Here is a 57671-nt window from a genome sequence, read left to right on the forward strand (position 1 = left end):
ATTTTTTTATATACTTACGCTGGTTAATTGTCGAACAGTCCAAGAAATTGGACTGTTTTTTTGTATTGTCAGCGTTCTCGTTAATAAAAAGTGGTCTTCTACAAAAATAATTTAGTACCAAGTACTAAGACTTAGTGCTATAATGATAAAAAAACATTCGAGGTGATCTTAGCTATGAATCATCAATCTAAAGCAACAATAACAGCAATGGGTACGTATGTACCTGAGCGGATACTAAGCAATGCAGATTTGGAAAAAATGGTCGATACAAGTGATGAATGGATTGTACAGCGAACTGGCATGAGAGAGCGCCGGATTGCAGGCAAACATGAATTTGTATCAGATCTGGCCACAAAAGCTGTGGAAGATATGGTGCGTCGTTACGAGGTGAAGATCACCGATGTAGATATGATTCTTTTTGCAACAAGTACACCCGAGTATGCTTTCCCAAGTTCGGCTTCACGAGTCCAGGCAAACCTGGGCATTCCCCATACAGGAGTGCTTGATCTGAACGCGGCTTGCGCCGGCTTCACATACGGTATGCAGCTAGCAGATAGTCTGGTAACCAGTGGGATGTATCGTAAGGTACTCGTCATCGGGGCTGAGACGTTATCCAAAATAACGGATTATACAGATCGCACAACGTGCGTGTTGTTTGGAGATGGGGCCGGTGCGTTTCTGGTAGAACGTGCTTCTGACCAGGGTGACTTTAAGTCTGTCATTTCCGGGACACAAGGAGAAGGTGGCATGCACTTATATAAAAGCGGACTTTCTACAGAGATGAATGGTCAGCCTTTGAATGCCGAGGGCAATCTGGTGCAGAACGGAAGAGAGGTCTACAAATGGGCAGTCCGCATGGTTCCGGAACAATTAGCTGAGCTTATTACGAGAGCTGAAATGTCACCTGAGCAGATCGATTGGTTTGTTCCGCACAGTGCCAATATGCGTATGATTGAAGCGATGTGTGAACGCGGTCCGATTCCACTTGAACGCACATTAACGAGTATGGAGTATCGTGGGAATACTTCTGCGGCCTCTATTCCACTTGCATTGCAGATTGCGGTGGATGAAGGGAAGCTCAGACATGGGCAGAACGTTGCACTATTTGGTTTTGGAGGCGGGCTAACGTACTCGGGTTTGGTTGTTCGATGGGGTGTGCCGGATAGAGGGTAAATAATAGCTAAAATGAATAGCTTTGAGTAAACATGATGTGAATGTAGAAACGGATGAACTAAAACTTGAATCCACAATGTGACAGAAAGAATTAAAAAGGTAGAGACTCAATAAATGAGCTATACCTTTTCTTGTCTATTCGTTTTCTTTTAAATATTGTTCATACTCGCGTTGTGAATCATCGAAATCCAATTTAGTCTCAGTAAAATCAGTCCAGTGATCTGAAGTAAAGTAGGCCAGATTTAAGTTGTTATAAACTTCGGCTTCTTCATCGGTTTCTGGTTCTCCAACGAGCTTGCCAGTCCTGCGCAGGATGGGATAGATTTCAACATAGTACGCACCATCAAAAGGGATAATGACTGGAGCATTAAGAACGTTTAAACGTTCATAGGTATAGTTGATTGATTCACCGTTTACAGTAATTGTTAGATCGACCGGTTCCTTGGCACTAATGGAAAGGTACAATGTTGAAACATCATCCGCATTAACAAGAGCGAAATCACCTGTGGTTCCAGTAGCAGATTTTTCACCCTCATGCAAAAACAAACGGGTGCCATTCGGGATCAGTTCATCTTTGGTTGGCTGATGTTTATAACCTTTTCCGCCATAAAAGTTGTAGATGCGTTGCAGAATAACTGCCGTCTCTGCTAACGTTACTTTTTGACTCGGATAAAATTTCCCTTTGGCATCGGGTTTCATGATACCTGCTTTAGAGAAGCCGAGCAAAGCATTCAGTTTGCCACCATCAATGTCGGAACTGAGATAAATACTTTTATCTTTAGATTGAATCCAACCGAATTCTGCTGTCAGTAATTGATCTGCATTAATCCATTTATCATAGGCCTCTGGTGAACTGAATTTCTTATGAGGAATGTCCTTGAATGACTTGGATTGAGCAAACATATCTTTGTACTGTCTATCTTGAACAGCTTCGGACATCTGAGGAAAGAGCACATTCAAGGTGATCATCAAATCCCATCGAGATAACAGTTTATCAGGCTGATAAGCAAAAGTATAACTAGAATAATCTACCTGATCTGCAGCAGCATTTAAACTCCAGGGATTACTCGGAATACTTCCGTACACATCTCTAAAAATAGAATAATAGGTGCTTCCTTCTGGTACGCCTGGAATTTCGATTTTTTTGTCGGGTTCAACACGGAATTCCTTGAATAAGGTATGTATCATTTGGGTTAATTCGGCTTTGGACACGGTCTGGTTTAAACGATCTGCTTCCTGTTCGTAGCTTTTCATGACACCGTGAGAGGCCATAAATTCTACAGCGGGCTTGGCCCACTTATATTTCTTGGCATTAGTAGTCGTGGCAGCGCTAACCGTTGATGTGGCCAAAAGGGAGAAACTGAGCACAGTAATAAGCAGCATATGCCATCTTGAATAGTTCATCTAAAACCTCCTGTTATTGTGTGGTTCAAACGATGTACAAGTAGTAAACTTCCTCATCATATTGTAGACGACAAATCAAGAACTGGGCAAATTGAAAATATAAATCGAAAAACACCCCGATTCACAGAATCGTGAGTGGGGTGCGCGTTTAATGAAGAATGTTCAATAAAGGGGGAAGCGTTAAGGCGTTAACTTTGGTGCTTGGCGATGGTGTGTACCTTGTTCGTAGCTGTAAGCCAGCTTGATCAGAGTGCCCTCGTCAAAGGCGCGGCCCAGGAATTCCAAGCCTACAGGCAAGCCATCCGTTGTGAAGCCAGCCGGTACAGTAATAGATGGGAAGCCGGAGAATGGGCTTAGACGATTGTTGGCACCAGAGGTTTGTCCTTTGCCGATCACGCCAGCAGCTTGTGTTGACGTAGGATAGATGATTGCATCCAAATGGTTATCCGCCATGACTTTCAGTAAGGAATCACGAGTAATTTGAGTACGCTTCAGGACGATATCTTTGTACTCTGATGTATCCAGCGTATCCCGTGCGTCCCGTGCTTTCATGGCTTGTTCTTGGGATTTATCAAATTGACCGGATGCGATGATCTCGGACAGGCTGTGATATGGTGCATTATCACCTAGAGAACCCAGATAGTCATTCAGCTGGAATTTGAACTCATAGCCACTGAGGCTAGGATATTTATTGATCTCTGCAAAGTTCGGAATGGAGATCGGTACAGCGGTAGCACCGAGTGATTTCAGTTCTTCAACAGCGGCGTTGATAACGTCGGCAACCGCTTTTTCCTCCGCTTTGGTGCTTGGGATGAGTTCAGGGGCTACACCGATTCGAGCACCCTTCAGTCCGTTCGCGTCCAGGAAGTCTGTGTAACTGGAAGGGATTTTGCCTACCGCGTAAGCCGTGGCGACATCCTTTTTATCATAACCAACGGTAGCATCCAGCATAATCGCCGCATCACTTACGGTACGTGCCATCGGCCCACCAACGTCTTGTGTCAGTGCTAGTGGGATGATGCCTTCCCGACTGGAGAGGCCAATGGTTGGACGAATACCCACAAGGCTGTTAAAGCTGGACGGTATGCGGATGGAGCCACCTGTATCGGTGCCCATACCTGCTGCAGCAAAGTTCGCGGCAATGGCCGCACCCGTTCCACCGCTCGAACCACCTGGATAATGATCAAGGGCGTACGGATTAAGCGTTTGTCCTCCCAGCGAGCTTGATGTTGTAATGCCAAAAGCGAACTCATGCAGGTTGGTTTTGCCCAAAATAATGGCTCCCGCTGCTTTCAGCTTCTTCACTTGCTCTGCATCATGGGCCGGAATAGAATCCTTCAGACAGATACAACCAGCCGTGGTTGGCATGTCTTTGGTATCAAAGTTATCCTTCACCAGGATCGGGATACCATGAAGCGGGCCGCGAGGTCCCTGAGCTTCGCGCTCTTCATCGAGTTGCTCTGCGATTTTAAGCGCATCCGGGTTCAGATTCAGGACAGCATTGATGCTGACACCTTGATCATCGTATTTCGCGATACGATCCAGATAATGTTGTACGAGCTCTTTGGATGTCAGTTTACCTTGTGCCATGGCATTCTGCATATCCATGATCGTGGCTTCTTCAAGCACAAACGGTTTTATGTAGGTATAGATGCGGTCTTTCAAAATAGAGACGTCGCTCGCTGTAAGTACAGCGTTCGGTAAGAAAAGAGAGTCCGTGTAGCCTTTCATGAGTCCGGCGGCATTCAGGGCACCGACGGCAATGGCATAATCGGACTGCTTCGGCACATCCTTGAAGGATGCCGGAGCGGTGTCCAGCTTGAGCCATTGCTGCAAGGCAAGTGCAGCATCTTTGCGTGATATTGTCGCACCGGAGAGCTTGTCCATGGTGAAAGGTACACCTGCAAGTGTAGCGGCTTCTTCCATGGACTGAACGAAGGTTGCGGCACTGACCGGCGCTTTCCCTGCAAGGGCAGTGACGGTGGAGGTTTGGCTTGGAGGAGTTGCGGCGGTGGCGAAAGCCGAAGGTACAGCAGTTCCTCCCCACGTTGCGGCAACCATGGTTCCCGCGAGTAATAAGGCACCGCCTTTTTTCAATACAGATCCATGATAAGTCATGCATCCACGCTCCCTTCCTGTGTCTAAGATGATGTGTGTGTTTTAGCAATCTTTGTATAAATACTTTTGCACATCTTACATTGGTGTTAAGTAATCTGACAAAGATTGAATCGATTCAAAAAAACGTATACAAATCGCTTTTTTATAGTAAAATCAATCATTTACTCTATGTTTCTTTAAAATAAAGGTTGTGCATATCTTGATAGAAATTAAATTCCACACAAATAAGTTACATACATATTACATATTGGGTTGGTATTGGGATAACAAATATTGCTTATTGCTCTCAAAAGAGATCCGTTTAACACACCGCCTGGAATCCACATTTGTCGAAAACATGATTCTGATTGAGATGATATAATGTAAAGATGAGAAGGTAGGAAGACAAGGAAGACAGATCCGTTGTCGCCGATCATTAGCGTCTGGAAAGAAAGGAAGAGATACGAAGTGAAGACATTGGTACTCGCAGAGAAGCCATCTGTAGCCCGGGAGATTGCAAGGGTGATGGGCGCGCGTGATAAACATAAAAGTTATATGGAAGGTCCGAAATACATTGTAACGTGGGCCTTGGGACATTTGGTGGGTTTGGCTGAGCCTGAGGATTATGACAAAAAGTACGCGACGTGGAATCTGGAGGATCTGCCGATTCTGCCAGAGCGAACCAAGCTGAAGGTGCTCCGGGAAACGAATCACCAGTATAAAGCTGTGCAGCAGCTGATGAAACGTCAGGATGTAGGTGAGCTTATCATCGCAACCGATGCGGCCCGTGAAGGAGAACTGCTTGCACGATGGATTATGCAGATGGCGCAGTGGAAAAAGCCGTTCAAACGACTGTGGATTTCATCCCAAACGGACAAAGCGATCAAGGACGGATTTGCTTCGCTGAAGCCGGGAAGTCAATTTGACCGTCTCTACGAATCCGCACGTTGCCGTGCAGAAGCGGACTGGATGATTGGTCTTAATGTGACACGTGCGTTAACCGTACGGTTCAATGCTCAATTGTCCGCTGGACGTGTACAGACGCCAACCCTGGGTATGATCATGGATCGGGAAAATGAAATTAACGGCTTCCGTTCACAGGAATATGAGACGTTAACTGCGGACTTTGGAGATTTTCAGGCGGTTTGGCGTGCATCTGGCGGGGATTCAAGAGTTTTCGACAAACAGGATATGCAGCAATTGAAAGCACGAGTAGAAGGGCGGAAAGGCTCGATTGCCCAGGTGAAAAAAAGTGAGAAGGTCGAGCCGCATCCGCTGGCTTATGACCTTACGGAACTGCAACGGGATGCGAACCGTAAACACGGTTTCTCCGCTAAACAGACCTCTAACGTACTCCAGCGTCTGTATGAGCAGCATAAGCTTGTTACCTATCCGCGGACAGATAGCCGTTATCTGACTTCCGACATGACGGGAACGTTAAAAGAACGACTCGAGAGTGTAGCTGTTGGCCCTTATGCATCACTTGCACGCCCTTTACTGCGCAAAAATCTGAATATCACGAAACGGATTGTTGATGATAGCAAGGTCACCGATCACCATGCCATTATTCCAACCGAGCAGACGGTGCTCTTAAATCAACTCAGCCCGGAGGAACGTAAGTTATACGATCTGATTGTTCGCCGTTTCATCAGTCTGTTCTATCCGGCAGCAAGGTATGATTCAGTAGCTGTTACGGTACAGATAGGTAAGGATTCCTTCCACGTGAAAGGCACAACGGTCAAGGATAGTGGCTGGCGTGAAGTATACGGCGGGGATTACACGGATGAAGAAGATGAGCGTTCGGATGATACAGGTGAACATGATCGTGCTTTGTTGCCAGACTTGCAACAGGGGCAGGCGGTGACACTTCAGCGTTGCCACATCAAAAGTGGGCGTACGATGCCGCCGAAGAGGTATACGGAAGCAGGATTGCTCTCCCAGATGGAGAAGCACGGACTGGGCACACCTGCGACACGTGCAGATATCATTGAGAAACTGGTCAGCTCGGATACAATTGATCGTCAAGGGAACAGTCTGCATCCAACTGGCAAAGGCAAACAGTTGATTGAGCTTGCCGCCCCGCAATTGCGCACACCTGAACTGACAGCTCGTTGGGAGGCTGAATTGGAGCGCATAGCACGTGGACAGGGGAAACCAGGGCCGTTCCTGGACGGGATTCGTTCTATGGCGAAGGAACTTGTATCCACCGTTAAAAGCAGTAAAGCCGAGTACAAACCGCATAATGTAACCAACAGCCACTGCCCGGACTGTAATGCCAAGTTGCTTGAGAAAAAGGGGAAACGTGGCAAGTTTCTCGTATGTCCTACAGAGGACTGTGGTTATCGCCGCTCCAATGAGAAGCGGTTGTCGAACCGCCGCTGCGCGCAGTGCCATAAAAAGATGGAGATTAAGGAAGGCAAAGCTGGACTGTATGTACAGTGTCTGCCATGCGGAATCACCGAAACGCTGGATAAAGACAAGCAGCATGTGAACAAACGTGAGCAACAAAAGCTGGTGAAGCAATACGCGAAGCAGGAATCCATCGGCTCCAACCTGGGAGATTTACTCAAGGCCGCTATGGAGAAACAAGGAAAATAGGAATGCTGCAAAGATAACATAAGGTGAGAGAATAAGTGTTAAACGATCTCGGACTATTTAAATGGGGCGACCAGATTCAGGTCCTCATGTTCAAGAAGGCTTGACCACAAATCGATTACGATATTCTTTTGGTGTGAAACCCGTATGTTTTCGAAACACTTTGATGAAGTAACTCTGATCGTGAAAGTTAAGCAACGTATGAATCTCACTCAGGCGATAGTCTGAGAAAACGATCAGATTTTTGGCTTCTTCAATCCGTTGCCTTTGTATAAAAATGCGAAGCGCCTCTCCAGTCTCTTCCTTGAATTTACGGGAAAGATAGGAGGGGCTTATTTGCAGATGCTTGGATATTAAGGAGAGACTTAAGTCATCGTATAAGTGATTGAATATATATTCCTGACATAACAGAATGTCTTTGGAGTTATGAGCCCGATGGACTTTGGCTACACGTTCGGTAAAGTCACCTAGGATTTTATGCAGAATCGGGTGAATCGAATCAATCCGGGTCAGCTTCTCAATATGTTGGATATAGGTATCGCTAAGCGTAAGCGCCGACTCCGAATACAACCCCCCATCAATTGCAGCGCGGGTTCCGAGTGTAATGGCTGCGATGATCAAATTCTTTTTGCTCCGTAAACTATCCTGTTGCGATAATGTGCCGTAGACCCCGTTCAACTCCATATGCTGTTTGAGGTACAAAAGCATGTTATGTTTGTTCCCCAGACGAACCTGATCAAATACCTTTTTCTCCGAAAGGTAGGATTTATGAAACAATCTCCGCTCTCTCTGTTCCAGAAGAGACAGTTCAAGTACACCTTCCGTAGGGCTATTTATAACATGTTTGTTATCCTCAAGTACTTGATGTTGATCCAATATTTCATGATGTAAAAGGTAATGGGCCATAATTGCCACACTCAGCAGTTGATGGAGATCATTGGGTTCAATGAATGTAGTAGTATTCAGTTGTTGCTCCCATGAAAATGGAACATGCTCAACATATGACTGTGCGTTGGGCCAGAGAACAAGCAGACCTTGCCCTTCAGGAATAGAGACTGGCATCAGGATCATTTTATCCATTTGTGTATTGTAGTCGATGATCTGAATTTTTAGATGGATCGGGACGGAGAGAAGCAGGTTCGCAAGTTCCGGGCTAAAAGAAGGGTGACGATCCAAACCACGCATAAGGTAGAACGCGGGAACCCGGGAAGTCTCATATATCGTTTGTAAGATCCATTGAAGTTTGGTTTCGGTTATCGTTGGCACTGAATGCTCCTTCTCCCTAAAGATCATAATTTAATACCATTAATCGCAAATGAATACCATCAATATAAATGGAAACGCTCTATATTTCAATTATGATGGTGATGAATGATAGGCAGATCAGGAGGCTGACAGAATGTATCTAGTTATTGATATTGGTGGAACGTTTATTAAATACGGAATCATGAGCGAAAACGGAGAGCTGTTGTCGAAGGGAAAACGTGGCGTTGGTCGGAGTGGCTTGCAGGAACTTCAGGATGCTCTTTATGCCATCGTGGATGCACAAGACTTGTCACAGATTCGGGGCATTGCCTTGAGTTGTCCAGGAACAATCGATGTGGAGACAGGAATGGTGTATCACGGCGGTTCTTTTCCATTTTTGCATGAGGTGAATTTAGCCAAGCTTCTTGAAGACAGATATGCGATCCATGTGTCCATTGAAAATGACGGGAAGTGCGCAGCGCTTGCTGAACTATGGCTCGGCAGTGTCAAAGATACCAAGGATTCCGTCGTTATGGTGCTGGGCAGCGGCATCGCGGGAGGAATCATCATGGACGGTAAACTGCAGCGTGGCAAAAACTTGTCAGCCGGAGAGGTTAGTTATGTGATGAGCCGGATTGATCCGGTAACGAAGGAAGCGGCCTATTTTGGACTGGAGAGCTCGGCTGTAGAGATGGTCAGACAGATTGGTGAGTTAAAAGGGCTGGATGACCCTGCCGATGGTGAGGCCGTGTTTGAATTTATTAATCAGCGAGATGCGGAGGCGTGCGGAGTATTTGACACCTTTTGCACACAAATTGCGGTTCAGATCATGAATCTGCAATACATTCTCGACCCTGAAGTGTTTGCCATCGGAGGAGGCATTAGTGCACAGCCTGTTGTGCTGGAACGAATCCAATGGGCAATTGGTGAACTTAAGCGAATTAACCCTTTGCATAAGGCGAGCCCGAAGATCACAGCCTGTACGTTTGGAAACGATGCAAACCTGTACGGAGCGTTATATCATTTTCTAAACAGCCACAGTAACAACTAGACATGCTCCCTAAAGCCTAAAATACAGGTGCCTCCTTCGTATAAGATGATTCATTTTCAGGCAACGTAAGCGGAGGAGGTGAGCCTGAGATGCCGCATAACAAACCGGAAAAACGCAATAACCAGCAGAATAAGGATAGCATTCGGGAAGAGAATATCGCAGTGACCCCTGAGAAATCAGCCAAAAGGGTGCCTAGCCTGAACGGAATTCCGAAACAGGAATCGTAGAATTAGTTTTAATGTAAAAGAGTGCGGTTCTCTGCCCGCGTTGATCATCTGCCTGTCTTGGGATTATAATGGAGACAGGGAGATGTCCCGGGACAGGGGGACCGCTAAACGCATATGCATACCGGACTTATCGTATGGTTTATCTTTATTAATGTTGTCGCATATCTGGTCATGTCAGACGACAAGAGACGTGCACAGCAGCGGCGGGATCGCACGCCCGAGCGAACGTTGTTTTTACTAGCCTTTATCGGTGGTGCGTTAGGCGTCTGGATTGCGATGTATAGGAAAAGGCATAAAACGAAACATCCCAGCTTTACGATTGGCATCCCGTTGCTCGTATTTCTGAATGCAGTGATGTATGGTTACTTTTTGCAGTGATTGTATAGGGATGAATGAATTTATTATGTAAATTGTTTCTTATTAAGTGGTTCATTTTAACCTGTGAAGGTTTAAGAAGTTACATGGTTCCAGGCTCTGTAAGGGATTGAGATGTCAGACCGAGGCTTGCTTCGGGTTCTACATATATAAGGAAGGGACGGGATTTACATGTTATTTTCCAAAATCTTAGTAGCTTATGATGGGTCAAAAGCTTCAAATAAAGCACTGGATCGTGCAATCGAGTTTGCCAAGGCATCGCCGGGGGCTGTGCTCGATGTCATTCATGCATTTGATTTTCCGCGCGTATTTATCGGGGAGGGGCTTGCGCCGCTTCCGGCTTCACTGAATAACGATTACTACAATCTGGCTGTGCAAACGACCGATGAAGCGAAAGAGCGAATTCAAGCTGCCGGTGTTACGGCCAATGTGGATTTGATCCAAGGAGCTGCAGCCGAAGTGTTGCTGGACTATGCCAAAGAAAACGGCTCGGATATCATTATTATTGGTTCCCGCGGTTTAGGCGGAATCCGTGAATTCGTGCTGGGCAGTGTCAGCCACAATGTAGTACAGCATGCTCAAATTCCTGTATTGATCGTAAAATGATGTTGAAATAAGAGGGAGGGTGTACTTCGTGCTCCTTTCCCGTGTGAACAAGCCGGTTGTCTTCGAGAAATTGAAGAGTAGCCGGCTTTCTTTATTTTATTTTGAAGCAACAGGATGGGGTATTTCAAGCGAATTTGGAGTTTATTGGTTAACACTTCACTAATTCCCGAACATTAGATTTGTCAATATGTTAAATGTTCGTCTTTAAGTTGACATACGCTGTAGGGGATTGTTAGAATGTTAGATGTGTCGATCAGGTTAAAATAAGGTCGAGTAGGAACGAAAGCTGTATGATTGTGGAACATGGTAAACGAAGATGTAACGAATAGATATTTGCTCGTATAACGCCGGGAATAGGGCCCGGAAGTATCTACCCGGAAACCGTAAATTTCCGGACTACGAGGAGATACGGCTGAGAGTCGCATGGTTGATTGCGGACAGCAAGCCCCTTTTGGCATGCCCAAATGAGGGATACGTATTTCTTGGAGTCCGGTGTCCGGAGAAAATGTAATATTTTCGCGGGTAGCGGACTTTTTCGTTTTTTTAAAATGCTCAGATGGGAGTGGGATGTATTCATGTCAGTGCAAGTTGCTGTAATTATGGGCAGTAAGTCTGATTGGGAAACGATGAAACATGCGTGCGAGGTGCTGGACGAGCTTGGGATTGGTTATGAAAAAAAGGTCGTCTCCGCGCATCGTACACCGGATTTGATGTTTGAATATGCAGAGCAGGCGATCGACCGCGGATTCAAGGTCATTATCGCTGGTGCAGGCGGAGCGGCTCATCTTCCAGGTATGGTGGCATCCAAAACGATGCTTCCCGTCATCGGTGTTCCGGTTCAATCCAAAGCATTGAACGGTCTCGATTCCTTGCTGTCCATTGTGCAGATGCCTGGCGGCATCCCGGTAGCGACGGTTGCGATTGGCAAAGCGGGTGCGACAAATGCAGGCTTGCTTGCGGCGCAGATCATTGGCGCATTTGACCCGGAGGTACAGCGTCGCTCCGAAGCTCGCAGAGAACGGATTAAACAAGAAGTACTCGAAAGCAGTGATGAGCTATGAGTAATGAGGCAACCAGACAGAATAAGGGAACAGGGCAGGGACAGCCCGTCTTATTACCTGGACATACAACAATCGGTATTCTTGGCGGCGGACAACTCGGACGGATGATGACGCTAGCCGGAACAGCGATGGGATATCGATTCGTGACGCTTGATCCAGCACCGGATTCACCTTGTGGCCAGATTGCGAAGCAGATTGAAGCCGGATACGATGATGTACAGGCAGCAAGAGAACTCGCGCAACAATGCGATGTGATCACGTATGAATTCGAGAATGTGGATGCAGAAGTGGCGGCTTTGCTAGAGCGTGAGTCGTATGTACCGCAAGGGAGTTCCCTTTTATACACAACCCAGCATCGCTTGCGTGAGAAACGTGCGATTGAAGCGGCTGGGGTAAGAGTTGCTCCATACCGCGAGATTACCAGTTTGGATACGATGAATGCTGCGGTGAGTGAATTAGGCGTTCCATGTGTACTGAAAACAGTGACTGGCGGATATGACGGCAAAGGTCAGCGGGTGATCCGGGTTGCAGCGGAAGCTGAAGAGGCGTATCAAGAGCTTGCATCGACAGGAGCAGAGCTGGTGCTGGAGCAATTTATCAAGTTTGAATGCGAAATTTCGGTCGTTGTTGCTCGTAGCACGAATGGAGAGATCAAAACGTTCCCGCCTGCGGAGAACATTCATGTGAATAACATTTTGCATGCTTCCATCGTACCTGCGCGAGTGGCCACAGAAATTCAACTGGAAGCACAGAAACTGGCCGCTGCAGTTGCCGAATCCCTCAAAGCTGTCGGATTGCTGGCGGTGGAACTGTTTGTAGCCGCTGACGGCAGACTGTATGTGAACGAGCTGGCTCCAAGGCCGCATAATTCCGGACACTACACGATGGAGGCCTGTTCCACATCACAGTTTGAACAACATATTCGTGCCATTTGCGGATTGCCGCTGGGGGATACAACGCTGTTAAGTCCCGTCGTTATGGTCAATGTGCTTGGTGAGCATCTGGAAGGAATCATCGCAAGAACAGGGCAACCTGATGAAGAGGCGATGGAACTCGGTGTTATCCCCAAGCTTCATATATATGGAAAGAGCGAAGCGAAGACAGGACGGAAGATGGGGCATGTAAACCTGCTCTGTCAGGATGTCGAAGAAGGATTGCAATGGATCGAACAAACTAATCTATGGAGGCATACAAATTCATGATTGAACGTTATAGCAGACCCGAAATGAGAGCCATCTGGACAGAAGAGAACAAATTCCAATCGTGGCTGGAAGTTGAAATTTGTGCATGCGAAGCATGGGCTGAGCTTGGAGTTATCCCGAAGGAAGAAGCAGCTTTGCTTCGCCAGAACGCTTCTTTTGACATTGATCGGATCTATGAGATCGAAAAGGAAACACGCCATGACGTTATTGCGTTCACACGTACAGTATCCGAGAGTCTGGGTGCAGAGCGGAAATGGGTTCACTACGGTTTGACTTCCACGGACGTGGTGGATACGGCACTGGGATATGTACTGCGTCAAGCGAACGAAATTTTGGAAAAAGACATCATTAATTTCATCGAAATTTTGCGTGAAAAAGCACTGACATATCAGCATACGCCAATGATGGGACGTACGCATGGTGTACATGCAGAGCCAACAACTTTCGGATTGAAAATGGCGTTGTGGCATGAAGAGATGAAGCGTAACCTGGAGCGTTTCCGCCATGCAGCGGATGGCGTACAGTTCGGTAAAATCTCCGGAGCTGTTGGAACGTATGCCAACATCGATCCATTTGTTGAAGAGTTTGTCTGCAAGAAGCTTGGCACGAAACCTGCGCCAATATCTACGCAAACGTTGCAACGTGACCGTCACGCTGAGTACATGGCAACATTGGCACTGATCGCAACTTCCCTGGACAAATTTGCTACAGAAGTACGTGCACTGCAGAAGAGTGAGTTCCGTGAAGTGGAAGAAGCCTTCGCCAAAGGTCAAAAAGGATCTTCCGCAATGCCACACAAGCGCAACCCAATCGGCAGTGAAAACATTTCTGGTCTGTCCCGTGTTATCCGCGGACACATGGTGTCTGCATACGAGAACGTAACACTGTGGCATGAGCGCGACATCTCGCACTCTTCCGTAGAACGTGTCATTCTGCCAGACGCAACGATGTTGCTGAACTACATGCTCAACCGTTTCGGTAACATTGTGAAGAACCTGACTGTGTTCCCGGAAAATATGAAACGCAACATGGAACGTACCTTCGGCGTACCTTTCTCTGGTCGTGTTATGACCAAACTGATCGACAAAGGCTTCAGCCGTGAGCAAGCGTACGATACCGTGCAGCCACGTGCGATGCAAGCATGGGAAGAACAGCGTCAATTCCAGGACATCGTGAAGTCCACACCGGAAATCACAGCCGTGCTGAACGAAGAAGAAATTGCAGATGCATTTAACCCGTCCTGGCACCTGAAACATGTCGATACCATTTTCAAAAAACTCGGCTTAAACGACTAATCAATTAATATACGCCCTTAATAAGGCTAGAGAACGAATGATGGGCTAGCAGGGAACGTAGAGGACAGAAATATTCTCCTAAAAGTATAGGTTGATTATGTGTTCACGCTGGAACGGAGAATGCAGAAAAAACCTGTAGAAGCGAAGCGTTCGCCTTTATCACCGAATTTTCCCCTTATACAATTAGATCAGAAAAATTCGGGGATAACAGCGATCGGAAGGTTCTTCTGCATTTGGAGTGGCCCCGCGTGATGAGGGGAATTGGACGTATATTTTACATCTCCTGAAAGAAGGTGACCCCATGGCACTGTCCACGGCGGCAGATCTTGTTAAAGCACCTCTGTTGTATAAAGGAAAAGTACGCGAGTTGTACGATCTGGGTGAGCATTTTCTTATTGTGGTAACGGATCGCATCTCGGCATTTGATTATGTGCTTGACCCGGCGGTTCCAGAGAAAGGCAATGTGCTGAATCAACTCAGCAGCTTCTGGTTTGAACTGACAGGTAGCATGATGGAAAACCACGTGGTTCATACCGATGTGAGTCAGCTGGGTGATCTGGTCACCGAACCTGAATTGCTCAAAAACCGCATCATGGTTACACGCAAAGCCGAGCGCATCGATATTGAATGTGTGGTGCGCGGATACATTACTGGCGGCGGCTGGAGACAGTACGAGACAACCGGAGAAGTGAATGGAATCAAACTGCCGGAAGGTCTACGCAAAAATGCCAAGCTTGAAGTGCCCATCTTCACACCGGCTGCCAAAAATGACGTTGGTCATGACGAGGACATTCCGATGGAGCGTATGAAAGAGCTTGTCGGAGACGCCCTTGCCATTGAACTTCAGGAGAAGAGCTTGCGCCTCTATGAATTCGCGCGTGATTACTGCGATCAGCGCGGTATCATTCTGGCAGACTGCAAATTCGAGTTTGGCATCGTGGACGGCAAGGTGATCCTGATTGATGAAATCTTCACCCCGGATGCCTCCCGCTTCTGGGCAAAAGAAAACTATGCTCTCGGCATTGAGATCGACAGCATGGATAAAGAGCCCGTCCGTACCTATCTGGCAGGCACCGATTGGGACAAGAACAGCAAGCCTGACCCGCTTCCGCAAGAGGTCGTGGAAGCGACAACGGCAAGATACGTCGATATTTATAAACGTTTAACGAAATAATAAAAAGTAACGTTTGAGCGCGGGCTCCGGGAAAGTTTGGCTTTCGATCGCTGTTGCCCCCGGAATGTTTGGATTCGTATCCTTTTTTCAAAAGGACACATTCCGGTTGCAAAGGCGAGCACTTCGTTTCTCCAGCTCAAATCTTTCCCTCCGCCAGTGTTCAAACTGGTGGATGAGGCAATTAAGGCAGGCTTCACTAGGTATGAAGCCTGTAAATGATGCAAAGGAAAAAACTGAAAATCATTGGTTACTAAAGGGATTTAAGACCTGTCTACGTTTGCGTGATATGGCTGGTTCTACCGTTGCGACCGAAGCGAGCGTCCCAAGGCTACCGATTTTACTACCCGCCGAGCAACGCAAAGGGTTTAGGCCTTTAAAAATAGCGCCGCAGGATCAAGCGTAGGGGTGGAGTGGTTCACTAAGGAGTGAAGCGTCCGCCTTTGTTCCCGGGTTTTGACCGCAGCGCGGGCCAAAACGAATCCAAAAAACCGGGGAACAACCCGCGGCCGGAGGAACCATCCACACCGAAGCGAGCGTCCAAGGCATCACCTGTTTTACTACCCACCGAGCAACGCAAAGGGTTTAGGCCTTTTAAAAAAATAGCGCCGCAGGATCAAGCGTAGGGGGGAATGGTTCACGAAGGAGCGAAGCGTCCGCCTTTGTTCCCGGGTTTTGACCGCAGCGCGGGCCAAAACGAATCCAAAAAACCGGGGAACAACCCGCGGCCGGAGGAACCATCCACACCGAAGCGAGCGTCCCAAGGCCACAGCACTTTTTTTAACAGCATAAAGCATTTATCCCGTTCATTACTGAGGAGGAACATACAGATCATGATCAAAGCAACCGTATATGTCACTATTAAACAAAGCGTACTCGACCCGCAAGGCGTAGCTGTTCAAGGAGCCCTGCATTCCATGGGATTCAACGAAGTGGAAAGTGTACGGATCGGTAAAGTCATGGAACTGAATCTGGATACAACAGATCGTGTGGAAGCGGAAAAACGATTGAAAGTGATGTGTGAGAAGCTGCTCGCCAACACCGTTGTTGAAGATTACCGCTACGAATTGGAGGGTTAATCTCATGAAATTTGCAGTTCTTGTGTTCCCTGGCTCCAACTGCGACATCGACTGTTACAAAGCAGTAGAGGATGCGATTGGACAAGAGGTTGATTATGTATGGCATACGGCTACGGACTTGTCCGCGTATGATTGCATTCTGGTTCCCGGTGGATTCTCGTACGGAGACTACTTGCGTTGCGGAGCAATTTCCCGTTTCGCACCGGTAATGAACGAAGTGGCTAAAGCTGCAGAGCAAGGCAAATATGTACTGGGTATCTGTAACGGATTCCAGATCCTGACGGAAGCAGGTCTGCTCCCGGGAGCGTTGATCCGTAACACGTCGCTGAAATTCCGCTGTCATGACACGGTATTGAAAGTGGCTAACGCAGACACGCCATTCACACGTGACTACGCACCGGGCGAAGAGATTATCATTCCTATCGCTCACGGTGAGGGCAACTATTACTGTGACGAAGCAACCCTGGCAAGCTTGCAAGCGAACAATCAAATTGTATTCACATATGGCAACAACCCGAATGGTTCCCTGGGTGATATCGCAGGGGTTTGCAACGAGGCGGGCAACGTAGTGGGCATGATGCCGCATCCAGAGCGTGCAGTGGATTCACTGTTTGGTTCGGAAGACGGCAAACGGATGTTTACATCAATTTTGAAAGCATGGAGGGATCGGCATGACGCAGCAGCTATCCGCTAAGGAGCCAACAGCAGAACAGGTCGCAGAACATAAACTTTACGCACAGATGGGCGTGTCTGACAGCGAGTATGAGCTGATCTGTGAGTTTATGGGCCGCAAGCCAAACTACACGGAAATTGGTGTATTCAGCGTTATGTGGTCTGAGCACTGCGCATACAAAAACTCCAAGCCACTCTTGCGTCGTTTCCCGACAAGTGGTCCGCGTGTCCTGATGGGACCGGGTGAAGGTGCCGGAATCGTGGATATCGGTGACAACCAAGCCGTTGTTTTCAAAATTGAAAGCCATAACCACCCTTCCGCGGTAGAACCTTATCAAGGGGCGGCAACAGGCGTAGGCGGCATTATCCGTGATATTTTCTCCATGGGTGCAAGACCGGTAGCGCTACTCAACTCCCTTCGTTTTGGTAAGCTGGAGAGCGAGCGCGTAAAATATTTGTTTGAGCATGTGGTAGCGGGTATTGCGGGATACGGTAACTGTATCGGGATTCCGACCGTTGCAGGTGAAGTGATGTTTGATGAGAGTTATGAAGGCAATCCGCTCGTGAATGCCATGTGCGTGGGTCTGATCGATCATGACAAAATCCAGCGCGGTGTAGCCAAAGGTGTAGGTAACCCGGTGTATTACGTTGGGCCACCAACGGGTCGTGACGGTATCCACGGTGCAACGTTTGCTTCCGTTGAGCTGACCGAAGAATCCGAGTCCCAGCGTACTGCCGTTCAAGTCGGTGACCCGTTCATGGAGAAGCTGGTTATGGAATCCTGTCTGGAATTGATCGATACGGGCATCGTGCTCGGTATTCAAGACATGGGTGCGGCAGGTCTGACATGCTCCAGTGCGGAGATGGCAAGTAAAGCAGGTAACGGTCTGGAGTTGTATCTGGATCAGGTGCCACAGCGTGAAGAAGGCATGACACCTTACGAGATGATGCTTTCGGAGTCTCAGGAGCGGATGCTGTTTGTCGTTGAGCCGAAGGATGAAGCGCAGGCGATGGAAATCTTTGAACGTTGGGGTGTCATCTGTGCCAAAGTCGGTAAAGTTACAGACGATGGTCGCCTGAAGCTGATCCACCATGGCGAAGTGGTTGGCGATATGCCTGTAACGGCTTTGGTTGACGAGTGTCCGGTATATGACAAGCCATCTTCCGTACCAGCTTATTATGAGGCAAGTGCTTCCATCGACACGCTTCGTTATGACGAGGTGTCGGATCTCGGCGGTGCATTGAAACAAGTGCTGGCTTCCCCGACGGTGGCGAGCAAAAAATGGGTTTACGATCAATACGACTACATGGTGCGTACAAGCACAGCCGTACGTCCAGGTTCGGATGCAGCAGTGGTGACGATTCGTGGAACGCGCAAAGGTCTTGCGATGACAACGGACTGTAACGGTCGTTACGTGTACCTTGATCCTGAGGTGGGCGGACGTATCGCCGTGAGTGAAGCAGCGCGGAATATCGTATGTTCCGGTGCGGAGCCACTGGCAATTACGGATAACCTGAACTTCGGTAACCCGGAGAAACCGGATATTTTCTGGCAGATGGAAAAAGCCGTGGACGGTATGGCGGAAGCTTGCCGTGTGCTGGATACACCAGTCATCGGTGGTAACGTGAGTTTGTACAATGAAAACGCCAAAGGCTCCATCTATCCAACGCCAGTGGTCGGTATGGTAGGTCTCGTTCATGATACGGATCATATCACGACACAAGCATTCAAATCCGAAGGAGATGTCATCATGCTCCTCGGTGAAACCAAAGCGGAACTCGGCGGTAGCGAGCTGCAATACGCCGTTCACGGCGTAACAGAAGGCCGTCCGCCTGAGCTTGACCTGAACACGGAGAAGGCGTTGCTCAGCACGGTGCTGGAAGCTATCCAATCCGGGCTTGTCCGCTCCGCGCATGACTTGTCCGAAGGTGGTCTGGCCGTTGCATTGGCAGAGTCCTGCATCAGCGGTAACGTGGGCGCACAAGTGAATGTAGAGACTGCTCTGCGTGCAGATCATGCTCTGTTCAGTGAGAGCCAATCCCGTATTTTGCTGTCGGCTTCGCCGGAGCAAGCGAGTAAGCTGGAAGCTTTCGTACGTGAACGCGGAGTGCCAGCAGCTGTGATCGGACGTGTTGAAGGAAGTAACCTGACGATTGAATTGAACGGAACATCAGCCGTGAACGAACCTGTAGGAGGTTTGGCTAAGGTCTGGGAGGATGCGATTCCATGTCTCATGAACTGATGACGGAACCGTTGTGGACAGGCGATTATTATAACGAAGGGTCCGGCAAGGAAGGACTCGACAAATTAAAGGAAGAATGCGGCGTATTCGGGGTGTATCGGCACCCTGATGCGGCTTCCCTTTCCTACTACGGTCTGCATGCACTGCAGCATCGCGGGGAAGAAAGTGCAGGTATGTGTGTAAGCGACGGCACACAATTTAACTATCACCGCGGTATGGGACTGGTGAAAGAAGTGTTCACTAAAGACCTGATGCAGACACTGACAGGTGATATCAGCATAGGCCACGTACGTTATTCCACGAGTGGGGATAGCAAGCTGACGAATGCACAGCCGCTGGTTTTTAAATATCGCGATGGTGACTTGGCCGTTGCAACGAACGGCAACATCGTAAATGCACCAACGATCCGGCGTGAGCTGGAGCAGAGCGGTTCTATTTTTCAGACGACGAGTGACACTGAAGTTATTGCTCACTTGATTGCACGTTCTTCGAAAGGTCTTGTAGAGGCGGCAAAGGACGCATTCCAGCGTATTGTCGGTGGTTATGCCTTTCTGATCATGACAAATGATAAGCTACTGGTTGCTTCTGACCCGCATGGACTTCGTCCACTGACGATGGGTAAGCTTGGGGATGCATACCTGTTCGCGTCTGAAACTTGTGCACTTGAAACCATCGGCGCAGAGCTGATTCGCGATATTGAGCCAGGGGAACTGCTTGTGCTGGATGCAGATGGCTTGCATGAGGATCGTTTTGATAATCATAAACACCGCAAGGCGCTCTGTGCGATGGAATATATTTATTTTGCTCGACCTGATAGTGATATGAACGGAGCAAACCAGCATGCTGCGCGGAAACGCATGGGCAGCCGGATGGCCATTGAATCGTTTGTGGATGCGGACTTGGTTACGGGGGTACCAGATTCCAGCATCTCGGCGGCGATTGGATACGCTGAACAGACCGGTATTCCATATGAGATGGGCATGATCAAAAATAAATACACCGGACGTACATTTATCCAGCCAAGCCAGGAGTTGCGTGAGCAGGGCGTGAAGATGAAGCTCAGCGCCGTGCGCCGTGTCGTGGAAGGCAAACGTGTAGTGATGATCGATGACTCGATCGTACGTGGGACAACATCCCGCCGGATTGTGAATATGCTGCGTGACGCAGGGGCAACGGAAGTGCATGTGCGGATTACTTCGCCGCCATTCAAGAATCCGTGCTTCTATGGTATTGATACACCGGATAGCCGTGAATTGATTGCTTCCTCTCTGTCGGTTGAAGAGATTTGCCGCGAGATCAATGCGGACTCCCTGGCGTTCCTCAGCCCGGATGGACTGATTTCTTCGATTCAAGGGGACAATCAGGATGACTACAAGGGCGGACTATGCCTGGCATGCTTCGATAATGACTATCCGACGCGTCTTGACTTCGACGGTGAAGAGAAGTTTGGCTGCAGCTGTTAGGAGGTAGGCTTATGGGCAGAAAAAGCTACAATGAGGGCGATATTTTTTTGATTCCAATGCATGATGGACGGTTTGCCGTGTGTCAGGTGATATGTGCACTGAGAGACCGCTTCAAAAAGGCATTTTCGTTCGGCGTGATGAGCATTCAGCGTGACGAAACCGTAAGTTTGGAAGACGGCGAATTCCTTGTCTATAAGTATGGTAAACGTACTAGCAACGTGATCTTCACGTCACCCAAGCTGCTGAAGGATGGCACATGGAGCATTGTTGGTAACATCCCGCTGACTCCGGCGAAAAAAGAACTGCAAGTATTCCAGTGTGCCGGTGGGGTATACAACGGTGACGAATTCATTCGAATGGTTCCACCGGAAGAGTACAGTCAGTACATTACAATGGGTGTAGCTGGATTTGAGTTGGTACAGAATCATCTCTTAGAGATGAGCAACAACAATTAATGAGTTAGACTTTTCATAGGTTATTCTGTCATCGGAGTGTGCGGTGTAAATATTTTCAGCTCGATTTATACAAGATACGAAGGGTGTGAGGGTTGTGTCCGAAGCATATAAAAAGGCCGGCGTCGATATCGCGGCAGGGAATGAAGCGGTTGAACGGATGAAAAAACACGTAAAGCGTACCTTCCGTCCGGAAGTGATGACGGATTTGGGCGGATTTGGTGCCCTGTTCGGATTGAACAAAGACAAATATGATGAGCCGGTTCTGGTTTCCGGTACAGATGGTGTGGGAACCAAGCTGAAAATCGCATTTGCGATGGACCGTCATGACACGATTGGTATCGACGCAGTAGCCATGTGTGTCAATGATATCGTTGTTCAAGGAGCGGAGCCGCTCTTTTTCCTAGACTACCTCGCTTGTGACAAAGTTATCCCCGAGAAGATTGAGGCGATCGTTGCGGGTATCGCGGAAGGCTGTCATCAGTCCGGCTGCGCGCTCATCGGCGGTGAAACGGCTGAGATGCCGGGAATGTACAGTGAAGGTGAGTATGATATCGCAGGTTTCACCGTGGGTATCGTGGATAAAGCAAAAATCATCAATGGCACAACTATCGCACCTGGAGATACGGTGATCGGCCTCGCTTCCAGCGGCGTGCATAGCAACGGATTTTCTCTGGTTCGCAGATTGTTGCTTGAAGAAGCTGGCCTGGATTTGCATTCCGAAGTGACGGAGCTGGGTGGCAAACTGGGCGATGCCTTGCTGGAGCCAACGAAAATTTATGTAAAACCATTACTGTCCTTGCTGGAGAATGTCAAAGTTAAAGGGATGGCGCACATCACGGGCGGTGGATTTATTGAAAATATACCGCGTATGTTACCAAGCGACGTGAACGTAGATATCGATTATGGTTCATGGCCGGTCTTGCCAATCTTTAATCTTTTACAGCAAAAAGGCGATGTATCGAACCGTGATATGTTCACGACGTTTAACATGGGGATCGGACTTGTCTTGGTTGTGAACGAAGCGGATGCAACAAAAGCATTGGAGCAACTGAAAGCATCTGGTGAAGAAGCGTACATCATCGGCCGTGTAACTGAAGGAGATGCGCGAGTAACCTTCACGGGAGCGGATGTTTAATGACGAACTACCGTATTGCTGTATTTGCCTCAGGGACCGGAAGCAACTTTCAGTCTCTGGTTGATGCGGCACGGAATGGTCATTTGGGTGCATCGGTGGAATTACTCGTCTGTGATAAACCTGCTGCACGCGTTGTGCAGCGAGCACAGGATGCAGGGGTAGACTGCCATCTGTTTACGCCCAAAGCGTATGATTCGCGTGAAGCATACGAGGCAGAAATTATCGAAGTGCTTGAATCCAAACAGATTGATCTGGTTGTGTTAGCAGGTTATATGAGACTTCTAACCTCAGTGATGGTGGAGCGTTACGCGGGTCGACTGATCAACATTCATCCATCGCTACTCCCGGCCTTTGCCGGCAAAGATGCAATTGGACAAGCACTTGATTATGGTGTGAAAGTGACAGGTGTAACCGTTCATTTTGTGGACGGCGGCATGGATACGGGGCCAATCATTGCCCAGCATCCTGTGCCAGTTCAGCCAGGGGATACGGCGGAAACGATTAGCCAAGCTATTCATGCAGCCGAACAGCAGTTATATCCTGAAGTGGTATCCTGGTTCGCGCAAGGTCTGGTCCAATTAAACGGACGCTACGTCACCGTGAACAAACCGGTTTGATATAAGTTGAGATTTTTTCCACACATGAACGGAGAGAACAGAAATAAGCTGGAGAAGCGAAGCGTTCGGCTGAAAGCTTTCTGAAAGAAAGCTGCATCGGAAGCATAAGCTTATTACTTGATTTTTTCCTTGAGAAAAGGGATTCAAAAAATCTGGGGATAACAGCTACTCTCAAGGTTGTTCTGCCATCGTAGTGTCCGGTGTAAACACCCTGGTTCAACTTATATAACAGAAGTCGAAAATTGGTACGCATATTGTGATATTTCTCGGGAAATAAATCAGCAGTGTTTCGTCAGGAAACGCGAAGCTTATGGGATAATAAAGGAGGAGCATATTGTGAGTATCAAAAGAGCGCTGGTCAGCGTATCGGATAAAACAGGCATCGTGGACTTTTGCCGCGAGCTGTCGCAAATGGGTGTGGAGATTATTTCGACAGGAGGTACAAGCAGCCTGCTGTCGAAGGAAGGCGTACCTGTCATCGGAATTTCGGACGTAACCGGATTCCCTGAAATTATGGACGGACGTGTCAAAACATTGCATCCGGCAGTTCACAGCGGTTTGCTCGCTGTTCGTGATAACGAAGAGCATACACGCCAAATGCAAGAGCTTGGTCTCGGTTACATCGATCTGGTCGTTGTAAATCTGTATCCTTTCCAGGAAACCATCGCTAAACCGGATGTAGCCTATGAAGATGCGATTGAAAACATCGATATCGGTGGGCCAACGATGCTGCGTTCTGCGGCTAAAAACCATGCTTTTGTTAGCGTTGTTGTTGATGCGGCCGACTACAGCCAAGTGCTGGAGGAAGTTCGTAGCGGCGGAGATACAACGCTGGAAACTCGCAAACGGCTTGCGGCAAAAGTGTTCCGCCATACGGCGGCTTACGATGCACTCATCTCCGATTATCTTTCCAACGTTAATGGCGATCCGCTACCAGAGCGTCTGACCGTTACTTACGAAAAACTCCAGGATTTGCGCTACGGCGAAAATCCACACCAACAAGCTGCATTCTACCGCAAACCACTCGCTGCACAGGATACATTGACTACAGCCGAGCAACTACACGGTAAAGAGTTGTCCTACAACAATATCAACGATGCCAACGCAGCACTGCAGATCGTTAAAGAATTTGAAGAGCCAGCAGTCGTTGCCGTGAAACATATGAATCCTTGCGGTGTAGGTATTGGCGAAAGCATCTATGAAGCCTATAGCAAAGCCTATGCTGCTGACCCAACATCGATTTTTGGCGGTATCGTGGCGGCAAACCGCATTATCGACAGCGATACGGCGAACAAGCTTAGCGAGATTTTCCTGGAAATCGTACTTGCACCTGACTTTACCCAAGAAGCGCTGGATATCCTGACGAAAAAGAAAAACATTCGTTTGCTCAAAACGGGCGAGCTGAGTGCGGCTCGTAACCGTGAAAGCCAATTCGTGGTGACGTCGATTGACGGCGGCATGATCGTACAACAATCGGACGTACACTCCATTGAAGCGAGTGAACTTAATGTGGTAACCGATCGTGCACCTTCTGATGAAGAAATGAAGCAACTTTTGTTTGGCTGGAAAGTGGTTAAACACGTGAAATCCAACGCGATTGTACTTGCTGCGAACGACATGACGGTAGGTGTAGGTGCGGGACAAATGAACCGTGTCGGTGCTGCCAAAATTGCAATTGAGCAAGCCGGTGAGCAGGCAAAAGGTGCTATTCTTGCTTCCGATGCATTCTTCCCGATGGGTGATACACTTGAGTTGGCAGCAAAAGCTGGTATTACAGCAGTCATTCAGCCAGGCGGCTCGATCAAAGACGAAGAGTCCATCAAAGTAGCCAATGAATACGGCATCGCCATGGTATTCACAGGCGTACGTCATTTTAAACACTAGGACAAGTAATAAGCAGGTTGAAGAGTTAAAGACCGAACAGAGGTCTTAAAATACTCTTCATCAAACAAAAGTGGCAAGTGTTATAAAGGGGTGTCACCTGTCATGCTGATGACGTACGGGGCACTCCTTTTTTCAGGAAATAGATCAATTTAAAATAGTGCACTTCATGTGTTTGAAGAGTAGGAACATTACAATCCAGTAAAGCGTGGAGGGGAACAGACGAATGGATATTTTGGTAGTCGGCGGCGGCGGCCGCGAACATGCAATTATCTGGGCACTCGCAAAAAGTCCAAAGGCAGGCAAAATTCATTGCGCACCCGGGAATGCGGGCATTGCACAGCTGGCGGAGTGTCACCCGATTGCGGTACATGAATTTGATAAACTCAAAGCTCTGGCAGTTGAACTAAAAGTAGACCTCGTCGTCATTGGACCGGATGACCCGCTGGCAGACGGCATTGTAGACGCATTTGACTCGACAGGCATTCCGGTCTTCGGTCCGCGTCGTAATGCAGCGGAAATCGAAGGCAGCAAAACATTTATGAAGGATCTGCTACACAAATACAATATCCCTACGGCTGCATATGAGAAGTTCGACAACTACGAGCAGGCTCAAACCTATCTGGATGAGCAAGCGATTCCGATTGTCATTAAAGCGGACGGACTCGCTGCAGGTAAAGGGGTCACCGTTGCATACTCCCGTGAAGAGGCGAATCAGGCCCTTCGCAGCATTATGGTCGATAAGGTGTTTGGTGAAGCAGGAGCCAAAGTCATTATCGAAGAATTCCTTGCAGGACAGGAAATGTCGATCCTGGCCTTTGTCGATGGTGAGACGGTTCGTCCGATGGCTGCTGCGCAGGATCACAAACCTGTGTTCGACAATGATCAAGGACCTAATACGGGCGGCATGGGTACATACTCGCCGCTTCCACATATTCCAACTTCTATCATTGAAGAAGCGATTGAAACTATCATCAAACCAACAGCGAAAGCAATGGTATCAGAGGGCCGTCCATTCCGTGGGGTATTGTTCGCGGGTTTGATGATCTCCCCGGATGGCAAACCCAAAACAATCGAGTTCAACGCACGTTTTGGAGACCCAGAAACACAGGTGGTGCTACCACGTTTGAAAACGGATCTGCTCGACATTTTCTGGGCAACCGTTCATGGTAAGCTGGCTGATCTGGAGATTGAATGGAGCGAAGAAGCCGCTGTATGTGTCGTGCTTGCTTCAGGCGGATATCCGGGCCCTTATGCCAAAGGTGTTGTGATTGAGGGACTGGATCAAGCCCGAGAGGCTGTTGTGTTCCATGCGGGAACAGCGCGTAATGAAGCTGGGGAATGGGTGACAAACGGCGGACGTATTCTCGGTGTTGTAGGCCTAGGTACTGACATTGCAGAAGCAAGAGCCAAAGCGTATGCTCAGGCAGAGCACATTCAATTTGAAGGCAAACATCAACGCTCCGACATTGCAGCCAAAGCCTTGGTGTAAGAATTAAAATCAGCCCGTAGGATCGGTACCGCAAGGTATTTGCATCCTGCGGGCTTTTTGCGCGTATTTAAATATATCATGTGTAAAAAAGACGGTTACATTCCTTTACAAACCTGCGCGAGAATAACGTTTAGCTGCTACGAAAGTGAACATCTGAATCTGTTTAATAGCCAAATGGAACGGGTAGTATTTCAGTAAACTGCACTATTCTAATAAAGTGGAAAGATTCATTCACAGATACGGAAGAAGCCACGAAAAAGGAAGACACATAGATCATAGGAAACTCACCTGTTTGGCAGGATCATGCTGGTTAAAATACCAGAGGATAACATACATATAGACTATTCTGTGAACAATAGACTGTAAGCTTGTGCCAAACCATAACGTGCAACTGGATGGTTTGGAGCAAAACATGATATACTTTTCGGAAACAGGAATCGATACGTTGGGAGGTGGATATCTATTGGGTAGGCGATATTGTAAATTGTCCAAATGGAGAATCTAGATGGAGTTGATCAAGGAACAATGGACAGCATGAGGGGTAACCCGTTTTGATTGAAGTCGTTTCTACACGTCATGGGCGTTATTGACTTCATCTTGGATTCCTGTTTTAGATTTACAAGGTCACAGAATGACTTATACAGAATGGATCACGAACTGATTTTTATATATGTTAAGTAGCGTTTTATTCGTCACTGGCTCTTGGCATCACACATTTAACAGCGCATGAACCGTTAACGGCATGAACGTTAATGCATTACGCTGTAACTATCTTTGGAGGTGAATCCCTGAGAATCGGGGAAGTCTTTGGACATAATTACCATATTGAATATCGCATTACTTATCATCTTGATTGTACTGACCGCATTTTTCGTTGCGTCGGAGTTTGCTGTTGTGAAGATTCGTACATCAAGGGTGGATCAACTGGTTGCCGAAGGCAATAAAAAGGCAGTGCTCGCCAAAAAGGTCGTCTCGGATCTGGATTATTATCTATCTGCCTGCCAGCTGGGGATTACCGTTACGGCTCTGGGACTCGGGGCGTTGGGTAAACCGACCGTGGAGAGATTATTGTATCCGGTGTTTAGCTATTTGGATGTACCTGCCTCGGCCTCGGCGATAGCTTCTTATGCGATAGCTTTTATACTCGTTACGTTTTTGCATGTCGTTGTTGGTGAGATGGCACCCAAAACGTTGGCGATTCAATTTTCCGAAAAATTAACCTTGTTACTCTCGCCGCCGCTGTACTGGTTTGGTAAAATCATGTATCCGTTCATCTGGGCACTTAATGGTGCATCGCGTGTAATCCTGCGTGGATTCGGTGTAAAGCCTGCCGGGCATGATCAAGCCTATTCCGAGGACGAGATTAAGATCATTATGAACCAGAGCTATGAAGGCGATGAGAGTAACAAGACCAAGCTTTCCTATTTGGAAAATGTTTTTGTGTTCGACGAACGTGATGCGAAAGACATCATGGTTCCGCGTACCGAACTGATTACACTGAATCAGGATATGACGTATGACGATATCATTCCTATATTGGATGAACATAACTACTCCAGATATCCCGTGATCGAGGATGGAGATAAAGACCGTATTATCGGTGTTGTGAACGTGAAGAAGATTTTGCCGGACATGGTTGCGACCCGGGCACATCAATTGAGTGAATTCGTGCGTGAGATTCCGTTCGTATCGGAAGTCACTTCCATTCAGGATGCGATGATCAAAATGCAGCAGGAACGTGTTCATATGGCTGTCGTCGTGGATGAGTACGGCGGTACTTCGGGAATCATTACGATGGAGGATATCCTTGAAGAGCTGGTCGGCGAGATCCGGGATGAGTTCGATGCGGATGAAGTAGCGGACATTCAGGAAACCGGGGAAAACCAGTATTTGATTAGTGGCCGTGTACTTCTGGATGAACTGGAGCGTCAATTCGGCATTGTATTCGAGGGGAATGAAGAGATGGATACGGTTGCCGGATGGATTCAGTACCAGAAGGGTGTCGGTGTGGAAAAAGGAGATACCGTTGAACACGGCGACTATGTCTGGACGGTTGTGGATGCCGAGAACTATCACATCAAGCAGGTGCTGCTTGAGCGTGTGAGTGGCACTGAGGCCCAAGAACCTGCAAGCGATTTGGCTTAACATTTCAAAACTTAATGGAGGTGAATCCCTCGCCTGAGGGAAATCATTGGACGGAATAATAGCCTTAAACTTATTTTTAGTAGCTGTATTTATCGGTTTGACCGCGTTTTTCGTAGGAGCCGAATTTGCTATTCTGAAAGTGCGGATGTCCCGTATCGATCAATTGATCGCGGAAGGCAACAAAAAAGCTGTGGTCGCCAAAAAAGTGGCACATAATCTGGATTATTATCTGTCTGCCTGTCAACTGGGTATTACGATTACAGCACTCGTACTGGGTGCCTTGGGTGAACCGACCGTAGAGAAGATGTTACATCCGTTATTTCAGAGTCTGGAAGTGCCTGCTGCGTTGTCCACCGTGCTTTCTTACGGTATTGCGCTGGCAGTGATCACCTTCCTGCACGTCGTGATTGGTGAGCTTGCACCGAAGACACTTGCCATTCAATTTGCTGAAAAGATGACGTTGTTGCTTGCACCACCGCTCTACTGGTTCGGTAAGATTATGAATCCGTTCATTTATGCGCTGAATGGTGCAGCACGTTTATTACTTGGCATTTTCGGCATCAAACCTGCAGGACATGATACGGTTCACTCCGAAGAGGAACTAAAGCTGATTATGGCGCAAAGTTATGAGAGCGGTGAGATTAATCAAACCGAGCTGGACTATCTCAAAAACATCTTTGCCTTTGATGAGCGGTTGCTTCAGGAGATCATGATTCCCCGCAATAAAATCGTTACATTGAATAAAGAAATGCCGCTGGATCAAATTATCGAAGTGCTGAATCAGCATGAGTATACGAGATATCCTGTCATTGCAGGCGGGGATGCAAACCATTTTGTCGGGTTTATTAATACCAAACAGACGTTAACGAGTGTAGCTGCGGGCAGAACGTTCAGCATGAACACGTTCATGCACCCAATGCCGAGCTTCTCGGAGCGTTCACCGATCAAGGATGTGCTCGTTCAAATGCAACATAGCCGTGTGCATATCGCTTCTGTCAAAGACGAAGCAGGCGCAACGATCGGAATGGTGACGATGGAGGATATTCTCGAAGAGATTGTCGGGGATATCAAGGATGAATACGAGCATAAGGATCTGGTCAATCCACCGAAGAAATTGAAATTGGTGTAAGAAGACCAGAAGCAGGTTTTGTTTTGGTGGGATATACGTACCAGTACGCTGGTACCGTTAGGGTTATGGAAAAGGGAATGAGCGCAGCTTGATGTATTTAGTTTGAAATCGTTCATTTGTATTCTTATATAAAGACAGGTTCCCGTACTTCGGTGCGGAGACCTGTTTTTTTATGTGAAAAGCAGTTCAGAGCGATACGTTTTGACAAAAACAACGAGTGTAATTAAGGTTTACCACCGTAATATCTTAATTTTGAAATAAATACTTGCATATTGATCGCATATGGATTAATATGAATTTAAAGAATCTTAATTTAAAGATAAATAGCAAGGCTAAAGGAAGTAAATCCTCAGATGCAGTAAATAAAACAAACGTACAACAACCAAGATAATGATTATAAACCAAACCAAGGGAGTGGAGATTATGTTCAGAACTTCAGGCATTCATCATATTACGGCTTTTGTAGACGACGCACAGAAAAATGTTGATTTTTACGCAGGTGTACTGGGACTCAGACTGGTGAAAAAAACGATCAACTTTGATGCACCGGATGTGTATCACTTGTACTATGGTAATGAGCAAGGCGCTCCAGGTACGATCATTACCTTTTTCCCGCAGAAGAATGCAAGAAGAGGTGTGATTGGCTCAGGTCAGACCGGGGTTACCGTCTATGCCGTACCGATGGGTAGCTTGTCCTTCTGGAAAGAACGTCTTGCTTCCTTCGATATTCCATATGAAAATAAAACCAGATTCGGTGAACACTATATTCGTTTTTTCGATAAAGGGGGCTTACTCCTTGAACTGGTTGAGCGCGAAGGCGGTCAGCCAAGCCAGTGGGCATTTAACGGGGTAACACCGGAGCATGCCATCAAAGGCTTTGGCGGTGCGGTACTGTACAGTCACGTGCCTGAGAAAACGATGGATGTGCTTGTCAGCAAGCTTGGCCTGGAGCAGGTTGGCGAAGAGAATGGCCTGATCCGTCTGCGGGCGAGCGGTGATCTGGGACAGATCATCGATATTCAATCGACAGGTATCCAGCGCGGTATCGGTGGTGCAGGAACGGTACACCACATTGCATGGCGTGCCAAAGATTACACGGAGCATGAACAAATTCAACAGGACCTGGATCAAACGGGGTATCATCCAACTCCCGTGATTGACCGCCAGTACTTCAATGCGGTATATTTCCGGGAACCAGGCGGTATTTTGTTCGAGATTGCTACAGATCCTCCGGGCTTTGCACGGGATGAACCACAAGAGACGATGGGTGAGAAATTGATGCTGCCTGACTGGTACGAACCACAGCGTGAGCAGATTGAACAATTGTTGCCACCAATTCAAGTACGGGAATGGAAAGGAGATTCTAAATCATGAGTACATCGACGATGAAACATATCTACAAAGCAGGTACGCAGCCAGATGCGCCGACATTACTGTTGCTCCACGGTACAGGCGGAACGGAGAATGATCTGATCGGACTGGCGGAGATGATTGCTCCGGGGGTAGCGATTCTTGGGGTACGGGGTAACGTGTCCGAGAATGGGATGCCACGTTTCTTCCGCCGCCTTGCAGAAGGTGTCTTTGATGAAGAGGATCTGATTGCACGGACAGCAGAGCTGGGAGCCTTTATCGATGCCGCTGCGGTGGAATATGGATTCGACCGTTCGAACGTGTATGCCCTGGGTTATTCCAATGGTGCCAACATTGCCGCAAGTTTGATGTTCCATCAGGCAGATGTATTCAAGGGAGCAATCCTTCACCATCCGATGGTGCCGCTTCGCGGACTGACGCTGCCTAATCTGAAAGGACTGCCCGTGTTTATCGGTGCTGGAGAGAATGATCCGATTGTGCCGAGACGTGAAACGGAGGAATTGGCTTCCCTGCTGAGCGGGGCAGGTGCCGATGTGCATATGCATTGGGAACGTCAGGGCCATCAACTGACACGTACCGAGGCGGAAGCTGCGGCAGCATGGTATAAGTCTCAGGCTTAATAAAGGTTGGGAATTTGGATGTATTGCATTACGAGATGTAGCATATATCGACATATAATAAGAAGTTCACAGGCAGCCTGATCGGTGAGATCGGGCTGTTTTTTCGCTTTTTGGAAAAGTGAAGCGTTCGCCTTTATCCAATGAACGCATCTGTTATGTAAACGTGATGAAACGGGTAAAGATTTGAAAAGGTAAGAGTTCACGCAGTATGCTTGGTATATAGCTTCTACACTATACGAATATCATGAACTGGAGGGGTTAATGTGGAACGTAACGTCAAAGATTTGGTACGGCAGATGACACTGGAAGAAAAAGCGGGAATGTGCTCAGGGCTCGACTTTTGGCATCTGAAAGGGGTGGAGCGTCTCGGCATTCCATCTATTATGGTAACGGATGGTCCCCACGGATTGCGCAAACAGGATACCAGTGCAGATCATCTGGGTTTAACTGCAAGTGTACCTGCAACCTGTTTTCCGTCTGCGGCAGGGCTGGCGAGTTCGTGGGATACCGAGCTTGCGCGCCAGGTGGGCATAGCTTTGGGTGAGGAATGTCAGGCCGAAGATGTGGCGGTACTGCTTGGGCCAGGTGTGAATATTAAACGTTCCCCATTGGGTGGACGAAACTTTGAATATTTTTCCGAAGATCCGTTGTTATCCACTCAGATGGCTGCCGCTCATATTCAGGGTGTGCAGAGCCAGGGCGTGGGTACGTCGCTCAAACACTTTGCAGTGAATAACCAGGAAGAGCGCCGTATGTCGATTGATGCGGTGGTAGACGAACGGACGCTACGCGAGATTTATCTGGCCAGCTTCGAAGGGGCGGTGAAGGACGCACAGCCATGGACGGTGATGTGTTCCTATAACAAAGTGAACGGCACGTATGCGGGTGAAAATGAGTGGCTGCTGACCGACATTCTGAAGGATGAGTGGGGCCATGAAGGTCTGGTTGTCTCGGACTGGGGCGCTGTGAATGAGCGGGCAGATGCGCTTGCGGCAGGACTGGAGCTGGAGATGCCGGCGAGCGGTGGTATTGGAGAACGTAAGGTGATCGATGCCGTAGAGAACGGTAAGCTGCCCATGGACAAGCTTGATCTTGCGGTGGAGCGTTTGCTGAACTTAATTTTCAAGGCGATGGATCATAAGAAAGAAGGGGCTTCCTACGATAAAACGGAACATCATCAGCTTGCACGCAAAGTCGCTTCCGAGAGTATGGTTTTGTTGAAAAATGAGGCCGGGCTGCTTCCGCTAAAACGTGAAGGCAGTGTAGCTATCGTAGGTGCTTTTGCGCGTAAACCTCGCTTTCAAGGGGGTGGCAGCTCCCATATCAATCCGACCAAGGTAGACGATATTGTGGATGAGATGACTCAGGTCGCAGGCAATGGGGTGAGCATCTCGTATGCACCGGGTTATCGGATTGAAGCGGACGATGTGGATGACACCCTGATGCAGGAAGCCGTTCAAGCCGCGCAAGCAGCAGATACAGCTATCGTATGTGTGGGTTTGCCGGATCGATACGAATCCGAAGGGTATGATCGTGCCCATCTGCGTCTGCCGGACAACCACATTCGACTGATTGAAGAGGTTGCCAAGGTGCAGTCCCGTGTCGTGGTTGTGCTTAGCAACGGTTCTCCAGTGGAGATGCCTTGGCTTCCGCAGGTTCAAGCCGTGCTTGAAGCTTATCTTGGCGGACAGGCTGCAGGAGGCGCAATCGCCGATCTGCTCTACGGTGAGGTGAACCCGTCCGGTAAACTGGCAGAGACCTTCCCGGCCAAGCTTAGCCACAATCCGTCCTATCTGAACTTCCCTGGTGAGGCAGATCGTGTGGATTATCGCGAGGGGATCTTCGTCGGTTACCGTTATTATGATAAAAAAGAACTGGAGCCGCTGTTCCCGTTTGGATACGGCTTGAGTTATACCACGTTTGAGTACGGCGATTTACAGGTAGATCGCACGGCGCTAACGGATCTGGACGAGGTGCAGGTACAAGTACGCGTCACCAATACGGGAGAGCACGCAGGGAAAGAGATCGTACAGCTGTACGTTAGTGACGTCGAGAGTACGGTGATTCGTCCGGATCGGGAGCTGAAAGGTTTTGCGAAGGTGGCACTGGAGGCTGGCGAGTCCAAAATAGTTCGTTTCACGCTGAATAAGCGTTCGTTTGCGTATTACAACGTGGATATGAAAGACTGGCATGTCGAGACGGGGGAGTTCGAGATTCAGGTGGGCAGTTCTTCGCGTGATATTCGTATGCAGACTCGGGTAAGCGTAGAGTCTACTGCCACGTTTATTCCAACGTATACACGTAATAGTACCCTTGGCGATATTCAGCGCGACCCCGAGAATAAAAAGCTGATTGAGCAGGCTTTGCAGCAATTCCAGGAAGCGAGCGGTTTTGGCGGCGGTGACGATTCCGGTGATAATGACCATGCGGACATGATGAACGCGATGATGAAATATATGCCGCTGCGTGCCCTTGTGGCCTTTAGCGGTGGTGCGATGACCGAGGAAGCGATGAATCAGTTGCTGGATCAGATGAATAACAAGGATCACGGCATTCGCGGATAGAGAGTTTCATCCCGATGCTGCAAGGCTGAGAGGGATACCCGATCCGGTGATGGATCGGGTGTTCTTTTTTTACAGGGAAAAAGGTATAATTAGTAATTGATAATCATTTTCATTTAGAAGTGTGATGCGAGACGGGATACTGTGGACCAGTGGGGAGGGAAGGTGAAACAATGAGTAATGATGCTCGATTACATACGTTGGGTTCAAGTGCATATATTCAGACCCGGGATGGCCGCAAGTTGCATTACATGTCGAAGGGCGCTGGAGAGGTAACGGTCGTTTTTGAGTCGGGGATGGGTGTATCCAGATCTACATGGGGGCTAGTTGTACCGACGATTGCGAAACATGCACGTACCGTTGTATACGACAGGGCAGGAGCGGGACGAAGTGATGTTGATTCTTCTCCACGCACGCTCGCCCGGATTGCGGAAGACCTGAATGAACTGATAGCGGCGATGGGGCCGGGGCCGATTATTCTGGTGGGGCATAGCTGGGGAGGGCCAATTGTACGTGTAGCGGCGGCTAGCAACCTGTCGCGTCTGCAGGGTATCATTCTTGTTGACCCGTCGGATGAGCATTGTGAGTTATATTTTTCCCGTATGGCGAAGGTGGGTTTCGCGGTTAATGGCACACTTATTCCAGTTCTGGCTCGTGTGGGCCTGTATCGTTTCCTTGGCATCAAAGACTTTCTTAATCAGCCTGACGATGTTGTAGCAGATCACCGCCGTGAGGACTTTACGGTACAAGCTGCTCGGACGATGGCTGCGGAGGGAAAAAAATTTTTGCAAGATTTAAAGGGACTACAGGAGCAACCTCCCCAGCTGGGAGATTCGGAAGTTAGCATTATTTCAGGTACCTTGCCAGGCAAGGGAGAACGTAAAATCAGACCTGCCATCGTTGAAGCTCACCGTCAGACGGTAAGCAAGCTAGCCAATGCGAGATGGATTGAAGCAGCTCGTTCCGGTCATATGGTGATGTTTACAGATCCTGAAGTGATCATCGATGAGATCATGCGAATGATACGCGGTACGGAGTAAGAGTGAGAGATAAGAGTAAGAGTAAGAGTAAGAGTAAGAGTAAGAGTAAGAAAGCCTTACAATGAGAAATGAGAAGTATTTGAGGACAGTCGCCATAGTGAGTAGAAGATTGTTCCTTCCGTTACCCGGCGCAAGGACAGAGCAAAAGTGATACAATAAAAAGAAAAAGCAATGGATGACATTGCTAGACCATATAAGCGGAGTGTGGAGACAGATGAAACCAGAGAATCAAGAAACAACAGGAACGGGAGCCGGAAACGAAGGTTCTAGAAATGTCCATGTAGGCATGGAAGATATCGTGCGCGCGCACCATGTGCTACGTGAAGTGATTGTCAGAACGCCGCTACAGCGGGATGCTGTACTTTCGGCTAAATATAACTGTAATGTGTATCTGAAACGGGAAGACCTTCAGGTGGTGCGTTCGTTCAAAATTCGCGGGGCCTACAATATGATACGCAGTCTGACCCCTGCCGAAATGGAGAAAGGCATCGTCTGCGCCAGTGCCGGCAACCACGCACAGGGGGTGGCTTTTAGCTGTAATGCACTGGGCATTCACGGCAAAATCTTTATGCCAAGCACAACACCGAACCAGAAAGTGAAGCAGGTACGACGTTTTGGCGGCGATAATGTAGAAGTTGTCCTGATCGGTGATACGTATGACGATGCGTATGCGGAAGCGATGCGGGCATGTGACGAGCAGGGCATGACCTTTATCCATCCGTTTGATTCACCGAAGATTATTGCAGGGAACGGTACAGTTGCGATGGAGATCATGGAAAGCCTTGATGAGAATGCAGACTATGTATTTGTCACCATTGGCGGCGGCGGATTAGCGGCTGGGGTAGGAACCTACATGAAAACGGTTAGTCCTGAAACACAAATCATCGGCGTTGAGCCGCTTGGAGCAGCTTCCATGAGTGAAGCAATGTTCCGCAAACAAGTGGTTACGCTGGATGATATCGATAAATTTGTGGATGGGGCAGCGGTGAAACGGGTCGGTGATTTGACTTATGATATCTGTAGCAACATCCTGAATGACATCGTGAAGGTGCCAGAAGGCAAAGCCTGCACAACCATTCTGGAATTATATAACGAAAATGCTATCGTGGTGGAGCCTGCGGGCTCGCTGGCTGTAGCTGCGCTGGAGCAATATCGGGAACAGATCGCAGGCAAGACGGTAGTTTGTGTGATCAGCGGCGGTAATAATGATATTGACCGGATGCAGGAGATCAAAGAGCGTTCTCTGATCTACGAAGGTCTGAAATATTATTTCATGGTGAATTTCCCGCAACGTGCGGGGGCGCTGCGTGAGTTTCTGGAGGAAGTGCTCGGCCCGAATGACGATATCGCCAGATTTGAATATACGAAAAAACATGACAAGGAAAATGGCCCTGCCTTGGTCGGCATCGAGCTCATGTACAAGGAAGACTACCAGCCACTCATCGAACGGATGAACCGCAAAGGTATCGCCTACACCGAGCTGAACAAAAACTTGAATCTGTTCAACATGTTGATCTGAGAGAGAGGTGTCTTTTTACAAGTGAAACCTACTATAGGGTCGGAGCAACAGAAGCCAGTGCCTCAGATCCGACCTGCTCGGAAGGAAGATGTGGATCATATCATTCCGCTGCTGGTGCAGGCAATCGGGGATATCGCTTATGCACTTGCGGGCGAGGCGGACCATGAGCGGGCAATGGACATCTTACGTGAGTTTGTTACACAGGAAAATAACCGGATCAGTTATCAAAATATCACTGTGATGGAGCAGGACGGCCAGATTGCTGGCATGTTGGTAGCGTATTCCGGTGATGATGTGGAGCGTCTGGATCAACCGCTTCTGGATCGTCCCGGACGTGATGGGGATGAGAAATATGCTCTGGTAAAAGAAACCCGTCCAGGAGAGTATTATCTCGATACTCTTTCGGTAAGTGAGCCATTTCAGGGGCAGGGCATCGGCCGTGCACTGATGGCTGCTTTTGAGCAGCATGGAAGAGAACTCGGGCACACACAGGTTGCCCTGATCGTGGAGCAAGACAATAATGGCGCGATGCAACTTTATGAACGGCAAGGCTATGTTCAAGATGAAGTGATTCTCATCGGTGGACATGAGTATTACCATATGATTAAACGAATTGAATCCTAGTGGTGACTCGAGGGGAAGGTGCGTGGTTATTCACGGACGTCTCGGAAGCAATGAAAAAGACGAAGCAATGCCTGACGAGCAGTTGTCTTCGTCTTTTTGGTTTTATATAGTGAACCACCTTGCTATGAAGTAGCGTATCTCCCACAGGCAGCTCAACGTCTTCCATGCTACCCTCCCTCATGTATAAAAAGAATGTATATGTAGCACTTAATCAACACAATAGAGCATGGGAAAGTGTTAAAGGAGCAGCGAGTCACCATATCATCAAGCTTTACAACGACCCGCAACCCGGCTAACGATCTCAGAAGACGCTATTCGTCTGATTTTAGCCCATTTAAAATTCTAACGATCAGGAGAAACGTTATTTCCCGAAGTCAGCAGAAAAATCATTGTTTTTTGCTCACTATAGATGAAATAACGTCTCTGGTGATCGTTACATTGCTGCATACCTCTAAACTGGCCGAATAAGGTCCGAGGTGACCGTTAGAATTTTTTTATCCGTACAACCTTCTACGCGACGAGCACAAGGAACGGTGTATGAAAAACGCGCCTATTCCAAGCTTACCATTGCATGCACACGTTTGTTTAACCGGACTCCCTTGCTCACCCTCCAACGTATCCAGGCAAGCAGCTGATTGTCAAAGTTAGATGGATCTAAAACTTTTATATACCGTACTCCGGCAGATATTCATCCCTAGATACGTTCTGTTCCAGCCATTTGTCGACAGCCTCTGTTCTTTCAAACTTGGATTCAGCGACGACATCCATGAAGGCACCCAGTTTTTTCAAAAAAGCACTGTCCTCGGAAGTATTCCGCTGTAAGACAGCTTTGTACCCTTTTTGAGCATTTGGCACCATTACGTTGGTGTCGTAATCGAACAGCGGCGTATTATCGAGCCCGTAAAAGGTGTACAAGGTGTATTGATTCATCAACATCTGTACCTGATTTTTCCGGTTAGACTTAGGGAAATCATTCAGGAAGCGCTCCTGATTGAGCGTGCGGTTCAGCATATCCTGATATCCGATCATGAGGCCCCCATCTTCAGAGGAGATATTGCTCGTTTCGACTGCCATGATGCGGATGTACTGTTTGATATCTTGATTTACATAAGAAGTGTATTTTTCAAATGCGGCATAATTCATGATTGGATAGAGATAACCCTCAATCATCGTAAGACGATAACCACTGTCTCTGGCCTGTTGCAACAGTGAACGGAGACTCGTGTCTTTGGTGCGTGACATCAGCTGCGTAAAGCTGTCATTCCACTTGTATATTTTCTGCATCTGATCCTGAACATTGGGCACAAGCATGCGATCCGTTATGGCTGTTAGCGCTTTGAAGCGGGCGTTTTCCAACTGCAACACCATCAGGGTTGCATGATAAGGAGTCACCTGGCTGATTTTAGACTCCAGGTAACGGTCAGCCGCGGGCAGGCCATTTTTTTTGTAGAGCATGTTCTGAAAGGATTTGTAGATTGCGGTCGAATTGCTTGATGTTACTTTGGTATTCGCAGAAGGTGCAGCGGAAGCAATGACTGCCACTGGTGAAACCGCTGTTTGTAACAATAGAGTAATAGCCGTGGCGGTAAGTAGCGTAAGCATACCTTTCTTTTTATAAAAATACAAAGATGATGTCATAGATATAAACCTCCTGTAATTTTGGAATGAACAGATAAGGATGAAAAGTAGACTTGACTCACTATTACACACAGATTAAAGCAATTGGTACAAGAAGTGGTTTCGGAATGGTGACAAAATCTTCTGTTAATTTTAACCTTTGTAGGTAGATGCAAGGCCAATGTTTCTGCGAAAATAATTTTTGGGGAACCGGAAACCTTTTCACGATTCGGAACGTCTTAGTTGTGCATAGGTAAATACAGGAATTACTGAAATGAACAGCTAACTATAAGAGTGTACCAATAATAGGAGAATGGGGATAGGTTTATGAGGAAAGCGGGAGGAAATCAAGTCAAAAAAGTGATGTCAGCACTGGCTGTATCAGCCATGCTTCTGTCTGCATTGCCAACATCGGTGATGGATGCAGCTGCAAGAATCAGCATTTATATTAACGGTACAGAGGTACCAGCGGTTCAAGCCCCTGTGATGAAGGCTGGACGTGTACTCGTTCCACTCCGGTCGATCTTTGAAGGAATTGACGCGGAAGTGCAGTTCAACAATAGAACGAAAACCATTACAGCAACCCGTGGGGATCAAGAAGTGACATTAACACTCGGTTCCAAGGCTGCATATATCAATGGTCAACTTAATGCATTGGATGTCCCTGCAAGTACGATCAAGGGCAGTACTATGGTGCCTATTCGTTTTGTGAGCGAAGCTTTCGGGGAAAAAGTTTACTGGAACTCACGCAGCCAACGTGTTGATATTAAAACAACATCATCTACACCGGAAACGCCGGTTGACGATACACAGTTTTCTGCTTGGAATATTTATGGATCAGTGTCTGGCAGTAACGGAGATGGCCGTGACCTGACGGTAAGCTTCACACGTGCAAAGTCAGAGAGAACCGTGTCCGCTTACAGGGTGATGCTGGTCAAAAGTGGGGATATCAACAGCTTTAAAGAATCCGTTGCTGCAGCCGTATCTCCGGCAAACTACACTTCAATCACACCAAACGGTACCAATCCGAAGCTGACACTTAACGCTCAGACACGCGACGTTAACGGTGATTTGCTAAATAGCAACGAAACCTACCGATTGTATGTACTGACCGTAGGTAACAGCAACAATAACAACCAAAACTATCTAGGCTGGTCTTCACAGGTACTGAAGCTGAACCAGGTGAAACCTTCTGTTCAAGCTGTGACGGGACTGCGCATTGCCGATGTTAGCGACAATGGTGACGGAAGGGATCTGGAGATCAACTTCACGCAGCCAAGTACCAATTCGAATATTACGAGTTACCGTGCATTTGTTGTGAAGGCGAAGGACGCATCCTCATTTAACCAGGCTGCTGCGAGCAAGGTATCCAGCGCGAATTCCACGATCATCAATAAAGGGAATTCCAGCACAGTCAGAAGCATACTGAACTCTTCATCGCGGGATACGTCGGGCGAGTTGATCAAAAACGGAACCGCGTACGTTGTGTATATTATGTCTGTAAGTGCGAATACAGCTACAGATAGCAAGCTGTCTGCGGCTTCGTCCTCCCTGACGTTGTCCTTGAATACAACTCCGGCTCCGGTCATTACACAAGTGAGAGACATTTCGGATTATGGAGATGGACGCGATATTCAGGTAAGCTTTAACCGTGTATCGGATGAATCAAAGGTAACGAACTACCGTGTGTTTGTTGTACGCAACTCGGTAGCCAGTAGCTTTAACTTGCCTACGGCAAGTAATCTGTCTTCCAGCTTATATTACACCGTGAATAAAACAGGTAATAACCTCACAGTTACATTGCCGTCGAATATGCGGGATACCAGCGGTTATAACGTCACCAACCTGCAGGATTATCGTATCTTTGTCATGGCAGCAGGCAATCAGCAGAACAACTATACCCATGCGTTGTCAGGTTCTTCAAATGTATTGAGACTGACTTCCAATAGCAATGCAGGTGTGGCAACGAACCTGTCTGTTACAGATATTGCGGATAACGGAAATGGAGCTGACCTGCGCGTGTCGTTTAGCAGAGCAAGCGATGAGTCCAATGTTTCTCACTATCGGGTATTCGTTGTGCCTGTCAATAACGTAGGAAGTTTCAACCTGAATGCTGCGAATGCGTCGAACAATTATACACAAGTGAATAAAACAGGTGGTAATCTGACCGTAACACTTTCGAGTAACTCGGTTGATACCAATGGCTATAGAATTACGAACTACAATGCTTATCGTGTATTTGTTCTGTCCGTAAATAGTAACGGAAACTGGAGTCAGAATGCACTTTCCTCATCTTCGGCTCAAATTACGCTAACACCAAACGCAACGGTTATCGCACCGACCAGTGTGAGTGCAACCGATGTTGCGGATAACGGGAATGGCAGTGATCTGCGTGTGACATTCAACCGTTCAACAGATGAGAACAATGTGAATCATTATCGTGTGTTTGTTGTGAAAAATACGGCTGTAGGAAGTTTTAATCTGAATGCTGCATTGAATAACGGTTTCTACACATATAGAAGTAAAAGTGGGAGTAACCAGGCTTTCACATTAGCAAGTGATGCTAGAGCAACGGACGGTAGCCTTATTGGCGATAATGTTGATTATCGGGTATTCGTTCTGGCGGTGAATAATAATTCATCTCAATCCAGCGCGCTGTCTTCAGCATCACCTGTCGTTAAATTAGGTAGTGCTTCTCCTGTAATAGCAGTGGGCAGTGTAAGTGTAGCGGTTAAAAATCAGGGACAACAAGCGGGTAACGCTTCAGATGTAACTGTAAATTTTGCCAAAGCCTCGAACGAAACAGGAATTTCCAAATATCGTCTGTTTATTGTCCCGGCAGATCAGGTGCCTGGTTTTACGTTGAATACAGCGATGAACATTAATTATTATAATGATTTGGATAAAAGCAGTGCAGGCACTACTTTCGCATTGAGTGATGGATACCGGGATATTAATAACAGACCTATCGAGATCGGGAAAAAGTATAGAGTGTTTATTATGTCTGTATCCGACAGCACAACTCGTTCATCAAGTCTTTCAGGGGCTTCCGACGAATTTAGTATTAGTAACATAGTACAATCTGTCCAAGCAGCCGTTATTACGGGTCTACAAAAATCAAGTACTGTAACTGAAGCAATCTACAAGTTGACTTTCACCAAACCATCGAATGAAGCTGGCATTTCCTCATATCAATTGTATATTGTAAAGGGAAGAGGGGCTGTTGATCCGGCTACAGCTACTTCCGGCAGTAGCTATTCAGTAGGAGATCCAAAAGCGGTTGAAGTTACATTGAATATCAATGCTAAAGATACTACAGGGGCTAGTCTTGTGGAAGGAGAAGAGTACACTGTATATATTGTGTCAGTTGCGTCTAATACAACAACCAATAGAAGTACGATCTCTAATCCATCTGAAGCATTTAAGCTCGAAAAGGCTCCAGCTACGCAGTAAATGGCTAATGTGAATTCAAGGAATCTATCCAGAATGAATAATGGATAGTCACCTTCACAGACGGCACAGCGTTAGCAATAGAATTGTAATGCTTCAGCTCCCTTTCCAATCGGAAAGGGAGTTTTTTCTTTGCATCCGTTAATGCTGAGCAAAGGGGACCGCTCTTCACATGACCAATGACCTTATTTTTCCATATTTAGATATACTCAATTAGGTTCCTAAGGCCATTGCTGATTTTGGATCAAACCATGGATAATAGGAGTCATAGAGCGTGACGAGCTCATGAGCCGAAAGGAAGGATGCAATGCTACCATTTCGTTTGACGGGGCAACCGGATGCCCGGATGCCGCTATATTTGTACGGTGTAGGTACACAGGAAGAGAAGGGGTTACATCGACCTGAAGGATTTCCGGTGTATCAGTTATTTTTGGCACGAGATGGTGGAGGGAAGTTTAACATTTTTGGTAAGGAATCGATTGCTATAGGGCCAGGGCAACTGTTTGTTTTGGAGCCGGGCATTGCTCATGAGTATATCCCACATACAAGAACGGCTGGAGAACTGGGGTTTATTGGGATCGGCGGTGAATCAGCCGACTCCGTACTTCGGGCAACAGGCATCGTTTCCGGAGGACCTTGCACATTAGCTGGATTTGATCTAATCTGGTCGCAGATGACAGACTTGTGGAGGGCGTTGCATCAGGGCGGAATGTCGATGTGGGAGATGTCCGCATCGATCTACCAGTTTATTTTGGAGATGGCTCAGGCTAGGGCTCCAGTTGATTATGTTTCACATGTACATGGGAATTCGGACGCTGGGCTGGAAGGACTGAATCGGGCAATAGCTTTAATGCAGGCTCATTATCAGGACGATCTGTTATTGAAACATATAGCAGAGGCGGTAGGTTACTCTGTGCAACATTTGAATCGTTTATTTCATCAGCATTATGGCGTGACTGGACATCAGTATATGCAGCGCTGGCGTTTACAAAAGGGACTGGAGTGGCTTAATGAACATCCTGAGGCTAGCGTGAAGGAAGCTGCGGAGAACGTGGGCATGGAAGTGAATTATTTTATTCGTATGTTCAAGCGTGAATTCGGGGAAACGCCAGGCAAAGGCATGAAACTGCGCAATCAGCTCAGATTGGAGCAGAACCTCCATCTTCACAACAACTAGGGCGTGTCTGAAAACGCTGAAGAAAGCAGATTTTGCCGAATTTTCGTTCCAAGCAAGGAAGTTTCCCGCAGGCGAATCCGCAAAAAAAGAGACCTGACGGTCTCTTCATTGAAACTTCTTCTAACGTAACGGAGTATTCGTGTGTTCACCATCAGACACATTCAATAGTGTATTTTTGGGTTACACCTGCTTTTTTGGGCCAAAGAGAGGCCGGATTAAAGCAAGACCGACAATACCAATGAGGGCGCTAACCCATGGAGCCATGTAGAACGTAGGGAGTTTATCCCGAAGTGGATAACCGACAAAGAGAACAAGTACAACGATCACGATATAAATGATAATGCCTCGAACGTTAACTTTGGGCATGACATGTTTGTCTGTCCCCTGGTCGTCCGGACGTTCTGCTAATCGGCGCAGCATCTCTACGAGCGCAATTCCGCCTACAGCGCTAATGATGAGAGAGAACAGGCTGATATGTTCGAAAGCCTCCGTATCGCCGTCCGTTAAGCCGAAGAATAACCCTGCACAGCCCTGAATGAACAGGACAACGGATATGGCCGCCCAGGCAATCATAACATACCATTTGGGCGTCCGTTTCACAGGTTCTGGTGTATCCAGTTGATCGTCAGATTGAGGGACACTTCCGCTACGGTTTTCCCTGCTTGAATCTTTCCCTGTGCTTGCCCCTGATTGCGCATATGTATCTGCTGAGCCTACTCCGAGTTGGACATAAATATCTTCTTCCAGATCAGAGCCGTACAATTCGCGTGCAGATTTGTTATCTTTCTGTGCTTGTACGATGGCTTTTCCCGCAGCGAGAATCCATTCTTCCTGTGTTTTCTCGTCTGCTGGCGCTTGCCTTGCGATGGAGCTGATCTGGTTATACAATTGTACGTTGTCTGGTGTCATACGGCCCATCTCTGTGATTTGCCGATTTTGTATTTCTTTCAGCTTTTTATAGGAAATCCCCAATGCTTGCTCCCCCTGTCTCACACGTTCTGATCTTCCATTCCATGAAGACCCTGACGATATTTTAGTATACGGGAAGGGCTCTCGTTTCGCAAAGTCATTCCTTATAAAACAACTGCTTGTGATTTACCCATAGCCCGATACAGGCTAACACCACACAGGTGCATAAGAGCACCAGTTTTCCATGATGCTGAATCCATCCGAGTAGATGTGCCATGAGTTCATTCCTTTCGGTAACAGGCTTCCGGGAAAGGCGTGCCTGTAATTTTGGTTTTATTTTCCCCTGTGGAGTTGTGAATATACATAGCCTGGTTGGAAGAAGCAACGATTCTGTGAACCATGAATAAAGAGTTGACCAATCCATCACAATAGTAGCATTTCCAAACTGAAATGATGGATAGGAGTGTGGTTAGCATGGATAAACAATCGGATCTGACAAGAAAGATGCTACTCAACAGTAATTCCCGCGGTGTCGTGGATGAAGTGGTGCGGATGGAAGATACCTCGGAGGACACAGAGTTCGGAGAAGAGTTGAATGATGATAACTGGCAGGGAAGAAGCTTCTGGGACAATGAGGGAGCAGGTCAGCAACATGAGTGGAACGGACGTATTGAGACTCATGCGATGTTTCGCAGGAGCTATGAGTAGGATCGTGCAGCTATAACGCAAGGATACAGGAATGGATCAGGAATTTTCGGAGCCCTGCTGAATATAGCAAGGCTCTTTTTTTACGAGATAATGCGTACGAAAAGATAACAGCTGTACATGGAATAAGGGGTATTTCTCGCGTTGACTTGCGGGTAAAGGAATGATAATATACTAATATCTTCTTAATACTTACTAAACTTATCGGATTAAACATAATTAATTAAAATACGTTGAATATATAACAAGGTCACCATGAAAGGGGAAAACCGTATGGAACGTCAGATCAGTATTCGTCACGGGGAAGAGGAGTTAACTGCGACCATTCACTATCCGGTTGTAAAAGATATCAAAGAGGAGACACGTCAGCAACGAGTGCCTTTGGCAGTCATCTGTCACGGTTTTGTGGGAAGCCGAATTGGAGTGGATCGGTTGTTTGTGAAGACAGCCCGTGAACTCGCGGAAGACGGATATCTGGTGCTACGTTTTGATTACATCGGTTGCGGAGAGAGCAGTGGGGAGTATGGAGCAGAAGGATTGGAGTCGATGATACTGCAGACTCGTTCTGTGCTAGATTATGCTGTGAACTGCAGTGATGTCGACCCTACTCGTGTGACTCTGATCGGACATAGCTTGGGCGGAGCTGTTGCGCTGTTGACTGCTGTACGTGATAAACGGGTTAAAAACCTTGTCATGTGGTCGGCTGTCGGTTATCCGTTCAACGATATTGTGAAGATTACGGGCAGGGATGTGTATGACGAGGGTGTGAGAACAGGTGCTGCGGATTATCTTGGCTATAAATTTACGCCTAAATTCTTTGACTCTTTGGCAGAGCATCAACCATTCCAGGAAGCTGTGAAATTCGGCGGAGATGTGCTGGTTGTGCACGGTACTTCGGATGAGGTCATCCCTGTGGACTATGCGTTCTTGTATCAAAAAGTCTTCTGGATGCGCCAGGAAGGGCGTTGCGACAAGGAAATCATTTTCCAGGGCAACCATACCTTCTCATCCGGTAAGGAGCGCGAACAACTGATCACACGTACGAGAGAATGGCTGGGTGAGCGTCAGAAGATTGAAGAGAACTGGCAACACTGGATGATCTAAGCATAAGCCTTACGTCATCAATCAAAAGTCACGGGTATTAACTTGGAAAAGCGCTTGCTTCGGGGTAAAATAGAGAGGTAAGCATCCTATCCGTGTCTGGAGGTTGGCAGCGATGACATTACCTGCACTATTCATTGCGCATGGTTCTCCTACGCTGGCGTTGGAGAGCAGTGATTACACTCAATTTTTGAACGAGCTTGGAGACAGGCTGCCGGCTCCAAAGGCCATCGTTGTATTCACCGCACACTGGGATTGTCCCGAGCCTTCGGTGACGATGGATGAGTCCCATCAGACCTTGCATGATTTTTACGGATACCCTTCAGCGTTGTATAACATACAATACCCTGCAGTCGGGCAGACCGATGTTGCGAGCGAGATCTGTGCGTTATTTTCCCGTAGTAACTTGCCACATCGACCTGTTCGTGGGCGTGGACTGGATCATGGCGTATGGGTGCCACTGTTGCATATGTACCCTGAAGCGAGCGTTCCAGTGATTGCCGTATCGGTGGATTCGCTACGTTCTCCGCAAGAACAGTATGATATCGGGCGTATGCTGGAGCAACTCAGACATGATAACGTGCTGATCATCGGCAGTGGTGGAACGGTGCATAATTTAAGAATGCTGGCACAGGATGAGGAGCCACAAGACTGGGCTGTAGAGTTTGACGATTGGCTCGGAGAGCGTCTGCAAGTATGGAATACCAGAGAATTGTTTCTGTATGAAAAAAAAGCCCCTCATGCGCGGACGGCCGTTCCGTCTTATGGCATGGAACATCTTGCGCCATTGTTCTACGCAATGGGCACAGCAGATATGTCTCGCACAGCGAAGCGATTATTTCAGTCGTATGCCTGCGGCACGTTAAGTTTGAATTGCTGGCAGTTTGGCGACGGCATATAACTTGGAGCAGAGGAGAACAGAAACATCAATCAATTCAGATGGCGAAATGAAGAATACAGTCGTATGATTATAAATAAGCAAAAAGGTTCCTGCGGCCAGTTGATTGACTGCGTGGAACCTTTTTTTGTGGTTTGGGTGTTCAGCGGTTATTATTTGCGAAGTTCGAATAACTCACATTCGGAACGTGAGTGATAGGCGAGTTCACTGACACTGGATTGCACAACAACGGTTTTCTCGTCAAAACGAATAATGATACCTCCAGAGTCAATCTGGTGGTTATCTTTGAATACCCGGATTTTATGTTTTAAGGTCATAGCTTCCTGAAAATCGGCGTCGGTTTCGAGACGGCGTTGCGTCGGCATAGGGATACTCCTTTGTACTGTTAGACTTTATAACCATCATAATATGGGATTCTACTGGTGAGCAAGTGCAATACAAAGCCCTGCTCCAAGGGGGGAAGCAGGGCTGAGTTTCTTATATTTTTAATAATTAAGCTGTTTTCTTAGTTGGTGTAATGGTTGGCGTGTCCGTCGGCTGAATGCTTCTGTTCTTTTTGAACAATCCGCGAAGGTAAGGCAGTACCCAGTGATCCAGACCGATTTTACCTGCATTTGCACCAGCTACGACGATGAAGATTTCCATCACTACCAGTTGAGCGTTTGTGCTTACTGTACCCGAGAAGAGGAACGCGAAGTTCATGACCATCGCCATCAGAGCAGCCAGTGTAGTGAAGCATCCAAGGATGAGTCCCAAACCTACCAGGAATTCACCGAGCGGGATTACGAAGTCGAACAATCCGGCATTTGGAATGGCGAATTTTTCAAGGAACGTTGCCCACCAAGCTTGAACCGCTGGATGATCGCCTGTTGCTTTTTCAAGTGCTCCTGTGAGGAACCCGCCAGCTTGGAATCCGCCGGTCAATTTGCTCCAGCCGTGAGTCATCCAGTCATAACCGATATACACCCGAAGTACTGTCAAAATCCACATTGCCACTTTGTTTTCTCTAAGCCATTGGTTGAAGCTGAACATATAAACCACTCCTTTTATGAAATCTAATGTGTGTGTTGTTTTTGTTTTTCTAAGTGATCACCTTTGATGTCTTTATTGTATAGCCGTGAAAGTGTTTTGTTTGTGATAATAATCACAATCTAGTTCAAATTTTAAGTAAGGTTTGAGAAGTTCACATTTAGGACATATTTATTTGCTCATTTCATGATTCAAAGACAGTTTTTGAGATGGGACAAGGCTTAGAAGACGCAGACAAAACGGAAACGTTGTGATTAAATGGAAAGAAATACGTGAGATGGTTGCCTGCATGAGAGGAATATCACATGACAAGCAGAAGAAAGTCAGCCAAATCGTTCAGGAGGTCCTATATTGAAGTTTTTTTCTTGGAACAAAGCTATATCAGCAGCATCGATCTGTCTTCTTACCGTTAGTCTTGTTGCTTGCCAGAATAAAGAGGTCGCCCAAATTCCCCAGCCGGAGCCCACACCTGCGCCCGTTCAAGAAGAGAAGCCTGTGGAGGAGCCTACGCGTTCTACCTTCATAGCACCGTTCACGGGACTAGCCGTGGAGGAAGCGTCTACGCAGCGGCCACTAGCGGTCATGATCAACAATGCACCTGCCGCCCGTCCTCAATCTGGTTTAAGTGCGGCGGACATTATCATTGAGGTGCTTGCCGAAGGTGGGATTACGCGTTTCATTGCTATATTTCAGAGTGAAGGTGGAGCAGAAGCCGTTGGCCCAATACGCAGCATTCGTCCATACCTGATTGAGCTTGGTGAAAGTTATGACGGGGTGCTTATTCATGCCGGAGGCAGTCCGGAGGCCTATTCGATTTTGCAAAAACAGCAGAAACAACATATGGATGAAATTTCGAATGGCGGGCCGTACTTCTGGCGTTCCAAAGACCGCAAAGCGCCTCACAATCTATATACATCCGTGGACAAGCTTAGAGAAGGTACGGAAAAGAAAGGGTACAGTCATGAATTTAGATCTCCTGTGTACAAGTATGACGAGGCCGGAGCGACCTCCACTGGAGAGAGCGTGAAGCAGTTTGAACTCCATTATTTATTGAATAGTTACAAAGTTGCGTATGATTATGATGAAGTTAGCGGACGATATATGAGAATGGTGAACGGGAAGCCGGATCAGGATAAAGATAACGGTAGTCAGTTAGGTGCGGCCAATATCATTGTTGCTGGGGCAGACCATAAGGTGCTTGACGATGTAGGCAGGTTATCCGTAAACGTGGATCATGGCGGTGAAGCGATGCTGTTTCAGAAGGGCAAGATGATTCGCGGGCAATGGGTGAGAAAAGAGGGGGATATTATTCGTTTCGTCAAAGATGGGCGTGAAATGAATCTGGTGCCTGGGAAAACCTTCATTAACATTGTGCCTAACCATCCACAGTTTGCAGATCATGTGAAGATTGCGGGACAATAATAGACTATATACAAATGTGGAACCACGTAATGGATTTTTTCCAGCCTGAAATGAAAGAAAGCGATAAAAAAGGTTAAGATCGGTGAAGATGTGTTGTCGTATCATAGCGCTTTTTATGAAAATTGTTTTGGATAACCCGTCGACTTTTGTGGAGTTTTGTAAACGCAGTGTAAAATATGAGTCTGATTTTGCCATAATTCCAAATAATTAAGATTCATTTCAGGTTAATATGAGAAGAATATAAAAAAGGATCGCAGCTTATGTACAAACCATGAAACAAATATGATAAGATATCAAAGGTTGTCATTTCATGTTTCATCGGTTATCGGCGCAATTTCTCGAAGAGGGGATAGAGCTATGAAGATTAAGAAGAAGAAGGACATATTTTTTGAAACACTGGAGAATATGGCAGATACGGTTGTTCAAGCGGCAGATTATTTCTCCCAGCATGTTTCCAACCTTCAGGATGTAACTCTTTTTGCTAATGAAATGAAAAAGTACGAGTCGCAATGTGATGACTACGTGCACACGATCATTACAGAACTCAACAAAACATTTATCACGCCGATCGAACGCGATGATATTATGGAACTGACAACAACTCTTGATGACGTATTGGACGGCATTGAAGCCACGGCTTCCCGTTTCTATATGTACAATTTGGTGGACCCGGACGAATATATCGTTCAATTTGCAGAGATTTTGCGTCAATCGGCTTACGAAATTCAGAAGGCGATTCATTTGCTGTCCCAGAAAAAATTGCTGGCGATTCGTGAATATACGATTCGTCTGAACGATTTGGAAAACCAGGGCGACGAAGTATTGCGTAACTGTATCAAGAATCTCTTCGCTACGGTGTCCGATCCGATTGAATTGATCAAGCGCAAAGAGATCTACGAACGCCTTGAAACAACAACGGATGATTGCGAACATGTTGCGAACGTTCTTGAATCCATCATCATGCGTAATTCTTAAGGAGCCAGAGAATAATGGAAACAACGATTTGGATATTAGGTATAGTCGTCTTCCTTGCACTGGCGTTTGACTTCATCAACGGTTTCCATGATACGGCTAATGCCATTGCAACATCGGTATCCACACGTGCACTGACGCCGCGTCGCGCCATTATTTTGGCGGCCGTGATGAACTTTGTTGGTGCGATGATGTTTACGGGTGTTGCGAAGACGATTGGGGGGAGCGTGACGGACCCCACCAAGCTCGATAACGGGATCGAGGTTGTCATCGTCACCTTGATTGCCGCGATCATCTGGAATTTGGTTACCTGGTGGTTTGGAATTCCTTCATCTTCTTCACATGCGTTGATCGGAGCGCTCGCGGGTGCAGTGCTCGTTGGAGCGGGTTCTGACAAAGTGAAATGGACTGGATTCATTGATATCGTCGGAGGTTTGCTATTATCACCTTTGATTGCTTTTGCCATCGGTTATATTGTCATGATGATTCTTAAATATGTGTTTGCCAAACGCAGTCCGCACAATGTGAATAAAGGCTTCCGCACGGTACAGATCTTCACGGCTGCCCTGCAGGCATTCACTCATGGTACCAACGATGCGCAGAAAGCGATGGGGATCATTACATTTGCACTCGTCGCCGCCAAGGTACAGGATCATCTTGAAGTACCACTGTGGGTTAAAATCTCAGCAGCAACAGCTATGGCCCTGGGGACATCGGTGGGTGGTTGGAAAATCATCAAAACGATGGGGACTAAAATTTTCAAAATCGAACCAATTAACGGCTTTGCTGCCGATTTATCCGCTGCATCCGTTATTTTCTCAGCAACATTGTTGCACCTTCCGGTAAGTACGACACACGCAATCACATCCGCGATTCTGGGTGTAGGTTCAGCGAAACGGTTCTCGGCCGTAAAATGGGGACTGGCTGGACGTATCATCATTACGTGGTTCATTACGATTCCAATTACCGCAGCACTTGCAGGTCTGTTGTACTGGATTATTTTCTAAATAGTTGTCAACAGAAGAGTCGAGTATCCTTCGCTCGGATACAGTAAGTGAAAGAACAACCTGTTTATAACCGTGTGAATATCGGGATATGTGGATAAATATACAATGAGTTGAAGAAACGCCTGTGCACGAAGATGTGGACAGGCTGGATATGTGGATAGCCATCCGTGGAATGATAAACCAAAAGAAACCTTCCTGTGGATACAGGGAACTGTGGATAGGGGAAATGAGAGAAGCCAACAGGGTTGGCTTTTTTTGTTTTTCAGAGTGTACAATGAAATCAGAAATTCCATAAGAGACAAGGACGTGGTCTAATCCATGATTCGTACACTTGCGATTACACGGGATCATCAAGTCACGGTGAACATGCCGCTTGAACAACTCGATCTAAACGATTATGCCTGGGTATGGGCAGATTTCAACCAGCCTACCGAAGAAGAAAGTCGGCTGCTCGATACATATTTTCATTTTCACCCACTCGCAATCGAAGACTGTCTGCACGTATTACAACGTCCCAAGCTGGATTATTATGAGAATCTGCAGTTTCTTGTGTTACATGCGCTGAATCCAGCCACGCTTGAGGCAGAAGAGGTAGATCTGTTTCTGGGACAGAACTTTCTGGTGTCATTCCATCATGGAAGATTGGAAGAAGTGGACGAAGCCTGGGACAGGCTGCTGAAACACGCGCATGAGCGTACCATCTGGGCAAGAGGGCCGGTGGCGGCAGCATATACAGTGATGGACAAACTGGTCGATCATTATTTTCCATCGCTGTTTGCCATTGAGGATGAACTGGCTGAACTGGAGAATCGGGGCGGTCAGGAGTCCGTAGAGGAATTGATGAATCAGGTATTTGACCTGCGCAGTCGACTCCTGAAGCTTAGACGCACCGTTGTCCCTATGCGGGATCTTCTCTACCGGGTCATTAACTCGCAACATGTACAGCGAACAGGGGAACATACGGCATATTTCACCGATATTTATGACCATTTACTCAAACTGACGGATATGATCGAAGCTGATCGGGAGATGACGGCAGACCTACGTGATAGCTATATCTCACTGAATTCGAATCGAATGAACCAGATTATGAAAACACTGACGGTCATTACGACGGTATTTATGCCACTCACTCTAATTGCAGGTATCTATGGCATGAACTTCGCCCATATGCCGGAGCTTCAGTGGAGGTATGGATACGGCGCGGTATTGTTACTGATGTTTGTCCTTGGGGGCTGTATGGTAGCCTGGTTTGTGAAGCGCGGCTGGTTTAAATAAACAGGATAACTTGATAAATAAAGAGAAAAAGGCCATCAGGCGAACCTTGCGGAAAACGAAATCCGATGCTCCCAAGGTTGTTTGTTGCCTGACGGCTGTTATCTGCCTAGCTTCTATCCACATGTGCATAAGTGATTCACTCATAGAGACTTGTGCATAACTAAAGTGAAATTTCTCCGTTTCAAGATTACTCTACGTTAAGCACAAAAGAAACGGATTCCGTATTTTGCCCGTTCACAACGATCGTGAGCGTATGTAGCCCTGCGTAATATTTACGTGTCGTAATGAGTTTAAATGATTGTTTGGTATTGACGGTACTGCGACCGTTCGCATACATTTTGTCCGAGCACTTAAAGCGTTTGGGTGCCTGTTTGCCGTTAGCCTTCATATAACCAATCTCATATTCAAGCCTCAGCCTCTGCGGTTCGCCGCTCGTATTAACCACATCGAATGAAAAATGAAGATCCTCACCTGTGGCAAGCTGATCCCGATCCAGCTTCAGGTTTTCAATATGAACAGCCTCCTGCTTGTGATAGCCGAACAGGCTGAGTGCAACAGGGTGCCCCTTCTTCAGCAGTGAACGACTTGCATGGCGGATAATCCAGTCGGTATGCGCGTTCTGACCGTACCAAGCTTGAGCTAAGTCGAGAACGAGATCAGGATGGTCCTTGGAAATATCGTTCAGATGATTCGCTACACTTTTTCGTACATAGAGGGATTCATCCTGCCTGAGTGCATGCAGAATCGGAAGCGTAGGCGTCGGATCAACGATCAAATCCCCAAGCTTGGCTCCCCATGGCAAACGAGGGCGACTGCCTTCGCTGGCAAGCCTGCGAATATGCTCGTCATTGCTCTCTGTCCATTCCATCAACTGTTTCAACGCCTTAAGCGGGTAACGCTGGAGGAACGGGCGCACCGCAAATTCAGAACTTGAATAAGGTGTGAATACCTTAAGATATTTCATCGATAACTCGTAGTGTTCGGGGGCAAGTCCATTCACTTCAATGAAATCAGGCACAAAAAGGTACTCAACCCCGCGCAATTGTGGAGCGGCCTGTTCAAGGATATGTAAGGCTTGTTCGTAATCGGCGGGCAGAACATGGGTCAAAGATTCCGTAATTCGGCGTATCCTTGCCTTGAACTCCAGCGCCTCCCAGCCTTCAGCGAAAACCAGTTCGCGAAATTGCTGTGTTTGTAACTCTGGATAGAATTGATGCAACTGATTGGCCGTTCGATCAATGAGAGCGGGTGTATATTTATCTTTGAACAGTTCCATGGTCTGCCTCCTTATATGTATTCTCTAGTATACCTCATTTTCCAGTATAAGAACATAAGTTCTTGGTGTTAGTTGCTCAAAAGGGTTCAGGCACCCGCCTTCATGAAGGGAGTGCCTGAATAGAGTTAACTTTTGCGTCTTTTGGGACGTGGTTTAGATGTTGCGTTTTTCCGGCGAGCCGGGGAAGCGGTGCGTTTCCGCTGTGTGCCTGTTGTTTTTTTGCGGCGTTTGCGCGGGCGAGGTTTCGAGTATTCTTCATAATCAGCGTCGGCTTCGCTGCTACTGTTTTTATTTTTTCCAAAAGGCAGAATGCCCATCACCAGTTTCATCATCGGGGCCATCTGCTGAATACCGCCAACGACCTTTTGCATTTTGGCCACGCCGCTCATAATGCCGTCAATGCCGCCGAAGCGGTCAATCATGCCTTTTAATTCACCTAAGTTAGCGAGGGAAAAGCCTGAGCTGCCCGAAGAGGCAGGTGTTTGAGCCGGAACGACTGGAGTAACGGGGACGACGTCGCTTCCATAAACTCCTCCGCCGGGTGCGCCCTGCCCATAGGGCACAAGGCCGGATGCTTCAACCTCGGCGAAGCCCGGGTATGTCGGATGAACACCAGGGTACATCGGCTGGATCTGTGCTTCATTGAGAGAGCGTGGCACATTTGCATACGGTGCATAGGCCGAGGTGCGAGCCTGCTGATGGCCTTGAGGAGCCGGACGTTGCCTTGTTCCTGGCGGGCGATGATAGTAATGCTGTGGCATGAACGATCACGTTCCTTCTATATTAGATTTTTCGGAATTGCGTTCCACCGAGAAATCAATCCTGTAAAAATCATGGTATAACAAGCAGGGTGGAACTCCCTTTTGATATACTGTATGTCATTCGCGGAGAGGCGGCGTAGGCGGGTATCACGGAAAACGGGATATTTGCGGAAATGGGCGCACGGCATGCCTGAGTCTATAAGATGGTTTTTAGGAAGAAAAATGAATTTTGGACACAAATTTGTAACAATTAACAGGTATAAAATCCTAGATAAATAATCGGAAATGTTCACCCCTAAAGGGGCAATTATCACAGTTTTTATGCTCGATGTCCGTCTGTGGAGGACAATAGTATGTTTTGTAAGCGGTAACATGTGTTTTTGTTCTGTAGTGCGTGAAATCGTTAACGCTTGAAATACCAACTCAGGCTAGGTACAATGGATGTACACAGTAACCGCTAGGGGATGATGATAAAATGCAGCTGAAAAAGCTAAATGATAAAAGCATTGAACAACTATTTGAGGCAATCCTGACACTTAAGGATATTGAAGAGTGTTATGTCTTTTTTGATGACCTCTGCACAGTGAACGAGATTCAATCCATGTCCCAGCGGCTGGAAGTAGCACGTATGCTTGGCAAAGGCAACACGTATAACCAGATTGAAGCAGAGACAGGCGCGAGCACGGCTACAATTTCGCGTGTTAAACGTTGTCTGAATTACGGGAATGACGGTTATAAAATGACGCTGGAACGCCTGGGGCGCTAAGTCATGAAGAAGCCGGGTGTACTCATCATTAGTCACGGTTCTCAGGAGAAAACCTGGGTGGAATCCGTCGATGACGCGATTTCCCGGTTGAATCTGCCTGATCCGTTACCCGTTGAAGCTGGATTTCTGGAATTGGTGGATGGGCGTTTAATTCAGGACGGTATTAACCGACTGGAGGCGCAAGGTGTAACCGATTTGTTGGTTGTACCGTTGTTTGTTTCCTCTGGTAGCACCCATGTGGATGAGATCGAATATGCGATTGGGGCGAAGGATGCACCTGAGCGTGAAACCGATCTTGAACCATTTGAGGTGAGGGCGCGGGTACATTTTGGCTATCCGGTAGATAATGATCCTGATATTGCAGTGATGGTATGGGACAAGGTTCGGTCATTATCAGAGCAACCTGAGCAGGAAACGATTCTGCTTGTCGGACATGGCAGTATCCACGATGGATTCCGCCAGCGCTGGGAAGCAGGCATTTCTTCGCTTGCGGAACGAGTGCAGCAAATCAGTGGAGTCGCACACACGGACTATGCTTTGCTTAATCCGGAAAGTGTGTATGACAAGGCGAAATACTGGAGCGAAGAGCGTGGCAGTCGCGTAATCGTGGCACCGCTGTTTTTGAGTGCCGGTTATTTTACCCAGCATGTTATTCCAGGTCGGCTTAAAGAGTTGGAATACGCATATAGTGGGGAAACGTTGTTGCCTCATCCTTTGCTCGGACAGTGGCTGGAACGCCAGATTCAGTTTTTGCTGGAGAAGTGTGATGGGGCTGTAAAAAGTTAAATAGCATTAAAGTTGGATTCTACTTTAAATTCATTCATGATAAAAAACGGCAGAGATGCCGTTTTTTTTTTTGTTTTATTGCGGCCTTTATTTCGCTCTACAGGCCACATGGAGAATGTAAAACTCTCTTTACAGCGGAGAATTTGTTTGATAAGATGTGCATGTCTTAATTGTTAACCATAAAAGTTATTTTGGTTAACAATTGAATTAATTAGATGATTTTGATGGAAAGGAGCTGCACGATGACACCATATGAACGGCTTGTAGCCTTAGACAAGGCTCATGTCTGGCATCCTTTTACTCAAATGAAGGATTACAACCAGTCTGATCCCCTAATCATTGAACGAGGCGAAGGTGTTATGTTGTATGACGTACAGGGGAGGGCTTACTACGATGGTTTTTCTTCGGTTTGGCTTAATGTGCATGGGCACAATGTGCCGGAGCTGAATGAGGCCGTCACTGCACAATTGGGACGAGTAGCACATTCCACACTGCTTGGCATGGCTAATATCCCTGCAATTGAGCTGGCCGAGAAACTTGTAGAGATTACACCTCACGGATTGACGAAAGTATTTTATTCTGATGCAGGCGCAACCGGGGTGGAAATTGCAGTCAAAATGGCTTTTCAATATTGGATGAATCTCGGGAAGACCTCCAAAACCAAATTCATCACCATGAATCAGGCTTATCATGGGGACACCATTGGCGCAGTGAGCGTAGGTGCCATTCCGTTGTATCATGACGTATTTCGACCGATGCTGTTTCCGTCTTATGTCATCCCCTATCCATACGCTTATCGACATGAGAGTGGTGCACATGGAGCAAAGGAAGCTACCCTGTCTGAGCTACGCAAGATTCTTGAAACGAGTGCACATGAAATTGCGGCGATGATTGTCGAGCCGATCGTTCAAGGCGCAAGTGGCATCATCGTTATGCCCGAAGGCTGTCTGCGCGAGATGGCGACATTAT

49 protein-coding genes and 1 riboswitch (1 of these 50 running past the window's edge) are annotated in these 57671 nt (G+C 47.4%); of the genes, 40 read left to right on the forward strand and 9 right to left on the reverse strand.

Annotation, left to right across the window (positions count from 1 at the left end):
* Window positions 1-174 precede the first annotated feature (174 nt).
* A complete protein-coding gene (locus tag Q9R46_RS21410) occupies window positions 175-1173 on the forward strand; it encodes a ketoacyl-ACP synthase III (RefSeq protein ID WP_311281694.1) in 999 nt (332 codons plus the stop codon).
* A 135-nt stretch (window positions 1174-1308) separates the two neighbouring features.
* Here the strand turns inward: Q9R46_RS21410 and Q9R46_RS21415 are convergent, their stop codons facing one another.
* A complete protein-coding gene (locus Q9R46_RS21415) occupies window positions 1309-2577 on the reverse strand; it encodes an S-layer homology domain-containing protein (RefSeq protein ID WP_311281695.1) in 1269 nt (422 codons plus the stop codon).
* Window positions 2578-2757: 180 nt separating this feature from the next.
* The gene (locus Q9R46_RS21420; protein ID WP_311281696.1) at window positions 2758-4695 is read right to left on the reverse strand and encodes an amidase family protein; all 1938 of its coding nucleotides are present in this window, start codon (window positions 4693-4695) and stop codon (window positions 2758-2760) included.
* Window positions 4696-5142: 447 nt separating this feature from the next.
* On the opposite strand from Q9R46_RS21420, the gene Q9R46_RS21425 reads away from it, so the two are divergent.
* Window positions 5143-7272, forward strand: coding sequence for a DNA topoisomerase III (locus tag Q9R46_RS21425; protein WP_311281697.1), 2130 nt, complete (start codon window positions 5143-5145; stop codon window positions 7270-7272).
* Between the two features lie 90 nt (window positions 7273-7362).
* Here Q9R46_RS21425 and Q9R46_RS21430 read toward each other — a convergent pair whose 3' ends face one another.
* Window positions 7363-8535, reverse strand: a complete 1173-nt coding sequence (locus Q9R46_RS21430) for a helix-turn-helix domain-containing protein (protein ID WP_311281698.1) — start codon at window positions 8533-8535, stop codon at window positions 7363-7365.
* A gap of 133 nt (window positions 8536-8668) precedes the next feature.
* Here Q9R46_RS21430 and Q9R46_RS21435 point away from each other — a divergent pair, with 133 nt between their 5' ends.
* The 26 genes from Q9R46_RS21435 (at window position 8669) to Q9R46_RS21560 (ending at window position 37548) form a co-directional block, all read left to right on the forward strand.
* On the forward strand, window positions 8669-9565 hold the full coding sequence (locus tag Q9R46_RS21435) for an ROK family protein (protein ID WP_311281699.1): 897 nt from the start codon (window positions 8669-8671) through the stop codon (window positions 9563-9565).
* 89 nt (window positions 9566-9654) lie between these two features.
* Entirely contained in the window at window positions 9655-9792 is a 138-nt protein-coding gene (locus Q9R46_RS21440) for a hypothetical protein (protein WP_167375798.1), read from the forward strand.
* Window positions 9793-9906: 114 nt separating this feature from the next.
* Complete coding sequence (locus Q9R46_RS21445) at window positions 9907-10170, forward strand: DUF1294 domain-containing protein (protein WP_090923375.1); 264 nt, start codon at window positions 9907-9909, stop codon at window positions 10168-10170.
* Window positions 10171-10338: 168 nt separating this feature from the next.
* Entirely contained in the window at window positions 10339-10773 is a 435-nt protein-coding gene (locus Q9R46_RS21450; protein ID WP_145335842.1) for a universal stress protein, read from the forward strand.
* Window positions 10774-11090: 317 nt separating this feature from the next.
* Window positions 11091-11192: riboswitch (purine riboswitch) on the forward strand.
* A 156-nt stretch (window positions 11193-11348) separates the two neighbouring features.
* On the forward strand, window positions 11349-11834 hold the full coding sequence (gene purE, locus Q9R46_RS21455; RefSeq protein ID WP_311281700.1) for a 5-(carboxyamino)imidazole ribonucleotide mutase: 486 nt from the start codon (window positions 11349-11351) through the stop codon (window positions 11832-11834).
* The gene (gene purK / locus Q9R46_RS21460; RefSeq protein WP_311281701.1) at window positions 11831-13036 is read left to right on the forward strand and encodes a 5-(carboxyamino)imidazole ribonucleotide synthase; all 1206 of its coding nucleotides are present in this window, start codon (window positions 11831-11833) and stop codon (window positions 13034-13036) included. The genes purE and purK overlap by 4 nt, the downstream gene beginning before the upstream one ends.
* Entirely contained in the window at window positions 13033-14331 is a 1299-nt protein-coding gene (gene purB / locus Q9R46_RS21465; protein ID WP_311281702.1) for an adenylosuccinate lyase, read from the forward strand. Before purK ends, purB begins: the two co-directional genes overlap by 4 nt.
* Window positions 14332-14632: 301 nt before the next feature.
* Window positions 14633-15505, forward strand: coding sequence for a phosphoribosylaminoimidazolesuccinocarboxamide synthase (locus tag Q9R46_RS21470; RefSeq protein WP_311281703.1), 873 nt, complete (start codon window positions 14633-14635; stop codon window positions 15503-15505).
* A gap of 425 nt (window positions 15506-15930) precedes the next feature.
* The gene (locus tag Q9R46_RS21475) at window positions 15931-16128 is read left to right on the forward strand and encodes a hypothetical protein (RefSeq protein WP_311281704.1); all 198 of its coding nucleotides are present in this window, start codon (window positions 15931-15933) and stop codon (window positions 16126-16128) included.
* Between the two features lie 207 nt (window positions 16129-16335).
* Window positions 16336-16581: a phosphoribosylformylglycinamidine synthase subunit PurS gene (gene purS / locus Q9R46_RS21480; RefSeq protein ID WP_090923368.1), complete on the forward strand. Its 246-nt coding sequence runs from the start codon at window positions 16336-16338 to the stop codon at window positions 16579-16581.
* A 4-nt stretch (window positions 16582-16585) separates the two neighbouring features.
* The gene (gene purQ / locus Q9R46_RS21485) at window positions 16586-17275 is read left to right on the forward strand and encodes a phosphoribosylformylglycinamidine synthase subunit PurQ (RefSeq protein ID WP_110897837.1); all 690 of its coding nucleotides are present in this window, start codon (window positions 16586-16588) and stop codon (window positions 17273-17275) included.
* Window positions 17253-19496, forward strand: coding sequence for a phosphoribosylformylglycinamidine synthase subunit PurL (gene purL / locus Q9R46_RS21490; RefSeq protein ID WP_145335830.1), 2244 nt, complete (start codon window positions 17253-17255; stop codon window positions 19494-19496). Before purQ ends, purL begins: the two co-directional genes overlap by 23 nt.
* On the forward strand, window positions 19481-20959 hold the full coding sequence (gene purF / locus Q9R46_RS21495; RefSeq protein WP_311281705.1) for an amidophosphoribosyltransferase: 1479 nt from the start codon (window positions 19481-19483) through the stop codon (window positions 20957-20959). The genes purL and purF overlap by 16 nt, the downstream gene beginning before the upstream one ends.
* A gap of 11 nt (window positions 20960-20970) precedes the next feature.
* A complete protein-coding gene (locus Q9R46_RS21500) occupies window positions 20971-21414 on the forward strand; it encodes an immunity 26/phosphotriesterase HocA family protein (RefSeq protein WP_145335826.1) in 444 nt (147 codons plus the stop codon).
* A 94-nt stretch (window positions 21415-21508) separates the two neighbouring features.
* Window positions 21509-22549 (forward strand): phosphoribosylformylglycinamidine cyclo-ligase, encoded by a 1041-nt coding sequence (gene purM / locus Q9R46_RS21505; protein ID WP_145335825.1) that lies wholly within the window; start codon window positions 21509-21511, stop codon window positions 22547-22549.
* Window positions 22549-23166: a phosphoribosylglycinamide formyltransferase gene (purN, locus tag Q9R46_RS21510; protein ID WP_145335822.1), complete on the forward strand. Its 618-nt coding sequence runs from the start codon at window positions 22549-22551 to the stop codon at window positions 23164-23166. Before purM ends, purN begins: the two co-directional genes overlap by 1 nt.
* A 336-nt stretch (window positions 23167-23502) precedes the next feature.
* Complete coding sequence (purH, locus tag Q9R46_RS21515; RefSeq protein ID WP_145335820.1) at window positions 23503-25050, forward strand: bifunctional phosphoribosylaminoimidazolecarboxamide formyltransferase/IMP cyclohydrolase; 1548 nt, start codon at window positions 23503-23505, stop codon at window positions 25048-25050.
* Window positions 25051-25273: 223 nt separating this feature from the next.
* Window positions 25274-26539, forward strand: a complete 1266-nt coding sequence (gene purD / locus Q9R46_RS21520) for a phosphoribosylamine--glycine ligase (RefSeq protein ID WP_145335818.1) — start codon at window positions 25274-25276, stop codon at window positions 26537-26539.
* A gap of 807 nt (window positions 26540-27346) precedes the next feature.
* A complete protein-coding gene (locus Q9R46_RS21525) occupies window positions 27347-28684 on the forward strand; it encodes a hemolysin family protein (RefSeq protein ID WP_145335816.1) in 1338 nt (445 codons plus the stop codon).
* Window positions 28685-28730: 46 nt separating this feature from the next.
* Complete coding sequence (locus Q9R46_RS21530; RefSeq protein WP_145335814.1) at window positions 28731-29813, forward strand: hemolysin family protein; 1083 nt, start codon at window positions 28731-28733, stop codon at window positions 29811-29813.
* A 420-nt stretch (window positions 29814-30233) separates the two neighbouring features.
* Window positions 30234-31187: a ring-cleaving dioxygenase gene (locus Q9R46_RS21535; RefSeq protein WP_145335886.1), complete on the forward strand. Its 954-nt coding sequence runs from the start codon at window positions 30234-30236 to the stop codon at window positions 31185-31187.
* An 11-nt stretch (window positions 31188-31198) separates the two neighbouring features.
* Window positions 31199-31804, forward strand: coding sequence for an alpha/beta hydrolase (locus Q9R46_RS21540; protein WP_311281841.1), 606 nt, complete (start codon window positions 31199-31201; stop codon window positions 31802-31804).
* A gap of 263 nt (window positions 31805-32067) precedes the next feature.
* Window positions 32068-34368, forward strand: a complete 2301-nt coding sequence (locus tag Q9R46_RS21545; protein WP_311281706.1) for a beta-glucosidase family protein — start codon at window positions 32068-32070, stop codon at window positions 34366-34368.
* A 170-nt stretch (window positions 34369-34538) separates the two neighbouring features.
* A complete protein-coding gene (locus tag Q9R46_RS21550) occupies window positions 34539-35405 on the forward strand; it encodes an alpha/beta fold hydrolase (RefSeq protein ID WP_145335810.1) in 867 nt (288 codons plus the stop codon).
* A gap of 286 nt (window positions 35406-35691) precedes the next feature.
* A complete protein-coding gene (gene ilvA, locus Q9R46_RS21555; RefSeq protein ID WP_090923415.1) occupies window positions 35692-36924 on the forward strand; it encodes a threonine ammonia-lyase IlvA in 1233 nt (410 codons plus the stop codon).
* Between the two features lie 21 nt (window positions 36925-36945).
* The gene (locus Q9R46_RS21560) at window positions 36946-37548 is read left to right on the forward strand and encodes a GNAT family N-acetyltransferase (protein ID WP_311281707.1); all 603 of its coding nucleotides are present in this window, start codon (window positions 36946-36948) and stop codon (window positions 37546-37548) included.
* A gap of 663 nt (window positions 37549-38211) precedes the next feature.
* On the opposite strand, the gene Q9R46_RS21565 is transcribed toward Q9R46_RS21560, so the two are convergent.
* Window positions 38212-39186: a hypothetical protein gene (locus Q9R46_RS21565; protein ID WP_311281708.1), complete on the reverse strand. Its 975-nt coding sequence runs from the start codon at window positions 39184-39186 to the stop codon at window positions 38212-38214.
* A gap of 306 nt (window positions 39187-39492) precedes the next feature.
* On the opposite strand from Q9R46_RS21565, the gene Q9R46_RS21570 reads away from it, so the two are divergent.
* Window positions 39493-42618 carry a stalk domain-containing protein gene (locus tag Q9R46_RS21570; protein WP_311281709.1) on the forward strand — a complete coding sequence of 1042 codons (3126 nt, stop codon included), beginning with the start codon at window positions 39493-39495 and terminating at the stop codon, window positions 42616-42618.
* Window positions 42619-42922: 304 nt separating this feature from the next.
* A complete protein-coding gene (locus Q9R46_RS21575) occupies window positions 42923-43792 on the forward strand; it encodes a helix-turn-helix transcriptional regulator (RefSeq protein WP_311281710.1) in 870 nt (289 codons plus the stop codon).
* A 180-nt stretch (window positions 43793-43972) separates the two neighbouring features.
* Here Q9R46_RS21575 and Q9R46_RS21580 read toward each other — a convergent pair whose 3' ends face one another.
* On the reverse strand, window positions 43973-44764 hold the full coding sequence (locus tag Q9R46_RS21580; RefSeq protein WP_311281711.1) for a hypothetical protein: 792 nt from the start codon (window positions 44762-44764) through the stop codon (window positions 43973-43975).
* Window positions 44765-45175: 411 nt separating this feature from the next.
* On the opposite strand from Q9R46_RS21580, the gene Q9R46_RS21585 reads away from it, so the two are divergent.
* From Q9R46_RS21585 to Q9R46_RS21595, 3 genes are all read left to right on the forward strand, one after another.
* Window positions 45176-45409, forward strand: coding sequence for a hypothetical protein (locus Q9R46_RS21585; protein ID WP_311281712.1), 234 nt, complete (start codon window positions 45176-45178; stop codon window positions 45407-45409).
* Between the two features lie 270 nt (window positions 45410-45679).
* Complete coding sequence (locus tag Q9R46_RS21590; protein ID WP_123064803.1) at window positions 45680-46510, forward strand: alpha/beta hydrolase; 831 nt, start codon at window positions 45680-45682, stop codon at window positions 46508-46510.
* A gap of 112 nt (window positions 46511-46622) precedes the next feature.
* Window positions 46623-47408 (forward strand): DODA-type extradiol aromatic ring-opening family dioxygenase, encoded by a 786-nt coding sequence (locus Q9R46_RS21595; protein WP_145335795.1) that lies wholly within the window; start codon window positions 46623-46625, stop codon window positions 47406-47408.
* A gap of 149 nt (window positions 47409-47557) precedes the next feature.
* On the opposite strand, the gene Q9R46_RS21600 is transcribed toward Q9R46_RS21595, so the two are convergent.
* Window positions 47558-47770: a hypothetical protein gene (locus tag Q9R46_RS21600; RefSeq protein WP_145335793.1), complete on the reverse strand. Its 213-nt coding sequence runs from the start codon at window positions 47768-47770 to the stop codon at window positions 47558-47560.
* Window positions 47771-47897: 127 nt separating this feature from the next.
* Window positions 47898-48437: a DoxX family protein gene (locus Q9R46_RS21605; protein WP_311281713.1), complete on the reverse strand. Its 540-nt coding sequence runs from the start codon at window positions 48435-48437 to the stop codon at window positions 47898-47900.
* Window positions 48438-48785: 348 nt separating this feature from the next.
* Here Q9R46_RS21605 and Q9R46_RS21610 point away from each other — a divergent pair, with 348 nt between their 5' ends.
* From Q9R46_RS21610 to corA, 4 genes are all read left to right on the forward strand, one after another.
* On the forward strand, window positions 48786-49856 hold the full coding sequence (locus Q9R46_RS21610) for a DUF3048 domain-containing protein (RefSeq protein ID WP_311281714.1): 1071 nt from the start codon (window positions 48786-48788) through the stop codon (window positions 49854-49856).
* A gap of 357 nt (window positions 49857-50213) precedes the next feature.
* Window positions 50214-50831 carry a DUF47 domain-containing protein gene (locus Q9R46_RS21615; protein WP_090923319.1) on the forward strand — a complete coding sequence of 206 codons (618 nt, stop codon included), beginning with the start codon at window positions 50214-50216 and terminating at the stop codon, window positions 50829-50831.
* A gap of 14 nt (window positions 50832-50845) precedes the next feature.
* Window positions 50846-51835 (forward strand): inorganic phosphate transporter, encoded by a 990-nt coding sequence (locus Q9R46_RS21620; RefSeq protein WP_311281715.1) that lies wholly within the window; start codon window positions 50846-50848, stop codon window positions 51833-51835.
* A 318-nt stretch (window positions 51836-52153) separates the two neighbouring features.
* Complete coding sequence (corA, locus tag Q9R46_RS21625; protein WP_145414703.1) at window positions 52154-53113, forward strand: magnesium/cobalt transporter CorA; 960 nt, start codon at window positions 52154-52156, stop codon at window positions 53111-53113.
* A gap of 187 nt (window positions 53114-53300) precedes the next feature.
* Here corA and Q9R46_RS21630 read toward each other — a convergent pair whose 3' ends face one another.
* A complete protein-coding gene (locus Q9R46_RS21630) occupies window positions 53301-54389 on the reverse strand; it encodes a DNA alkylation repair protein (RefSeq protein ID WP_311281716.1) in 1089 nt (362 codons plus the stop codon).
* A 125-nt stretch (window positions 54390-54514) separates the two neighbouring features.
* A complete protein-coding gene (locus tag Q9R46_RS21635) occupies window positions 54515-55150 on the reverse strand; it encodes a tyrosine protein kinase (RefSeq protein WP_311281717.1) in 636 nt (211 codons plus the stop codon).
* A gap of 475 nt (window positions 55151-55625) precedes the next feature.
* Here Q9R46_RS21635 and Q9R46_RS21640 point away from each other — a divergent pair, with 475 nt between their 5' ends.
* The 3 genes from Q9R46_RS21640 to bioA form a co-directional block, all read left to right on the forward strand.
* The gene (locus tag Q9R46_RS21640) at window positions 55626-55916 is read left to right on the forward strand and encodes a YerC/YecD family TrpR-related protein (protein WP_017690665.1); all 291 of its coding nucleotides are present in this window, start codon (window positions 55626-55628) and stop codon (window positions 55914-55916) included.
* A 3-nt stretch (window positions 55917-55919) separates the two neighbouring features.
* Window positions 55920-56702 (forward strand): sirohydrochlorin chelatase, encoded by a 783-nt coding sequence (locus tag Q9R46_RS21645; protein WP_311281718.1) that lies wholly within the window; start codon window positions 55920-55922, stop codon window positions 56700-56702.
* A 242-nt stretch (window positions 56703-56944) separates the two neighbouring features.
* Window positions 56945-57671, forward strand: the 5' portion of a protein-coding gene (gene bioA, locus Q9R46_RS21650; protein WP_311281719.1) for an adenosylmethionine--8-amino-7-oxononanoate transaminase. It continues 626 nt past the right edge of the window; 727 of the gene's 1353 nt are visible here — the first part of the coding sequence; it begins with the start codon at window positions 56945-56947; the stop codon falls past the right edge of the window.

Origin of the sequence: Paenibacillus sp. RRE4 (assembly GCF_031844205.1) — a bacterium.
Classification (GTDB): domain Bacteria; phylum Bacillota; class Bacilli; order Paenibacillales; family Paenibacillaceae; genus Paenibacillus; species Paenibacillus xylanexedens_B.

Excerpts from the sequence above, each read along its gene's own strand:
- Q9R46_RS21410 (WP_311281694.1), top strand. The coding sequence starts at position 175 with ATGAATCATCAATCTAAAGCAACAATAACAGCAATGGGTACGTATGTA.
- Q9R46_RS21415 (WP_311281695.1), bottom strand. The coding sequence starts at position 2,577 with ATGAACTATTCAAGATGGCATATGCTGCTTATTACTGTGCTCAGTTTC.
- Q9R46_RS21420 (WP_311281696.1), bottom strand. The coding sequence starts at position 4,695 with ATGACTTATCATGGATCTGTATTGAAAAAAGGCGGTGCCTTATTACTC.
- Q9R46_RS21435 (WP_311281699.1), top strand. The coding sequence starts at position 8,669 with ATGTATCTAGTTATTGATATTGGTGGAACGTTTATTAAATACGGAATC.
- Q9R46_RS21440 (WP_167375798.1), top strand. The coding sequence starts at position 9,655 with ATGCCGCATAACAAACCGGAAAAACGCAATAACCAGCAGAATAAGGAT.
- Q9R46_RS21445 (WP_090923375.1), top strand. The coding sequence starts at position 9,907 with ATGCATACCGGACTTATCGTATGGTTTATCTTTATTAATGTTGTCGCA.
- Q9R46_RS21450 (WP_145335842.1), top strand. The coding sequence starts at position 10,339 with ATGTTATTTTCCAAAATCTTAGTAGCTTATGATGGGTCAAAAGCTTCA.
- purE (WP_311281700.1), top strand. The coding sequence starts at position 11,349 with ATGTCAGTGCAAGTTGCTGTAATTATGGGCAGTAAGTCTGATTGGGAA.
- purK (WP_311281701.1), top strand. The coding sequence starts at position 11,831 with ATGAGTAATGAGGCAACCAGACAGAATAAGGGAACAGGGCAGGGACAG.
- purB (WP_311281702.1), top strand. The coding sequence starts at position 13,033 with ATGATTGAACGTTATAGCAGACCCGAAATGAGAGCCATCTGGACAGAA.
- Q9R46_RS21470 (WP_311281703.1), top strand. The coding sequence starts at position 14,633 with ATGGCACTGTCCACGGCGGCAGATCTTGTTAAAGCACCTCTGTTGTAT.
- purS (WP_090923368.1), top strand. The coding sequence starts at position 16,336 with ATGATCAAAGCAACCGTATATGTCACTATTAAACAAAGCGTACTCGAC.
- purQ (WP_110897837.1), top strand. The coding sequence starts at position 16,586 with ATGAAATTTGCAGTTCTTGTGTTCCCTGGCTCCAACTGCGACATCGAC.
- purL (WP_145335830.1), top strand. The coding sequence starts at position 17,253 with ATGACGCAGCAGCTATCCGCTAAGGAGCCAACAGCAGAACAGGTCGCA.
- purF (WP_311281705.1), top strand. The coding sequence starts at position 19,481 with ATGTCTCATGAACTGATGACGGAACCGTTGTGGACAGGCGATTATTAT.
- Q9R46_RS21500 (WP_145335826.1), top strand. The coding sequence starts at position 20,971 with ATGGGCAGAAAAAGCTACAATGAGGGCGATATTTTTTTGATTCCAATG.
- purN (WP_145335822.1), top strand. The coding sequence starts at position 22,549 with ATGACGAACTACCGTATTGCTGTATTTGCCTCAGGGACCGGAAGCAAC.
- purD (WP_145335818.1), top strand. The coding sequence starts at position 25,274 with ATGGATATTTTGGTAGTCGGCGGCGGCGGCCGCGAACATGCAATTATC.
- Q9R46_RS21540 (WP_311281841.1), top strand. The coding sequence starts at position 31,199 with ATGAAACATATCTACAAAGCAGGTACGCAGCCAGATGCGCCGACATTA.
- Q9R46_RS21550 (WP_145335810.1), top strand. The coding sequence starts at position 34,539 with ATGAGTAATGATGCTCGATTACATACGTTGGGTTCAAGTGCATATATT.
- ilvA (WP_090923415.1), top strand. The coding sequence starts at position 35,692 with ATGGAAGATATCGTGCGCGCGCACCATGTGCTACGTGAAGTGATTGTC.
- Q9R46_RS21565 (WP_311281708.1), bottom strand. The coding sequence starts at position 39,186 with ATGACATCATCTTTGTATTTTTATAAAAAGAAAGGTATGCTTACGCTA.
- Q9R46_RS21570 (WP_311281709.1), top strand. The coding sequence starts at position 39,493 with ATGAGGAAAGCGGGAGGAAATCAAGTCAAAAAAGTGATGTCAGCACTG.
- Q9R46_RS21575 (WP_311281710.1), top strand. The coding sequence starts at position 42,923 with ATGCTACCATTTCGTTTGACGGGGCAACCGGATGCCCGGATGCCGCTA.
- Q9R46_RS21585 (WP_311281712.1), top strand. The coding sequence starts at position 45,176 with ATGGATAAACAATCGGATCTGACAAGAAAGATGCTACTCAACAGTAAT.
- Q9R46_RS21590 (WP_123064803.1), top strand. The coding sequence starts at position 45,680 with ATGGAACGTCAGATCAGTATTCGTCACGGGGAAGAGGAGTTAACTGCG.
- Q9R46_RS21595 (WP_145335795.1), top strand. The coding sequence starts at position 46,623 with ATGACATTACCTGCACTATTCATTGCGCATGGTTCTCCTACGCTGGCG.
- Q9R46_RS21600 (WP_145335793.1), bottom strand. The coding sequence starts at position 47,770 with ATGCCGACGCAACGCCGTCTCGAAACCGACGCCGATTTTCAGGAAGCT.
- Q9R46_RS21605 (WP_311281713.1), bottom strand. The coding sequence starts at position 48,437 with ATGTTCAGCTTCAACCAATGGCTTAGAGAAAACAAAGTGGCAATGTGG.
- Q9R46_RS21615 (WP_090923319.1), top strand. The coding sequence starts at position 50,214 with ATGAAGATTAAGAAGAAGAAGGACATATTTTTTGAAACACTGGAGAAT.
- Q9R46_RS21620 (WP_311281715.1), top strand. The coding sequence starts at position 50,846 with ATGGAAACAACGATTTGGATATTAGGTATAGTCGTCTTCCTTGCACTG.
- corA (WP_145414703.1), top strand. The coding sequence starts at position 52,154 with ATGATTCGTACACTTGCGATTACACGGGATCATCAAGTCACGGTGAAC.
- Q9R46_RS21630 (WP_311281716.1), bottom strand. The coding sequence starts at position 54,389 with ATGGAACTGTTCAAAGATAAATATACACCCGCTCTCATTGATCGAACG.
- Q9R46_RS21635 (WP_311281717.1), bottom strand. The coding sequence starts at position 55,150 with ATGCCACAGCATTACTATCATCGCCCGCCAGGAACAAGGCAACGTCCG.
- Q9R46_RS21640 (WP_017690665.1), top strand. The coding sequence starts at position 55,626 with ATGCAGCTGAAAAAGCTAAATGATAAAAGCATTGAACAACTATTTGAG.
- Q9R46_RS21645 (WP_311281718.1), top strand. The coding sequence starts at position 55,920 with ATGAAGAAGCCGGGTGTACTCATCATTAGTCACGGTTCTCAGGAGAAA.